Below are 57,671 nucleotides of genomic sequence, written 5' to 3'. Positions count from 1 at the left end.
AGTCCCTACACAAAGTTACTTATGGAGCAGTTTTTATTGTCATATATTGATTTAACGGATACGACTATTTTGTCAGGGTTACAGAAAAATGTATATCCACTTTATGACGAATTAAAAGAATTACGTGGTTTAAAGGGCGTGAAAGAACACTTAGCCTATATCAGAGATAAACAAGATGACTATTCGAAAAGAATATTGCTAAGTATCTTAAAAAATCGATTGAACAGTATCTACCAATCGTTAAAAGGCAGGATATAGATCATGAGTGAAAATTTAAAAACAATTCGAGAACTCGCTGAGGAGTTAGGTGTTTCAAACAGGCAATACAATATCATATAAAGTCGTGACAAACAAAACAAGGCAAACAAACAAAAGGTATATGTTGTTATCTTAGAAGAACAGCATTATAAGGTCGAAGTCGACAAACAGATCAAAGTCAACAACAGACAAATGACAACGAAAAAGAGGATAGTGCACAACAAAAAGTGAACTTGATGAATTAAGATAGAGTTAAAATTCAGTTAAGGATAAGCATAGAAATAAAGATTCGCAAATAGAAAGCAAAACTTACTAGACCAGCAACAACGGTTAGCCTTGCAAGACAAAAAGCTGCTAGAGGAATACAAAGCAGAAATCAAGGACTTGAAAGCTTTAACGATGGCCGCATGATGATGGTGAAAAAGATGACGTCAGCACCAAACAAGTGAAACAGAACAGTAGAGCCAAGCCTAAACCTAAAAAGTGGTGGCAATTTAAAAAACGAGGGCAAAAAATGATTGATTCAAAAATTATGGAGACAACAAGTCCATTTTGAAAGATTTGGCAACACATATTTTTCAGATAAAGGCACTTTAAAAGCGCATAAAGTAATAGAAGACCTGATGCGTACACACCTATGTTGATGAAGGCATTACTAGCTAATCAACTAATTCATGACACCTATACGGAGTCAATTGTTATAGATGATAAAGTGTAGAACTGTTTAAGCTAAACCAGTTTATTGAATGTTTACGTATAAAGAATACTGGCAAGATAGCTATACAAAATTTGAGAATAAAATGGCCTTACTGCTGGCGGTAAGTTTATTGATGAGACTGCTGATGTTGTGCTAGATTTTCCCTTCAAAGATACCGTTTTAAAGCTGGTATGACAAAGAAGATCAACAAGATGCTGATGAACTTTTTTTTCATGAAACGATAGCTAAGGCTGAAATTGATCAATATTGGAACTAAAATATTTGTTAATGCTACTAAGTATAATCAAGAAAATTTAGACGGTACATCAACTGATAATTTGATGACGAAAATTGATTGTCAAAGGAAATAACTTGATTGCTTTGCATAGTATAAAAGACGTTTATGCTGGCAGGGTTAAACTAATTTATTTAGATCCGCCATATAATACTGGATCAGACTCTTTTCGTAATAATGATCAATTTAATCATTCGACCTGGTTGACATTTATTAAAAGCAGGCTAGAAATAGCTAGAGAATTACTAACTGATGAGGGCGTCATAGCAGTTCATATCGATGATTCAGAAGGTCCTTATCTTAAAGTATTAATGGATTCAATTTTTGGTAGAAATTTCTGAAATGTTTACCACAATATATATGGTGAGATATGCAGACAAAACATAAAATCGGATATGGATTATCACAAACAAATTGAGCAAATTCACTATTACAAAAAGAATAATGCATCAGTAGTGCATCCTTTCAAAAGTCAAGAAGATTATAACTATACCAATTTATTTATTCATTTGATGAGCTGGAATCACCTTTTAAAACCATAGAACTTGCGGTAAGAGAGTTGATATCTTTAAAAAATCAAATAAGTTTAAAAAAGAGACAGCGAACATACACGGTTAAAAGAAGTTGGGCCACAGGAACAATTTAGATGGAAATTCTTCAGGACGTTTTTTAGAGATTACCTAACCGGAAGATACAACGAAGATGGTTATGGTGTTGTTTATAGAGTATGGGGTATTGGTGATGATGGAAATAAATATAGGTATTTTACTGGTCCTCAAAAGGTCGGTGCAACGAAAGGTAAGTATTTCCAAGGAGTTCCAAGTGCAGTACAAAGCGGTTTAGTTACAACAAAATTAAAACCACTTGAGGATTATTGATATGGCAGGAGCATTTGGAAATATTCGCCACGAAGGTGGTGTAGAAATGAGAAGTGGGAAAAAGCCTGAAAAAATGCTAAAGAGATTATTCAAAGATATTCTTCTGAAACGATATTGTGTTAGATTTCTTTGGTGGATCCGGTTCTACAGCAGCAACAGCACTAAAATGAACAGACGATTTATAACAGTTGAACAGATTGATGAACAAGTGTATAAACTGAAAAAAAGGTTAGTTAATGTTATTAATGGTGATACAACGGGCATCTCTAAAGACGTTATTGGCAAGGCGGCGATCATTTGTCTATGCTGAATAATGAAAAGAACCAAGGTTATCTCAAAGATGTCCAACAGGCCGAAACGACGAAGCAATTAGAAGATGTTGTTCATCGCATGATTGAAGGTGGCGCTGATTTTGATTTCCGAGTCGATGTTGAAAAGTCCTGCAAGATCCTGAATACCATCAATGTCATTGGCTGATAAAAAGCAGCTGATAGTCAAGGTCATTGATAAGAATCAGTTGTATTATGCGTACAGTGATATGGACGATCGTGATGTACAAGAGCTGATGTCTGAGAGTGATATTGCCTTAATAAAAGCTTTTATGGGGAGCGTGATCTGTAATGGCCAAAAAGAAATCACGAGAACTTGTCTTACCTATTGTTCATGAGATTAACGACTATACGAGTGACTTTTAAAAAACGACGAACCCGACATGCGTTTGTTTATCCGGACTACATTAAGCACAATCTCAAGCATCAGTTACGTGATTATCAAAAGCAATCACTATACAACTTGAATTACACGCAAAGGATACCAATGTTGCCAGTCGCTTTAATCAATTGTTATTCCATATGGCCACTGGTTCTGGAAAAACTGATGTGATGGCAGCCGATATGCTGTATTTTTACCATGAATTGGCTATCAAAATTTTCTTTTTGTTGTTATACAAACGCGGTGATTGCTAAAACTCGTGAAAACATGCTGAATGTTCAGTCACCAAAGTACCTCTTTTCACAACCACTCAATATTGATGGGATGCCGATTGAATTGCGAGAAGTCACCGATTTCCAACAAATAGTGAACCAGGCGTGATCTACTTGCGGCTCACAACGATCCAAACTTTAGCAAATGAATTAAATACACCACGCGAAAATGGTTTAACTTATGGTGATTTAGAGAAACAGAAGTTGATTATTCTAGCTGATGAAGCGCATCATTTTCTGCCGGCACAAAGAGTAAGCAGATCAAAAAATAAAGCGTGGGAATATGTCTTAGACCGTATTCGACAAGCAATAAAGCGAATCGACAGTTAGAATTCACGGCCACAATTGATTTAAATAACGAGTTTATTTATGAAAAATATCGTGATAAAGTCATCTTCCAATATGATTTAAAAGAGTTTCAAAATGCTGGTTACTCAAAGAAAATTGCTCGTTTACAAGCCAATGCTGATGATAACGAAAAGATGCTGAATGCGGTATTGCTATCACAATATCGTAAGCACATGGCGATCCAGGCGGGTGTACGAGATTTTAAGCCAGTTATTTTATTTAAGTCAAATAAAATTGACGTTTCAAAAGCGGCCCGTGATCAATTTTTGACACTGCTTGATAAATTAACTACTGAAGATCTAGCGCAATTTATTGCAAAGCAACGCCAAACCACGCAATCATCTACTTTGCGCCAAGCGTATACGTATTATCAAACAATTGATATGGGGGGCTTGGTCCGGGAATTGCAACGTGATTTCAACCATTAAATACAATTAATGTTAATGATACGAGTAGCAATGGTATTTTAGGTGACTTAAATGATTACGTAATTTAAATACCCTAGAAGAACCAAGCAATCCATTTAGAGCTATTTCGCAGTCGCCAAGCTTTCTGAAGGTTGGATGTCTTAAATTTGTATGATATTGTCCGCATTGGAGAGCAACCCATTACGTCAACACAAACCAATAGTGAGGCGCAATTAATGGTCGTGGTGCGCGCTACAATCCCTTCGTCTATGAGGAGCAACATCGTTTACGCGACGGTTGACCATAGCACGCCAGAATTACAGATATTAGAGTCCTTACACTATCACACGATTAATGATAAAAAATATATTGATAATCTGACAAATCTTTTGAAGCAATGCAGCTCCAAGTTGAAGATGATAAAGACTTTGATATTTTAACCACGACAGTTAAAGCGTCATTTAAGCGTTCCGATGTCTATCAATATGGCAAGCTGTATTACAATGACGTCGAAGATGTCCCTGAGAGTGAATACAATGGGTTGGCAAAATACGGTGTTCCGTTGCGGAACTACCTACCGTCAATATTGAGACGCAACCCTAGAAGCAACTGCCTTTGATACACAAAATGTTGCTGGTATGAATGAGACACGACTGGTAAAGATTGATGATGCCCTCGTCAAAAAAGCAATGGCACGGAATCCTTCTTCAGATTCAATACCATGAAAAAATATATGCCGACGCTAAATTCTATCTCGGAGTTTATGTATGAGGCACAGTGGTTGGGGCAATAAAAGAAATCCAAGCGACGGTATCGATGGTTCAGATGCAGTGCTTAGTCGAGAAACACAGCTATTAGTCGTTGAAAATATCTAGCCTATATTCAGCGCATGTTAATCATGAACTATAAGCGCCAACGCGGAACCAATAAGTTATTGGGTTGCCAATTAAAGATGCCGTTCAGGATTATCAGAAGCGTGTACCAGTTAACTATTCTGATGCTGGGGTTCATGAGTTAATTCAAACTTATGACTATAAAAGGCACCTTGGTTTGTCTATAACGAGGCTATTGTCGATAAATTGGAACGTAGTCTAATCGAACTGATCCAAGGCTATATGAAGAGCTGCAAAACAAGTACAAAGATGTTTACCTGATTCGTAGTGATGAGCGTAATACTAAGCTAAATTGCATGAATTTGCTGGAGATGTGTCTCACTATGCTGGTTTCTTACCGGACTTTGTTCTGTATTTGGCTAATGAGTCTTATATTTATCAGATTTTATTGAACCAAAGGGTACCCAATTGCTGGAGCAAGACCAATGGAAAGAGGACTTGTTAACCAGTATTTCGCCTGAAAGTGTTGATGTGATTGGTGAAAATGATCAAGTTAAATTGTACGGTGTTAAATTCTATGTTGCGGTGATGCTCGTCAGGTTCGAAAAAATATTCAAACTCTAGCCCTTTAAAAGGGTTTATTTTATTTTCTAATAAACATAGACAATCTTTTAAACTTAACATGTTATAAAATATAAAATAATAGTGTACCCAATGAATGATGTGACGAGGTTGATAGCACTTTTTGCGTTAAATAAAATTCACAAATTAAATAAAGGCGCGCAATCAAGTTTTAAAAACTTGATTGCGCGCCTTTATCATGACATATAACAAAAGAGTACCTTATGATAAAATTATAGACTTATTTCATGTAGTATCGTTGTTCCCGTTTGTAAAAGGCTTCTTTCCCACCTTCTAGTAAATCTGTTATTTGATCTCGAATATGAAGTTTCAAGTGATCCAGAAGAGTAGTTAATACTAAAAGCTGAACTATCACGTTCAGCAATGATTATTCTTCTGCATCTGTTAGAACTACTAGATTTGCGTTATGAGTTACCAGTATGACTTGTCGAGTATTTGAAATTTCTTTTAGTAATGGAACAAGCATCTTCACTATTGTATTATTATCTAAATCGTCTTCCGGTTGGTCTAATATAATAGTTGACTGGTTATTGGAGGCCATTAAAAGAACCTGTAATAGTACAACACCTTTCATACCGGGTGACATTTCTTGTAGAGAATCATTTCCCAACAGGAGATCAAAAGTGAAATGGGTTAATTTTTTCATGATTACCTTGACAAGGTCAATGTTATCATGGTTATTATTAAATTTAATGTCATTATTGTTGAGCACTGTACCAATCTGAGGACAGTGCTTTTTGATCGGTAGACCATTTAAACGAACCATTACTTTGATTTATCATGGTGAGATCTAGATCTTCTGGCAAACTATATCGTCTATTTATATGATTAGAAATCTCATCTTGCCAATCGACAGTATCTTTTAAAATCAACCTAGTTGATTGATCCTCTACCTGACCAAAGTTCAATATATTCAGTTTGTTTATTGAATCTTGAAAAGTAGTTCTAGCAGAATCAATTTTAGATATTAAGTTGATGATTTTTTCGATAGATTTTTATACGCATCTTCATATTTTTGTAAATTGTCTTTGGCCGACGCGAGCTTGGTTATGTCATCATTTACGATAAGTAAGTTTTTATCGATTTCTTCAATATTTTTGCGAACGGCAGTATCCTTGGTGTTTATTTCGTTATTTCAGATTGAATAGTTTCAATTTGAACGGTATTTTTTGCTATTTCAGTGTCAAGGAAGTTTATTTCAACATCTTTAATATCTGCGTGGGTTAAGCTGGTGTCAGCTTAACCACATAAAAAAGTTAAGATAGTGTCGGTATCTCAACTTTTTGAATGCTAACATAATTGCTCCCAAACCAAACGATCACCAACTTCAGTGTTCAAAATGAACCGTAAAAATGCGGCGATGCGTCGGTAGCCATAGATCCCACGATTGGTGTTGTAGACGGCTTTGATTGCCATTTTTAGAGCGTTGCGACGCGTCTCTTGTTGGCTGGGATGCCAATTTTTCCATTGATAATAAGTGCTTCGAGCTATATTCAAAGCTGATAAAACGCTTGTTATGCGGTGTCCCATTGCGAGCGAACGGTCAATGATTTCCAGTCCTAACTCGCGATTTTGCGTTAGTTGTACTTCGAAAGTAACACCGCGGCTCGTTTTAAAATCTCAAGTTCTTCGCGAAGTTTGTCGTTTTCCTTTTGTAATGCGTTTACATCAGCTTGCGTCCATTTTTCGCCGTCCACTTCGTGGAACGCGTACAACTTGACCCAGTTACGGATTGAGTCGACCGAAGGTCCATATTCAGCGGATAGATCAGCATATGAACGGCCTTGATTGTGCATCTCAACAAGAGACTGGTTAAATTCTTTTTTGTATCGAATCATATTAAAAAATGCTCCTATGCTATTAGTTTACAGGGCAGAAGAAAATCTGTCCGTAAATCTAGCATAAGAGCAGTCTTTTTCCAAAACTAACAGTCCATTACTACAAAAATATGACGCATAATGGGTTTGGTACTTATAATTGGCAATAATTTTGTCGCTTTAAAATTTTTTACGGCTATTGTGTTTTATAGTAATTTACTCTCGGTAAGTAGCTCTTCGATAAACGTTCCCTTTATCTTCTTTTTTAGAACTACTTTAGCTAATTTAGGGATTCCTAAATTAGCCTCATCAATGGTTTTTTTATCTCCCATATAGTAGATGGCTTTAAGTAGTTCTCGAATATCATAAATGGATCCATAAACTTCAGGAACAGCTCGTTCAACTTCAAGCAAAGTATATACAGATTCCATGGCTGTCCTAATTGAATATTCGGTAGTGAACACGGTGTCATTACTAGGTGACTCTGCGAAATTACCAATAAAGGCTAAATTAACAGATCCCTTAGGAACAATATCTGGCCTATCACCCGCAACGCGGGGCATAAAGTATGACGTAATAAATGGCATAAATACTGGAACGGTATTTATATTGTTTTGGTTAGACAATTGTTTGATCTTGGACTCAGGGACACCAAGGTGATAAAGGAGTTCTTGAGTGATTTCTTCACCAGAACTTTCTACAATAGTCTTATCAACAAAATTTCCTTTGGTATCTGAATATAATCCATATATCCATACAATTGTTTCATTTTCTTTTTGTTCTTTGAAATGTGGCTGCCTGTGAACCGCGAAACTCATCAACCAGTTCGAATCGGTTATGGTAATGATCCCACCACTATTAATTTTGTGATCATGCAAATCACGATTGGTGAGACGTTCAATGTAAGGTTCAATTTCTGGTGATTTTATAGTGGCTGTCGCTGATACGAACCAACTTTTGTCAGGTAGGTTATCGTAGAATACTTCTGGATGACCGAAATCATTAGATTGTTCTGCCAGATTCTTCCATAGTGACCAACTACCACCCAACTCTTTTGATATAGGAGCGGGTTTATCATGGCTTCCGTATGTTGAACTTTCTGTAATAGAACCATTTGTAACGAATACAAGATCATCACGTGATAGGCTAACATCATCACCATCCTGGATCACGAGTTTTTTTGCAATTTTTTCGTCATTTTCGAAATCTACCACAACATTATTAACTTGTGTATCATAGATGAATTCGACATTGTATGACTCTAAATACCTTATAATTGGTAGAACCATAGACTCATACTGATTGTACCTATTGAACTTTAGGGCACTAAAATCAGGTAATCCATCAATATGATGAATAAATCGCATCGTGTATCGACGCATCTCAACTGCAGAGTGCCACTTTTCAAAAGCAAACATAGTTGCCCAGTACATCCAAAAGTTACTTTCAAAGAACTCATTTGAGAAGAATTCCTCAATAGTCGTCTTACCCAATTTTGACTCAGGAGTTAAAACTAAATCTATTAATTCTTTAGATTTTTCATCCAAAGTGTAGAGGCCATCAGTTGGTACGCGCTGTCCGCGATTATAAATTAGGCGAGTATTAGATGAATTTGGATCATCTTTATCTAGCCAATAAAATTCATCTAAGTAAGAGGCGTCTTCAATTTCTAAAGAAGGAATTGATCGATACATGTCCCACATAGTTTCAAAATGATTTTCCATTTCTCGACCACCACGTGTCACAAAGCCGATATTGGCACGCTTTTCTCCATCTAACGATCCACCCGGAGTAGGCAATTCCTCATATATATGAATTTTTTCCCCGGACATTTGTCCATCGCGCACCAAGAAAACAGCGGTAGCCAATCCGGCCAGCCCTCCTCCAATAATATACGCTGATTTTTGATCCACATTTTTGGGCTTCCTTGGACGTGCAAAAGCTTCATAATTTCCGTTAGAATATCGCATAATGGCCTCCTTTTACTACGCTTTATGTTGATATAATCTATTAAAAAAACGTTAATGTCATCCTTATTTTAAGAATGACTCTTGTTGGTATTCAGGGTTAGGATATTCATAGAATCCCTTTCCTGCTGCTAATCCCGTATGTCCCTTATCGATCATTTCTTTTATCAAACGAGCAATATTGGCTTGTTCTTCATCTGTTTCTGACCTTGATAAAGCTAAATTATAGGGTGTCTGTAGACCAACAACATCTAATATTGCAAACGGTCCCATTGGAGCCTTCGTTGCTAACATCCAAGCTTTATCAATTGTATGAGGATCGGAAATTTCATTTGCCCACAGTTTTTGTCCCGCATCTAAAAATGGAACTAAGAGTGAATTTAGAATATAACCATGTTGTTCCTTGTTTAATTTAAAAGGGACCATTCGGATATCTCTCGCAAATTTCACAAGTTCGTCAATATACTTCTCATCAGTTCCCGCATGTCCCATAATTTCAGCAATATTGTTGACCCATATTTGGTTAGCAAAATGTAGGGCTAAAAATTTTTCTGGACGATCAACACTGTCAACAAATTGAGATGGGACGAACGTAGAAGAATTTGAAGCAAATATTGCTTTTTTGGGGGCAACTCTCGAAAGTTGCTTATAGAAATCCTTCTTAATGTTGACATTTTCTGGAATGGCCTCAATTACTAGGTCTGCATCCTGAACAGCATCAGCTAGATTAGAACTAAAGCGAATTTTTTCAATAACTTCATCCGCTTTTTCACCATCTTCATAGAAATTTTTATAAATATCAGGATATGATGTCATTAATTGCTCAGAGTGTTTTAGAGCAGAATCATTGACATCATAAACCGTAACATTGAATCCCATGAACTGACTTTGAAAGGCAATTTGCCCACCTAAAATACCACCACCTGCAACAGTTACATTTTTTATAGACATGTTTTCTCCTCCTATTAATGATTTAATAGGTTAATCATAGCACTAATAGAAAGCGCTTTCAAAAAATAGCGACTAAAATGATTGTTTCACTTTAGTTGCTGCAATCTCCATAAATAAGCTGCGTGGTTTTTAAAGGTGGTGGAGTCTTTAATTAGTAGGGAAAGTTGTTGCATCGCATCGTAATTCATATATAACGGTCTAATTATAAAATTATGGAAAAATGTAGCGACGTTAAGGGGTCATTATTATAAATAAATAAAAAAAAGCCCCCATTATCTAGTGATTAGATAATGGGGCTGTTTTGATAGTCTTTTCGAGGGGTTATTATGTAATTATAGACCCTTAATTCCCTATTATTGGGATAATGCACATTGTGAGAGAGACATACTAGTCCATATCAGAGAATGTTCTAAAACAATTACCTTTTGCCAGTAACACCTCGGAATATATTTTAATCCAGTACCAAATATCATCTTAAGGGCCTAACATGAGAAGGGTTGTAGCTATTGCAATGCGTAAATTTTAGTCAGCCAAATTAATAAATAATGATAAAATATAAAAGTATTTAAAATAAAATGAGGCGGTTTTTTCATGATTAACTCAGGGTCATTATGGCATAAGTGGGATATCCATATGCATACACCAGGGACAGAAAGAAATAATGAGTTTGGTGGAACGTTACAGGATTCAGATATTCTCGAAAACTTTAAAACAAAAATTATTGAAAATAAAATAGATGCAATTGGAGTTACTGATTATTACAGTATAGATAACTATGAATATTTAGTCGAGCTACAAAAAAACGGTAAATTCCCAAAAAATGTCTATTTACTTCCCAATATTGAGATTCGTTTAGAAACTTCAGTACGCGGTAAAAGCAACGAATTAGTTAACCTACATATACTCTTCGATCCTGACAAACTCTCTCCTGAAGATATCAGGACTAATTTTATTAGTCAATTAAGTTACGAGTATAACCAACATATCTTTAAATTCAACGAATCTGGGTTAGAAAGTTTAAGGTCAGCAACGGAATCCGATAGCATAAAAGATGTGAAGGAACGATTCTCAATATCAAAGAAAACACTTCGTGATTTATTAAAATCGAATATAAATTTCGAAGGAGCTTATTTAATTGCCGTACCAAATGAAGACATCTCTGGAACACTACAAAACAATAGTGGAAAAGGGGATTTTGTCTATGATGATATAGCTAATATAACCGACATAGTATTCTCACATAACCTAAAGGATTACAATTTTTGGAGTAACAATACTGAAATAAAACCCGTTCTAAGTGGTTCAGATGCTCATGGTTTTCTTCCAAAAGAAGACACGGATCGTTACACCATAGGTGAGACATATAGTTGGATAAAATCAGACCTGTCCTTTAACGGACTAAAACAAATAAAATATGATCCAATAAACAGGACTAAATTATCAAACTCTTCAAAAAATAATCCAAACGATTCTCGGTCTCCGTATATAAAGGCTATTGAATTCGAACCAACAACTAATAATTTTCAGGTGTCTCCAAGCAAATTAGAGATTAACCCCAATCTTAACGTTATTATCGGCCCACGTTCTTCTGGGAAATCAACATTAGCAACTTTATTCGCAAAAAAAGCATCACTTAAATTTACTGATGAAAATATTAATGACAGTCTGAAAAAATACGAATTCATAACGAAGAATATACAAACCAATTTAATTACATCACTAGCAAATCAGCTGGATGTCCAAGTAGAATATTATCCGCAAAATTATATTAGCAATCTATCAGAAGATAATACAAACCTTCAAGATACAATTTCTCGAATAATTTCTCGCAGCGAGAAGGCAAAAATTATTCTTGATAATTATCAAGATATTATTAATGAACACAATAATGAAATAGACAATATTACAAAGAGTTTATCAGATAATAAACTCTACATTATAGCAGCTAAAAAAGAAATTTCCGCACTTAGAACTCAAGAAGCTTTAAATGAAATACTGAATAATTTATCTGAAAAAAAACAAGAAATTATTTCGAACTCATCTTTAACTGAAACGGAAATTTCTAATAAAAATGAGAATGAAATAAAGCTAGCTGAAAATAAAACTACATTATCAGAGTTAAATGACAAAAAATATAAATTAAGTAAGACTTTTTCAGAAATAGATAATTTCCATAAACAAATGGATCCTCTAATTGAAACTTTAAAAGTTCATTTTTCATCGTTGAGAACAGCAGAAAATAAAAGTGCCATTTCAAAAAACTGGAGTGAATTTAAATCCAGTTTATCAGATATTAAAGATGTTGAAATAAACTTCCTTGACACTGAAATAGCAAAAAATACCGTTCAAATTGAAACTATTCAATCTGAAATAAACGAAATAAACACCAAGGATACTGCCGTTCGCAAAAATATTGAAGAAATCGATAAAAACTTACTTATCGTAAATGATGACATAACCAAGCTCGCGTCGGCCAAAGACAATTTACAAAAATATGAAGATGCGTATAAAAAATCTATCGAAAAAATCATCAACTTAATATCTAAAATTGATTCTGCTAGAACTACTTTTCAAGATTCAATAAACAAACTGAATATATTGAACTTTGGTCAGGTAGAGGATCAATCAACTAGGTTGATTTTAAAAGATACTGTCGATTGGCAAGATGAGATTTCTAATCATATAAATAGACGATATAGTTTGCCAGAAGATCTAGATCTCACCATGATAAATCAAAGTAATGGTTCGTTTAAATGGTCTACCGATCAAAAAGCACTGTCCACTCAGATTGGTACAGTGCTCAACAATAATGACATTAAATTTAATAATAACCATGATAACATTGACCTTGTCAAGGTAATCATGAAAAAATTAACCCATTTCACTTTTGATCTCCTGTTGGGAAATGATTCTCTACAAGAAATGTCACCCGGTATGAAAGGTGTTGTACTATTACAGGTTCTTTTAATGGCCTCCAATAACCAGTCAACTATTATATTAGACCAACCGGAAGACGATTTAGATAATAATACAATAGTGAAGATGCTTGTTCCATTACTAAAAGAAATTTCAAATACTCGACAAGTCATACTGGTAACTCATAACGCAAATCTAGTAGTTCTAACAGATGCAGAAGAAATAATCATTGCTGAACGTGATAGTTCAGCTTTTAGTATTAACTACTCTTCTGGATCACTTGAAACTTCAGATATTCGAGATCAAATAACAGATTTACTAGAAGGTGGGAAAGAAGCCTTTTACAAACGGGAACAACGATACTACATGAAATAAGTCTATAATTTTATCATAAGGTACTCTTTTGTTATATGTCATGATAAAGGCGCGCAATCAAGTTTTTAAAACTTGATTGCGCGCCTTTATTTAATTTGTGAATTTTATTTAACGCAAAAAGTGCTATCAACCTCGTCACATCATTCATTGGGTACAACTATTATTTTATATTTTATAACATGTTAAGTTTAAAAGATTGTCTATGTTTATTAGAAAATAAAATAAACCCTTTTAAAGGGCTAGAGTTTGAATATTTTTTCGAACCTGACGAGCATCACCCGCAACATAGAATTTAACACCGTACAATTTAACTTGATCATTTTCACCAATCACATCAACACTTTCAGGCGAAATACTGGTTAACAAGTCCTCTTTCCATTGGTCTTGCTCCAGCAATTGGGTACCCTTTGGTTCAATATAAATCTGATAAATATAAGACTCATTAGCCAAATACAGAACAAAGTCCGGTAAGAAACCAGCATAGTGAGACACATCTCCAGCAAATTCATGCAATTTTAGCTTAGTATTACGCTCATCACTACGAATCAGGTAAACATCTTTGTACTTGTTTTGCAGCTCTTCAATATAGCCTTGGATCAGTTCGATTAGACTACGTTCCAATTTATCGACAATAGCCTCGTTATAGACAAACCAAGGTGCCTTTTTATAGTCATAAGTTTGAATTAACTCATGAACCCCAGCATCAGAATAGTTAACTGGTACACGCTTCTGATAATCCTGAACGGCATCTTTAATTGGCAACCCAATAAACTTATTGGTTCCGCGTTGGCGCTTATAGTTCATGATTAACATGCGCTGAATATAGGCTAGATATTTTTCAACGACTAATAGCTGTGTTTCTCGACTAAGCACTGCATCTGAACCCATCGATACCGTCGCTTGGATTTCTTTTATTTGCCCCAACCACTGTGCCTCATACATAAACTCCGAGATAGAATTTAGCGTCGGCATATATTTTTTCATGGTATTGAATCTGAAGAAAGGATTCCGTGCCATTGCTTTTTTGACGAGGGCATCATCAATCTTTACCAGTCGTGTCTCATTCATACCAGCAACATTTTGTGTATCAAAGGCAGTTGCTTCTAGGGTTGCCGTCTCAATATTGACGGTAGGTAGTTCCGCAACGGGAACACCGTATTTTGCCAACCCATTGTATTCACTCTCAGGGACATCTTCGACGTCATTGTAATACAGCTTGCCATATTGATAGACATCGGAACGCTTAAATGACGCTTTAACTGTCGTGGTTAAAATATCAAAGTCTTTATCATCTTCAACTTGGAGCTGCATTGCTTCAAAAGATTTTGTCAGATTATCAATATATTTTTTATCATTAATCGTGTGATAGTGTAAGGACTCTAATATCTGTAATTCTGGCGTGCTATGGTCAAACCGTCGCGTAAACGATGTTGCCTCCTCATAGACGAAGGGATTGTAGCGCGCACCACGACCAATTAATTGCGCCTCACTATTGGTTTGTGTTGACGTAATGGGTTGCTCTCCAATGCGGACAATATCATACAAATTTAAGACATCCCAACCTTCAGAAAGCTTGGCGACTGCGAAAATAGCTCTAAATGGATTGCTTGGTTCTTCTAGGGTATTTAAATTACGTAAATCATTTAAGTCACCTAAAATACCATTGCTACTCGTATCATTAACATTAATTGTATTTAATGGTTGAAAATCACGTTGCAATTCCCGGACCAAGCCCCCCATATCAATTGTTTGATAATACGTATACGCTTGGCGCAAAGTAGATGATTGCGTGGTTTGGCGTTGCTTTGCAATAAATTGCGCTAGATCTTCAGTAGTTAATTTATCAAGCAGTGTCAAAAATTGATCACGGGCCGCTTTTGAAACGTCAATTTTATTTGACTTAAATAAAATAACTGGCTTAAAATCTCGTACACCCGCCTGGATCGCCATGTGCTTACGATATTGTGATAGCAATACCGCATTCAGCATCTTTTCGTTATCATCAGCATTGGCTTGTAAACGAGCAATTTTCTTTGAGTAACCAGCATTTTGAAACTCTTTTAAATCATATTGGAAGATGACTTTATCACGATATTTTTCATAAATAAACTCGTTATTTAAATCAATTGTGGCCGTGAATTCTAACTGTCGATTCGCTTTATTAGCTTGTCGAATACGGTCTAAGACATATTCCCACGCTTTATTTTTTTGATCTGCTTTACTCTTTGTGCCGGCAGAAAAATGATGCGCTTCATCAGCTAGAATAATCAACTTCTGTTTCTCTAAATCACCATAAGTTAAACCATTTTCGCGTGGTGTATTTAATTCATTTGCTAAAGTTTGGATCGTTGTGAGCCGCAAGTAGATCACGCCTGGTTCACTATTTGTTGGAAATCGGGTGACTTCTCGCAATTCAATCGGCATCCCATCAATATTGAGTGGTTGTGAAAAGAGGTACTTTGGTGACTGAACATTCAGCATGTTTTCACGAGTTTTAGCAATCACCGCGTTTGTATTAACAACAAAAAGAAAATTTTGATAGCCAAATTCATGGTAAAAATACAGCATATCGGCTGCCATCACATCAGTTTTTCCAGAACCAGTGGCCATATGGAATAACAATTGATTAAAGCGACTGGCAACATTGGTATCCTTTTGCGTGTAATTCAAGTTGTATAGTGATTGCTTTTGATAATCACGTAACTGATGCTTGAGATTGTGCTTAATGTAGTCCGGATAAACAAACGCATGTCGGGGTTCGTCGTTTTTTAAAAAGTCACTCGTATAGTCGTTAATCTCATGAACAATAGGTAAGACAAGTTCTCGTGATTTCTTTTTGGCCATTACAGATCACGCTCCCCATAAAAGCTTTTATTAAAGGCAATATCACTCTCAGACATCAGCTCTTGTACATCACGATCGTCCATATCACTGTACGCATAATACAACTGATTCTTATCAATGACCTTGACTATCAGCTGCTTTTTATCAGCCAATGACATTGATTGGTATTCAGGATCTTGCAGGACTTTTTCAACATCGACTCGGAAATCAAAATCAGCGCCACCTTCAATCATGCGATGAACAACATCTTCTAATTGCTTCGTCGTTTCGGCCTGTTGGACATCTTTGAGATAACCTTGGTTCTTTTCCATTAATTCAGCATAGACAAATGATCCGCCGCCTTGCCAATTAACGTCTTTAGAGATGCCCGTTGTATCACCATTAATAACATTAACTAACCTTTTTTTCAGTTTATACACTTGTTCATCAATCTGTTCAACTGTTATAAATCGTCTGTTCATTTTAAGTGCTGTTGCTGCTGTAGAACCGGATCCACCAAAGAAATCTAACACAATATCGTTTTCAGAAGAATATCTTTGAATAATCTCTTTTAGCATTTTTTCAGGCTTTTTCCCACTTCTCATTTCTACACCACCTTCGTGGCGAATATTTCCAAATGCTCCTGCCATATCAATAAATCCCTCAAGTGGTTTTAATTTTGTTGTAACTAAACCGCTTTGTACTGCACTTGGAACTCCTTGGAAATACTTACCTTTCGTTGCACCGACCTTTTGAGGACCAGTAAAATACCTATATTTATTTCCATCATCACCAATACCCCATACTCTATAAACAACACCATAACCATCTTCGTTGTATCTTCCGGTTAGGTAATCTCTAAAAAAACGTCCTGAAGAATTTCCATCTAAAATTGTTCCTGTGGCCCAAACTTCTTTTAACCCGTGTATGTTCGCTGTCTCTTTTTTTAAACTTATTTGATTTTTCTTAAAGATATCAACTCTCTTACCGCCAAGTTCTATGGTTTTAAAAGGTGATTCCAGCTCATCAAATGAATAAATAAATTTGGTATAGTTATAATCTTCTTGACTTTTGAAAGGATGCACTACTGATGCATTATTCTTTTTGTAATAGTGAATTTGCTCAATTTGTTTGTGATAATCCATATCCGATTTTAATGTTTTGTCTGCATATCTCACCAATATATATTGGGTAAACATTTCAGAATTTCTACCAAAAATTGAATCCATTAATACTTTAAGATAAGGACCTTCTGAATCATCGATATGAACTGCTATGACGCCCTCATCAGTTAGTAATTCTCTAGCTATTTCTAGCCTGCTTTTAATAAATGTCAACCAGGTCGAATGATTAAATTGATCATTATACGAAAAAGAGTCTGATCCAGTATTATATGGCGGATCTAAATAAATTAGTTTAACCCTGCCAGCATAAACGTCTTTTATACTATGCAAAGCAATCAAGTTATTTCCTTTGACAATCAAATTTTCGTCATCAAAATTATCAGTTGATGTACCGTCTAAATTTTCTTGATTATACTTAGTAGCATTAACAAATATTTTAGGTTCCAATAATTGATCAATTTCAGCCTTAGCTATCGTTTCATGAAAAAAAAGTTCATCAGCATCTTGTTGATCTTCTTTTGTCATACCAGCTTTTAAAACGGTATCTTTGAAGGGAAAATCTAGCACAACATCAGCAGTCTCATCAATAAACTTACCGCCAGCAGTAAGGCCAATTTTATTCTCAAATTTTGTATAGCTATCTTGCCAGTATTCTTTATACGTAAACATTTCAATAAACTGGTTTAGCTTAAACAGTTCTACACTTTTATCATCTATAACAATTGACTCCGTATAGGTGTCATGAATTAGTTGATTAGCTAGTAATGCCTTCATCAACATAGGTGTGTACGCATCAAGGTCTTCTATTACTTTATTGCGCTTTAAAGTGCCTTTATCTGAAAAATATGTGTTGCCAAAATCTTTCAAAATGGACTTTGTTGTCTCCATAATTTTTGAATCAATCATTTTTTTGCCCTCGTTTTTTAAATTGCCACCACTTTTTAGGTTTAGTTTGCGCTTCTACTGGTTCTGTTTCACTTTGGGGTGACACATCTTTTTCATCCTCACGACTCGGCATCGCTAAAGCTTTCAAATCTTTGATTTCTGCTTTGTACTCTGCTAGGAGTTTTTTATCTTGCAAGGCCAATCGTTGTTGCTGATCTAGTAACTTATGTAGCTCTCTCTTTTCAGATTGAATTTCTGATACTAAATTTCGAAGGAATTTCACTTCATCTTGTTCATCAACATCATCTTTTTTGTTGTCGTCAATATCCTCTTTTCGTTGACGGTCTCTTGTTGACGAATCGGTTGAGAACATTGATTTAATAGCTTTTTGTCCATCAACATCAACGTAAACAGTGTTGCCTTTTGTTGATGTAAATTGACGTAAATCGATTGACGTATCTCTTTTTATCTTTTGCCATATAGCCTGCTTTGAAACACCCAATTCATCAGCAAGTTCTCGAATTGTTTTTAAATTTTCACTCATGATCTATATCCTGCCTTTTAACGATTGGTAGATACTGTTCAATCGATTTTTTAAGATACTTAGCAATATTCTTTTTCGAATAGTCATCTTGTTTATCTCTGATATATGCTAAGTGTTCTTTCACGCCCTTTAAACCACGTAACTCTTTTAATTCGTCATAGAGTGGATAAACATTTTTCTGTAGCCCTGACAAAATAGCCGTATCCGTCAAATCAATATACGACAATAAGAAATGTTCCATCAGCAATTTTGTATATGGACTTTTCATAGCTTCATATACGAGGTCTTTTTCACTTTCTTCTTGCCTTATCTTACCGTCAATATAAGTTGGATCATCTAACTTGTAACTAATATCATCTGCAACTTGTTTTTTAGTGATACGAAAGACAATACTATCAATACTCCGCCCTTTTTTGAGCTTTTCGTAAGTTACATTGAAAGTTGTGTGTTTAGTAATTTCTGACAATGGTTCATTCAGTACTCTTTTTTCAAAATGATCAAATCGTTTATATTCATCAATTGTATCTGTCATTTGACGTAAATCTCGCATGCTTATTTCGGGATTACGGTAACTTTCAACCTGTTCCTCTCTCCGTCCACCTTTAACGCTGTAATGCTCGTATTGATTGTAATTCATCGATAACCAACGATACAAAATTATTGCATATTTGCTGTTCAATTCTGCAATATCTGACAAAGCATGTTGCGTAAAATTATTTTTGAGATTAATTAGATAAGGCATAATTTCACGATGAAATTCAATTTTTACTTCGTCATTATAATCTGTCCATTCCACATACGGGATCGGTACAATACTAATAAATTTAAAGCCTTTATCTTGTTCTTTTTTAATCTGAAAAAAAGCTTGTTTCTGCATTTTTTCAACGGCTTCTTTAAAACGACTATGCTTGTTGCTATCATCAACTTGAAAAAAAGCAAACAACTCTCGCTTTGATAAATAAACCGTCTGATCTTCGGGGGGATTTTCCGTATCTATTAGAGAAACGGCCAACTCAAACATTTTGAGTGGTGTCTTATCCATTTTGGCAATTGAAGTGATTAAACTGTTATGTTCGACGACTTTTCGTTTTGATAACTCATTCAAGGTGTGTACCTGCCTTGTCTTTGATTCTGGTATAATTGACATATAAATACGCTCCTTTGGGCGTGTTGTTGGATAAGCATAAAGAAAAACTTTTAGTCGGGAATTTCTTTATGCTTTTTATTATAACCTATACACCCACTTATCTAAATGAGAAGTGGGTGTATACATAGTATTTTGTGGGTGTATACATAGTATTTTGTGGGTGTATACATAGTATTTTGTGGGTACATAATCTTGTAAACCCTTGATAATATTGCCTTTCTAACCGCGCAAAAGAACAAAAGATTAAAATATAAAAGATAAACTTATAATAGGCTCCGCCTTTTTATTGATTCAATAAAATAAAAAACAAAAAGAACACCGTTGTACATAAATTTTGTACGTGGTGTTCTTTTTGTGTTGAATCATTTCAAATGACGGCTACCTAGTTATCTAACATAGATTGCCACTTATTAAGCCAATAGCGATGTTTTAATCCGTTCAATGATTATTTCTACGTCACATGGTTAAAAACGCTTAGACGGGCAAATAAGCCGTTATAACGTTAAAGACTGGGTCCTTTAAAAAGATCACGCGTTAATTCAATGATTCGATTAATTAGTGCTTTAACTTGTTCGATACCGCGATCTAATCTAGTTGGCGCTATTTTCGTATCTGGATCTGCTCTAGCTGTCGTCAGTGTTTTTAACCATGACTGGGCTACTTTTTTATTTTTTGTAAGTTCTTCATGATCTAGCTTATAAAGGACATACCGAGCCTCCACATCCGTATGGGCTATCTTGTCGACACCATAATCATTTTTAAGCATGTCTCGCATGGCATAATCCAGCTGTTGCTGTTTTCGCTGTCGCTTCTGAAGCGCTTGATGCGTTTCTTTCAGGTTTTGATAGTCTGCTTGGACGTCTCCTAATTGCGCTTTGACTTGGCCTAATGTTTGCTTGAGTTCTTCTGTCTCATGCTGGCTTTGTAAGGTGGCTTTCTTCATCGTGGCTAACACGTTTTTAAAGCGATCTAAGTCATCTGGCTTCAGCACCGTCTTACCAAAGAGGTTTTTAGATAAGGCTTGTTTAAACGCATCAATTTGTTTTTCGGCTAAGTCAACTTCCGTTAAGGCTTGATCCGTGATTTTAAGTACGGCCTGTTTAGCCCTAATATTGTCTTCAACGTCAGCTAGTTCGTTTTTTAAGGCGTTAAACTGATCATTGTATTTTTTGATTTCAGCGACATTCTCAAATGGTAAGGTTTTGTTATTTAAAATCCCTTGTTCATAAAAGGGCAGCACCTTTTTTAAATGTTGATCTAAATCATCATGAAAGGTTTGTAAATCATGGCGTGTGAGTACTTCTTTAGCGGATACTTTATAACGTGACTTTTTATCATCAAAAACGACGGGGACAAAGGCATAGTGCAAGTGAGGGGTTGTCTCGTCATAATGCACCACAGCGGCCACGGCATTTTCTTGACCATAACGTGCATTAAGAAAATTGGTGGTTGCTTCAAAAAAGGCGCTCTGTTGCTCGTAGGGGGCTTCTGTGAGTTCTTCAGGTAAAGTGACTATCCACGTCGCTAACGCCTTCACATCGTCTCTTTTCATGCAATAAACGTTATTTAAACGCGCATTGAAGCGTGAAAGCATATCAGAACCATCCGCCATGAGATCTTGATTCAGATAGGATTTCGACCCATCAATTTCTTTGTTCGTGTGATGGTCGGTTTTACGTTCAAAGTGAACCGCTAAACCAGGGACTGCGCCACGGGTATTTTTCTTTAAATGCGCCATCAAAAATGCCTCCTCAAAAAGGGTTTTCCAAGACCAGTATAACACCGTTAAAAATCTGGTATAGCCTGTTATACCAAAATAATATTTTGGACAGGCTCTGCGAGGCACGTCATCGACAAGCGATGACAGTAGCGTTTCCCCTTCCTACTGGGGAAACTGCTATTTTTTAGCGCCTATTATCCGGCTAGAAAAACCTCCGGCGGGTCACGCCGTGACGGGGCAATTTATCATTGCAGGATCACCTTCAGCGGGAGCATGTCATGCAGAACGCTACCCGCGCGGGGCAAGCTGATGTCAGCTTAACCACATTAACGTTTTCCTTAACACCAGAACAAAGTGAACAGATTGACCAGGCTGTTTATGCGGTTGTCCTGGCCAAAAATTACAAAACGACCTCTTTCTCAATTGATGAGAAGTTAACGTTGTCTGACAAAGAAGTCGCCCAACACAAATTAGTGGTCCGTTTACGCCTCCGCAAAAAGCACAAACAGCCGTCTCATAAACCGCTCACGGACTAAAATTTCACAAATAACAAAAGGCTAGTTGTAGGGATTATGAGAGCTAGACCAATTATTTTAAGCTCAATTCACAAGAACAGATCACAGAAAAAGCGCCAAACCCTATGAAATTAAGGTTTGGCGCTTTTAAATTGGCATAAGCTACATTATGGTAATTCGTTAAATTAGTAATACCCATATGGACTATATTGGTGTCCAGGTTTAGGTTGCGTCTTGCCATTCAATTGATCTAGAACCTTTTGAGGGTCGGCTGGATGGTATACATGTCCAATTACCCCTAAAACGTCGCCAATCCAATGTCATCCGCTAATTTTGTTGCACTCTGAATTAGATAACTTTTTATAGTTACTTAAATAGCTTTTCATAATATCGACTATGAGCGTAACATGATTAAATAGTTAAGATAATTACACTCTTCAGAATGCTAATATTATTCATAATTACTAAAAAGTGCTAGAATCTGAGATGAAGAGTGATCATTCATATCCTGTAATTTCAATTTTCAGTAAGTACACTGCTAAAAATATAGAGGAAAATTAAAATGGAACAGTCCAATAAAAAATATTTCTTTGATGAGCCAGCTTTTGATCTACATGATGGCGGATATGTACCTCTCATAGTAAATAATGCCCCGGAAATGCCTTTAAATATACCACCTATTTTAAAAGCAGATAGAGAGTCTAAAAATGATATCTACTATACCGTCACTGCAAAATCAGGGAAATCGCAAATATTGCCAGGGGAAAAGACACAGACATGGGGTTATAATGCTAATTTTTTAGGTAAGACTATTATATTTCACCGCGGTCAAAAAAATCATATCACTTTGAAAAATGACCTGCCAGAATTAACTACTTTTCATTGGCATGGAGCTGATGTTAGTGGCCCTTATGTTGATGGGGGTTGTCACGCGCCTGTTTACCCAGGGGAAATCAAACATATTAATTTTACGTTGAATCAGCCCGCTGCGACATTATGGTTGCATGCTCACCCATGTCCATCCACAGCAGAACAGGTGTGGCAAGGATTAGCTACAATGGTTATTGTTCAAGATGAGCATGAATCTCAATTATCAATACCAAGAAATTATGGAGTAGATGATATTCCAATTATTTTACAAGATAGACATTTTCACAAAGATAATCAGTTTGATTATCGTGCCGATTATGATCCTGATGGTGTTGCAGGTCCCACGGCTGTTATCAATGGAACAGTCAACCCATACTTCGATGTCACAACACAAAAAATAAGGTTACGTTTTCTAAATGGTGCTAACCGTCGGGAATGGCGTTTGCATTTTTCCGATGATTTGCCATTTGATCAGATTGCGGGAGATTGTTCTCTATTACCCAAGCCAATCAAGCTGACAGGTTTAATGTTGAGCTGTGCTGAACGTGCAGAAGTCATTATTGATTTTAGCCAATATCATGAAGGTGATGAGGTAACCTTATATACTGATCAAGTGCCACTATTAAAGTTCCGCATTCACAATTTCGCAAAAGATACTACAAAGATTCCCGATCATTTAATTAATTTAAAGAAACCGGCAGTTGAAACGTCATTACCCATTCGACATGTCGTCATGCAAGGAATGGATGAAAGTGTTGCCATAGATGACAAGAAATTTGCTATGGAACGCATTGATGCCGAGCAAATAGTTGGAGAGTATCAGTATTGGGATGTCACGAATAGTAACGAAAAACCGGGAATGGTTCACCCATTTCACATACACGGCACTCGCTTTTTAGTACTAACACGTAATGGAAAAGATCCATATCCAAATGAGAACGGTTTCAAAGACACCATTGGAGTTAACCCAGGGGAAACTGTTCGAATACTAGTTAAGTTTGATTTACCTGGTATTTATATGTATCATTGCCATATTTTAGAACATGAAGATGGCGGTATGATGGCACAAATAGAGATAGTAGATCCAAAAAAGCCGCATCAGAAGTATCAGTTAATGGATATGAATACTTTAATGAATGCGTTAGCTGAGGAGCGTGGTATTGAGTTATCTAATCTTTGGATGGCAGGTATGGAGTCGTACGAAAAAATGGGAATGAAAATGTAAGATTTTGCTAGAATACTTCCGATGACAAATGGTTGATCAATCATATTCGCTGTTAAACTATTGGTATGTTAAGATTAAGGGAACAGCATATTTAAAAACAAAACATCACTTTAACTACACTACAGTTTGCTCTTATACTAAAAAAATGGACTATTTTTATTCAGTCCGTAAAATGAAAGTATAGGAGTATTTTTATGTCAATTCGTTATTCACAATATTTCAAAGATTCATTGGTTAAACTTCACCAAGAAGGACGTTAACTTAAATCATTAGCAAAGGTATTTGGGCCTTCAAAAGATTCTATTGCTATTTGGCTTAAACAAGCTACCCCAATCATGATCAAGGGTCAGTCAAAGACTTTTAAAGACGTCAAGCACCTAGAGAAGCGTGAAGAAGTTTATTTGAAGGCATAGCAAACATCAACTGAAGTCCAAGCAGCCGTTGGTTGGTATATCAATTTTTATAATCGCAATCCTATATCAAATGTCGCCTAATTAACTGAATAAAAATAGTCCAATTTATTGATTTATGAGCACATGGAAATGCAACTAAAGCACAACTCATCGCTCATATGCTTCTTTTGTCCATTCTGGTTCTAGCTTTTTATATTAATGACCAATGGTTTGGGGTTGGTATCGGACTTGTAGCTTCACTATTTTTGCAAGGTCCTATTGTTGATTTAACACACAAAATATTCTTTATAAAAAATTAAATTGAATAGAAAAAGACATAACGCAAGTTATGTCTTTTTCTTACTTAGATATATTTTCTTCAATAATGTCATGGAGTTGTTGGAAGTCTTTTTTCACATTATAATCATGACGTTCCTGCTTCATCAGTTCCTTTAAAATACTTTCAATTCGATCGATATCGGTTTCATCTGTGTAATCAATCCAATTCACATGCTCTAACCAATCAAAGTACGCGTGCTTCCCTTTTCCATAACTATTTCCAAAAAGCAAGCATGGTGTCCCAGTGAGGACAGAGAAAACCATAGCATGCCAACGGTCTGTGATAATAATTTCTTGGTGTGAAAACAACTCCAGCTGTTGCTCAAACAAAGTGTCACGTGTGATTGGCGTAATCTCTTTTGGTTCATCTAATACGGTATCAACACGTTCCACTGGTCTGTCCCCACCGAGTATTTCTTTTATTTTATCAATGGTGGTTTGTTTGACAACCTTCTCTGAATCATGACGCAAAACAAACAAAGCCCCATTACGTTCAAATTTCCAGTCCACCGAGTTCATGTATAATACCATGTCCGGCGTGAAAATAACTTTATTGTCAAAAGTCGTAAGCATACGATGAAAGCTTTGTGCGTCGCGAGCTACAAGAACAAGATTTGGGTTCTTGCTATAAGCTGCCTGACTTATTCTTTTTTCAATCTCACCATCTTCATTATCCTCAAAATGAATTGATTGGGGAAATGAGATCGTAAGGTTGTTAACAAATGTCGAAAATACTTTACGCCTTGCCTCTTCGTGGTTGTGATACAAATTACCCATATTGCCACCACCAGTAAACGCAATAATATCATCTTTACGCAAATTTTCTTGGACAACAGGTATCGCCTCATCACCGTCTTCCTCAATAATTTCAATATACTGATAATTTGGAAATTCGTTCTCAATATATTTTCTTTCAGCCAATGATACTGCCTGATCACCCATATTTGTATAACGTGGTACACCAAACATATAAAATTTTGGACGATCATTTTGTGGAATTTCATGAACGACTTCTGCCGTATCAATGTAAAAATTAGCCATTAACTACACTCCTTTTTGGAGGCTATGATAGACTAGCTGTATCATAAGCCTTTGCCATTTTTTTACTATTGACAAACAGACTTGCTAACACAATACTTAATCCATTTGACATAGCAAAAACGAAAAATACCAATGCTGTTCCAAGAATAGCAACTAACTGGGGATAGATTAAACTAATGACGAAGTTGGTTATCCAAGTTGTTGCTGTGGCTACGGACATAAATTGCGCCTTAACCTTTCCAGGAAACATTTCGGCTAACAAGAGCCATGTAACAGGACTTACAATACCTTGATGATTAGCCAAAAACAACGTTAAACTGACAAGCACCAAAGCATTAGTTATTCCTTGAGAAAAAACACTAGATTTCATAATAGTTCCAAGTAGCGCCATAAAAACAACGTTACCAAGCAGACCAATAATCAACATGCGATGATGATTGGCATGTTCTATCATTCGAGTACCAAATATACTAGCAATAACAGAAACGACACCAATTAACACATTGGCGTACAAGGAGCCACTTTCACCCATACCAACTTTTTCAAGTAAAATTGTACCGTAATACATCACGGTGTTTACACCTGAGATTTGCTGAATCAGAGCAATCACAATTCCTGTCACTAACAAATAAAACAATTTTTTATTTTTTAATGCTATTGACCAATTAAATTCATTATCGTTTTGATCACTAGATTGATCACTTTGAGATTTGATAAGCTGGTTAGTATTTTCAAATCCCAATCGACGAAATATTTTTCGAGCTCGGTTAAAACGATGCTTTAAGAGTAACCATTGCGGACTACCGCTGATACGAAACGAGTTTACCCACAGAATAATTGATGGAACCGCACCAAAAATCACCATAACACGCCAAATTGGACCCCAATGGCCCCAGATGTTTCCTAATATTGCATTTACAATGAAAGCACATAACTGACCAAGTACAATAAAAATAGCGTTTTTGTTGACATTGGCGCTTCTTAAATTTTCCGGTGAAATTTCTGCTAAATACATTGGTGACAAACTTGATGCAGCACCGACTGCTAAACCTAATACAAATCGAAAAAGTGACATAAGCCAAAAGTTCATGGCAACAGCGCAAAGCACCGTAGCTATTGTAAATACGATTGCAATGATTCGTAGCGTTTTACGGCGACCAATTTTATCAGCAACTCGACCACATCCCAGTGCCCCAAAACAAGCACCAATAACCAATGAACTGGACACAACTCCTTGTAAGGTCGGTGTTAAATTCAGTTGGTCCGGACGGCTCATGAATGCCAGTGCACCGTTAATCACACCAGTATCGTAGCCAAATAGAAATCCGCCTAATGATATAACGTAAACACAGTAATGCAGAAAATCCAGCTTAACTTTTTTTGATTTATTTTTCATACTTTTAATATTCCTTTGTAAAAATTTTAAAAGTGAGAAAACCATAAATCACTTAAACAAATTCTTCGTATTCTTTTGGATCTTGGTCATCCACACGCCCATCTTTACGTTCCAAATCAGATATTTGGCTAACCTCAGTCTCTGTCAGTGTGAAATCAAAGATATCTAAGTTACGTCGCTGATGATGAGGAGTGGTAGCTTTAGCAACTGGTAAAATACCACGTTGTATATGCCATCTCAAAATAATTTGACCCGCATTTTTATCATATTTGTCGGCTAGTTTTAAAATTAACGGTTCTGTTAATTCGCTACTGCCTCGACCTAATGGGCTCCAAGCCTCAGTTACGATACCATACTCTTGATTAGTAGCCACCAATGATTCCTGCGGCCAATATGGATGAATTTCATTTTGGTTAACAGCCGGTGTGACCCCCGTTGCTGAAATAATCTTATCCAGATGTTCCTTTTCAAAGTTGGACACACCAATCGAACGAACTAGTCCACGCCTTTGTGCCTCAATTAATGCTTGCCAAGCCTCCACATAATTGTCCCGTTTAGGAAGTGGCCAATGAATCAAATAAAGATCCAAATAGTCTAATCCTAAACGAAGCAATGATTCTTCAATGATTTTCAGAGCATCTTCGAAATGATGATATTTACCAGGAAGTTTTGTTGTTACATAAAATTGCGAGCGTGGGATACCTGAACGACGAATAGCTTCTCCAACCGCACCTTCACTGTCATAATTTGTAGACGTATCAAGCAATCGGTAACCGATTTGTATAGCATTTAAAATCTGGTCAACGCCTTGATAACCTCGAATCTGAAAGGTTCCCAAGCCAATTTTTGGTAACTGATGCCCATCATTTAGTTCATATAACTCATTCAAACTCATTAAAAATGTCCCCTATTCTACTGCAAAAAGGTTTATAAAAAAGCCTAACTTGTTAACTAACAAATTTAAGCTTTAGTAGCAATACTGATATAATCCTTAATCAGCTTTTTTATAATCAGCGTTTTTTGGATCGTGTTCGTAAAGATTAGTATTTTCGGCAGTTGACTCAGGATCAATCTTTTCCTTTTGATCCTTAACCTGCTCTTCTTTATTTTGGTCCTTATTTTTGTTTTCTGTCATTATAAGTTTCTCCTACACCTACTTTCTGTCTAAAACAGTTAATTATAGTTTTACGCAGTGAGTTTTTATAAATTACTTATTTGTGCGACTAGTAATCCAAGATACGATTAAGACTAATACAATTGCACCAATAATTGAAGGAATAAGTGCCATTCCTGCTAAGCTTGGTCCCCATGATCCAAGAAGGCTTTCACCTAACCAAGAACCAATTAAACCAGCAATGATGTTACTAATCCATCCCATAGCTGCACCGCGGCTTGTAATTGCTCCTGCAATAGCACCGATAACTGCACCTACGATAAGTGTCCAAATTAATCCCATAATGATATCTCTCCTTCTGGTTCTCTATCAGAACCTAAGTGCGGATTACCACAGTCATATTTTTTCCGCAAATATTTAGCTTGCCCTTTTATCACGTTTGATTCTAAAAAGGGCTTAGTGACTACTAATCAAACTGGCTATAAAATTAATCATAGTGGCAATGAGGAGTGTACTAAAGGCAAAAGAAATGGGTGAGTGCCCTAATGCAACTTTTCGAAAACGGGTTGTAGAAAAATTTGTATCCGAAACTTGGTAAGTTATACCAATGGTATAGGCCAAATACAAAAAATCCCAGAAATTAGGCAGACCCTTTGCATTAAATGACACACCATCATTATTTTGGTAATAAATTTCTGTGTAATGAATAGCGTACAATGATTGAATCCAAGGCAAGCAAGAAAACATTCCCGTGTCTATGAAAAAATTTTTGAATTTTTATTCGCTTCGTAGCTTGCATCAACCTAGTTCTAATTATAAGAAGCACAACGTTTAGACCGTTGTGCTGAGACTTGCTACTGCAACTTCAAACCGCTTGTACGTTTACTTGACACGATTATCGTCATCGTTCACTGCTTGATAAGTTGTTTTTTTCACGGCATCAACGCCAGCTGAAGTTTTTTCTTTGATTGTGCTACCAGCGTCTGTTACGCGATCCTGTAAGCTTGTTTGTGATGCGTCAAATTCTTTTTGTGTTTGAATATCAACTACTTCAACATTTAACTCAACTAGCGTCAAACTTGTTGTTTCTCGCACCTGTTTTGTGATTACTTCTGTTAGTTGCTTATAAATATCATGTGCGTTGTGTCCATATTCCATGATAATATCTAAATCTACCGCAACTTGTTCTTTTCCGACCTCGACACCAATGCCATCAGTGGGGTTATCCGTATTCACAATTTTATTTTTAATGTTTGCGACAAAACCACCGTCAACACCTAGCAATCCTGTCACTTTTTCAATTGCATAGCCCACTACTTTTTGAATCACTTTGTCATTAAATGTTAATTCACCTTTAGGTTGACGATTCTCTGTTGCAGTATTTTGTGTAGTTGTAGTTTTTGTTTCTGTAGACATAATTAAATCCTTTCTATAGCTAAATAACTAATTTTTACGTGTAAATATTTTAGAGACAATTGACAAATCGAGATTATACGCTTCGAGCAAGTAGCCAATCCAACCTGCTAGTAAGGTGACAACTATAATCAAAATCGTCTTCCAAAATCCTACAGTTACCAATAGAGTTGACAGAATGAAACCCGCAAGACCACCAACCCAAATATTAATTGATTTTTTGTCTTTCATTATATCCGCACTCCTTTTTAAATCACACGTGTGACTTTACGCTTTGAGTTTGATTTCTGATTTACTTTAATATCAACTTTAATGGGAATTCGATTTATGCCAGCGAGTAAATCATTCAAGCTTTTCGTTAAATCGTATGAAATACGAGGTAATTCTTCGACTGTCGCCTGTTTATAAACTGAATCAGCAACAATATAAAATTTTCGTTGACGACGAGTATTTTTCAATCTCACTTTAATATTTGATAAACCTTCACCTGAGAGCTTTGTCTGAATAAACTGGTTGATACCATGATTACTCAACGCAAGCCGTCCTTCTTTGGTTTGCTTTAAAGGAATATCTGGTAATTCTACCGGCCATACCAATATGAGTAAAAACACAAGCACGGTCAGTGCCAGCAGTACGAGACCATAGTAATAAATGAAAAGATCACTCTTAAAGTTTAAATGTATATTAAACTCTGCTAAAAATTTGAAAACTTCATCAATTATTTTTGGCCATATCAACAAACAAAGCCCAACCAAATATCCGAGGCTGAAAATACTCAGAACAATTTTTTGACTTTTCTTCATATCATACCTCTCTATTACCTTATGCTACTGTTTTGCTCTCATACCAAACACCATTGACACGACTAGTACAAGAATCACAGCCCCAATTATCGAAGGAATGATTGCCATTCCCGCCAAGCTAGGTCCCCATTGACCCAACAAAGCCTGGCCAATAGCCGATCCGATTAGACCAGCAATAATATTGCTAATCCACCCCATTGACTCACCACGATTTGTGATAGCACCTGCAATGGCACCAATAATGGCACCTACAATTAATGACCAAATCATAATCTTTCCTCCATTATCTTTTCTATGAATTATGATATCCAATTCACTAGCCTAAATATAACACTATCGGAAAGCGTTTACAAAAATAACGCTTACCCCCTTTACAAAACAATGAAATTATGAGTTATTTTTAAAAGATTAAAAAACAACAGCTCCTCATCAATAAGTTGCTATCGTTATTATCTGTTCAATGATTTAATTATGGATTTTCTCTTCCAAACGGTCCCCAGCTTTGTCGATGCCTTTAGCTGCAAATATGGTCCCTCCAACCGCTATACCGCCTAGAATTAATGTAGATGCTAACAATACCTTAAGTACAGTTTTTAACATAGTTTTCCTCCTTTATGCCTAAAATGAAAATTTGTTAATCTTCTTTTGTTTTCTTCCAATTTCTGACAAAATAATAGAAACTGAACAATAATTGAGACAACGCCAAAAGCATCGATAGTTTATCCCAAAAGCCAAATTTTTTATTCTTTTTATCCATCTTTTCTCCACTTTCTTCGTTGATCCAACCAAATTTCTGATTAGTATCTTCGAAATTCAAAGGAGCTCATGATTCACTTTAAGCCACCAGTAACATTGATTGACTCACCTGTTACATAGCTAGATTCATTTGAAGCTAGGAAAACATAAGCGCCTGCTAATTCTGCCGGTTGACCAGCTCTACCGATGGGTGTCGATTGGCCAAATGTTGGAATGTTCTCCGGTAACTGTCCACCAACAATCTGCAAAGGTGTCCAAATGGGACCAGGTGCCACACTATTCACGCGAATCCCTCGATTAGCCAATTGTTTAGCCAAACTCATCGTCATATTCTTGATAGCAGCTTTTGTACCTGCATAATCCACGAGAAATGATGATGGTTGCTCTGCCTGAATAGAATTCGTTGTTATGATACTGCTGCCAGGTTGCATATGTGGTAAAGCCGCTTTAACAAGCCAAATGAGACTAAAAACATTTGTTGCATAAGTGTCGGTTATTTGTTGTGTCGACAAATTAGCTATATCAACTTCCGCTTGTTGTTTACCAGCTACTAACGTCAAAATACTTAAATCACCAAAAAATGAAACTGCTTCATCAATCAACTTTTGGCTGAATGCTTCATTCTTTAAATCACCTGGAACTAGCTTAATTTTACGACCCAATGATTCAATAATGCCCTTAACTTCTTGTGCATCTGGTTCTTCTTCAGGAAGATAATTTAACACAATATCAGCACCTTCATGCGCATACGCTATCGCCACAGATCTGCCGATTCCTGAGTCACCACCGGTTATCAGTGCTTTCTTATGTTTCAGGCGGTCATGCCCAACGTAACTTGCTGCACCATCATCTGGTGTTGGCGACATCTTGCTTTGTAATCCTGGTTCAGGTTGACTCTGTTTTGGAAAATTCTGCTTTGCATATTCTCCATTTATGTTTGTCATATAATTCCTCCCTTTTTCATACAATACTCAGCACAATCTTGACACGCACTAATAACGTGTATATTGTTTAACAAACACTTTGTTTGTTTCTACATGACTATGATGATTATGGTATGCCATACCGTTTTCTCCTAATTAATCGTTATCTATATAGTCATCGTCTTCTAAGGCATCCTTATTAATAAATGCTTGAAGTTGCCAAATATTTACGTCTAAATAAGCTTTATAACTAATTAGTGAATCTTCCAAAGCATCATTTTCTTCTTCCTGTGCTAAGCGAATTGCACGAATAGTAAATTCACGATTAGATCTAAAATCTTCTACTATCTGTAGGACCATCTCATCAGCAGTGTAATATTTTTCCGAAGAATCTTCAGAAATCGTTGTAAATTCTTGGAATTCAGTAGTTGTTGATGCTGGCTTAAATCCTGAAGCTAGTAAACGTTCTGCAATTTTATCAAACCATGCCTCATTTTCGTTATATAAATTTTCAAAACATTATGCAATGCATAGAAATTTTTACCTTTTACATACCAATGATATTGATGCAATTTTACATGTAATGTATGAATATTAGCAAGTATATGATCTGTAACAGCTGCAGAATTAATCTTAGTATGATGAATGTGTTCTTTATATGCTTGTTCGGCAGCTAATTTTTCTTGCCTTTCATTTACCGTTGTCATTTTATGCACCTTCCTTTACTTTTGAACTAATTACTGGGTATCCTAAGTCTTCAATTGCTTTTTCAATTGTATTCAAATTGACCTGATTTTCATCAAAATCCACTTTTACCTTACTCGCATTGAAAAGTACTTTTACAGAATCTTTTTTTACACCAGCAGTCTGTTTTAAACCACGTTCGATTTTTTGTAAACATGATGGACAAGTTAATGTTTCTAATTTTAATGTTGCTTTAGTCATATCTATCACTCCTTTAAATGAATTATATAGGCCATTCTTTTTAAGATACTTGATATAGATCAATTATCTTAATTGATAACCTCTTAATCTCATTGCATTTAAAATAACTACTAAAATACTGGCCTCATGAATCAACATCCCAATTGACATAGACATCCATTCACTAAATATTAAACTAACCAATAGTATTATCACGACGCCAACAGCAATTAGAATATTTTGTCGCATATTCGCATATGTTACTTTTGCTAGGCCTAAAGCATGAGGAAGGCGGTTAAAGTTAGAATTCATTAAAACAATATCTGAACTTTCAATTGCGACATCTGTTCCATTCCCCATAGCTATACCTACCTCTGCAGTAGCCAGAGAGGGACTGTCATTAACGCCGTCACCGATAAAAACAACTATTTCACCTGAGTCCTGTCGTCTTTTTAGAAATGCTTGTTTGTCCTCTGGTAGCATATCACCATGGGCTTCGGTTAAACCTAGTTCCTTTTTAACTGAATTAACTGTACCTTGGTTATCACCTGATAATACAATGAGATTTTTAATACCAAGTGATTTTAATTTTTGTAAGTCCTGCTTAACACCTGGTCGAACTTTGTCGCGGATACCCATTAACATGATTAACTTATGATCAACTGCCGTTAATACAATTGAATTACCGGTTCTTTCTAAATAATTCAATTTTTTAAGAACATCATCAGATAGCGGTATACTTTCTTGTTTCATTAAGGTTTTATTTCCTACTGAAACAACGTGCCCATCTACGTGAGCAATTACGCCCCCCACCTTTTACAACCTGTGTATTTTCTATAGGCCTTACTTTATATTGTGCTAATTTATTTACAATAGCGACAGCTAATGGATGATCAGACTCACTTTCAACTGAAAGCAATAGAGATAAATCCTCCTCCTGATTATTTCCATAATAAATAATATCGCTCACTTCAGGCTTTCCTTCAGTTAAGGTACCTGTTTTATCGAATAACACTGTATCTGCATTGGCAAAATGACTAATCACTTCAGAACCTTTAAATAAAACACCATTTTTTGCGCCATTTCCTATCCCCCGCAACATTTGACACAGGTACACCAATTACCAAGGCTCCTGGGCAACCAAGTACTAATACGGTAATCGCAAGTTCTGTATCTTTGGTTAATACCCAAACCAACAGCCCAATTGTAAGTACTGCAGGTGTATACCAGCGAGAAAACTGGTCAATGAATCGTTCTGCTTCTGATTTAGAATCCTGTGCTTCTTCTACCAACTCAATAATTTTTCCAAATGTAGAATCTTCCCCTACTCTATCAGCCACTATTTGAATAGTACCGTTGTCCATAATAGTACCGGCAAATACTTCATCGTCTTTTTCTTTCTTTAAAGGTAAAGATTCACCTGTGATATTAGCCTCATTTACATATCCTTTTCCAGTGGTTACCCTACCATCTACGGGAATCTTGGCACCAGTCTTTACTAGGAGAATGTCCCCTTCTTCTACTTCATCAATATCTACTTCTGCAAATTGTCCCCCTGTCAATTGCTTAAAAGCAGTTTCTGGAGCCATTTCCGTCAACTCTTTAATAGCTGATCGTGTTTGGTTAAGTGTTCGTTGTTCTAAATATGATCCAAATAAAAATAAAAAAGTAACAATTGCTGATTCTTCATAATTTTGAATAAAGAGAGCACCAATGACCGCTATCGTTACTAAAACATCAATACTTACTACTTTTACTTTCATAGCCTGATAAGCCTGTAAAGAAATGGGGGTAACGCCTAATATCGAAGCTATAATAAAAGCACTATTAGAAATTGTTGTATTGGCAAAAATAAAGTGTGCGATTAGTCCTAAAGCAATGAGTAAGCCACTGATACTAGTAATTTTATTTTTATGTTTAAGAATATTATGTTGCATATGATTTCTCCCTTAATTTTAGTTCAACTAAAGTGTATTAACTTTTGGGAGATATAAACTTGACGTCCATCAAGTTTATGAAATAGTTCTAAATAAGTAAAAATATTATAATATTGGCTTAGTCATGCACTTACTGAATCATTCTAGTGAAGCTATGACGTTAACTTACCTTGGCTTAGATCAAGCCAGCCGTGAGACTATGTTGAATCAAATTGATTTTGGTTAAACTCATTAGCTATAACTACAGTTGTAGTTATAGCTAATGTTTTATAGCTAAAAAGCATAGATCATTAGACTCAAGCAATACTTTAGTGACTTATCAACCTGAACTTTGCTATGCTCTGTATTAAAGACTATAAATGGTGGGAATTTGGCATATGCAAATAGGTGAAAAAATAAAAATCATTCGTGAAAACAAAAAACTGTCACAAGAAGATATGGCTAAAAGTTTACACGTATCGTATCAAGCAGTATCTAATTGGGAACGTGGGAAAAGTTATCCGGATATCTCTAACATTATTATGATTTCAGATTTATACAGTATTTCATTGGACGAGCTGATTAGAGAAGATAAAAATTATAAAGACATATTACTTGAAAAGAAAGTATCAGGTATCGCGGATGCTATCCTTAATATTATTTTCTTATTGTGCGCCGTCATGTTATTAATTTATATGATGGTTGAAAACAAGCTCACCTCAGATAATTCTTTTTATATCATTCTGACAATCTTGGTTATCATCCATACCAGCGTTGATTTATTAAAATTGCTACCAAAAAAAAGCGTGTAGTTGGCTTACAGGGAATATTGGTAATCCTTTGAGACTTAAATTAATACGATGGAGAATTATATTAGCATTCAAAATAAGTTGAGATAGACACCAATACTATCTCAACTTATTTTTATGTGGTTAAGCTGACATCAGCTTGCCCACGCGGGTAGCGTTCTGCATGAAATGCTCTCACTGAAGGTGATCCTGCAATGATAAATTGCCCCGTCACGGCGTGACCCGCCGGAGGTTTTTCTAGCCGGATAATAGGCGCTAAAAAATAGCAGTTTCCCCAGTAGGAAGGGGAAACGCTACTGTCATCGCTTGTCGATGACGTGCCTCGCAGAGCCTGTCCAAAATATTATTTTGGTATAACAGGCTATACCAGATTTTTAACGGTGTTATACTGGTCTTGGAAAACCCTTTTTGAGGAGGCATTTTTGATGGCGCATTTAAAGAAAAATACCCGTGGCGCAGTCCCTGGTTTAGCGGTTCACTTTGAACGTAAAACCGACCATCACACGAACAAAGAAATTGATGGGTCGAAATCCTATCTGAATCAAGATCTCATGGCGGATGGTTCTGATATGCTTTCACGCTTCAATGCGCGTTTAAATAACGTTTATTGCATGAAAAGAGACGATGTGAAGGCGTTAGCGACGTGGATAGTCACTTTACCTGAAGAACTCACAGAAGCCCCCTACGAGCAACAGAGCGCCTTTTTTGAAGCAACCACCAATTTTCTTAATGCACGTTATGGTCAAGAAAATGCCGTGGCCGCTGTGGTGCATTATGACGAGACAACCCCTCACTTGCACTATGCCTTTGTCCCCGTCGTTTTTGATGATAAAAAGTCACGTTATAAAGTATCCGCTAAAGAAGTACTCACACGCCATGATTTACAAACCTTTCATGATGATTTAGATCAACATTTAAAAAAGGTGCTGCCCTTTTATGAACAAGGGATTTTAAATAACAAAACCTTACCATTTGAGAATGTCGCTGAAATCAAAAAATACAATGATCAGTTTAACGCCTTAAAAAACGAACTAGCTGACGTTGAAGACAATATTAGGGCTAAACAGGCCGTACTTAAAATCACGGATCAAGCCTTAACGGAAGTTGACTTAGCCGAAAAACAAATTGATGCGTTTAAACAAGCCTTATCTAAAAACCTCTTTGGTAAGACGGTGCTGAAGCCAGATGACTTAGATCGCTTTAAAAACGTGTTAGCCACGATGAAGAAATCCACCTTACAAAGCCAGCATGAGACGGAAGAACTCAAGCAAACATTAGGCCAAGTCAAAGCGCAATTAGGAGACGTCCAAGCAGACTATCAAAACCTGAAAGAAACGCATCAAGCGCTTCAGAAGCGACAGCGAAAACAGCAACAGCTGGATTATGCCATGCGAGACATGCTTAAAAATGATTATGGTGTCGACAAGATAGCCCATACGGATGTGGAGGCTCGGTATGTCCTTTATAAGCTAGATCATGAAGAACTTACAAAAAATAAAAAAGTAGCCCAGTCATGGTTAAAAACACTGACGACAGCTAGAGCAGATCCAGACACCAAAATAGCGCCTAGTAGATTAGATCGCGGTATCGAACAAGTTAAAGCATTGATTAATCGAATCATTGAATTAACGCGTGATCTTTTTAAAGGACCAAGTCTCTAACGCTAAACCGGCTTATTTGCCGTTCTAAACGTTTTTAGCCATGTGACGTAGAAATAATCATTGAACGAATTAAAACGTCTCTATTGGCGTAATAAGTGGCAATTATGATAGATGACCAGTAATCCGTCATTTAAAATAATTCCAAACAAAAAGAACACTCTGGACAAACATTATGTACAACGGTGTTCTTTTTGTTTTGTTTTTATTAATTCAGTAAAAAGGCGAAGCCTATTATAAGTTTATCTTTTATATTTTAATCTTTTGTTCTTTTGCGCAGTTATAAAGTCAGTATTATCAAGGTTTAACAGGATAATACCCCACAAAAAAACTGTGTATACCCCACAAAAAAACTGTGTATACCCCACAAAAAAACTGTGTATACCCCACAAAGATAAAAATAAATTGTGGTACATGGTGATACAATAAAAGCATAAAGAAATTCCCGTCTAAAAGTTTTTCTTTATGCTTATCCAACAACACGCCCAAAGGAGCGTATTTATATGTCAATTATACCAGAATCAAAGACAAGGCAGGTACACACCTTGAATGAGTTATCAAAACGAAAAGTCGTCGAACATAATAGTTTAATCACATCCATTGCCAAGATGGATAAAACACCCCTCAAAATGTTTGAACTAGCGGTGTCTTTAATTGATACCGACAATCCACCTCAAGATCAAACAGTGTATTTATCAAAGCAAGAAATGTTTGCTTTTTTTAAAGTCAATGATAATGATAAGAACAGTCGCTTTAAACAAGCGATTGAAAAAATGCAGAAACAAGCTTTTTTTCAGATTAAAAAAGAACAAGATAAAGGGTTTAAGTTTGTTAGTATTGTGCCAATCCCTTATGTGGAATGGACGGATTATAGTGACGAAGTAAAAATTGAATTTCATCGTGAAATCATGCCTTACTTAATCAAGCTCAAAACCAATTTCACCCAACATGCCTTGTCAGATATTGCAGAATTGAATAGTAAGTATGCAATTATTTTGTATCGCTGGTTATCAATGAATTACAACCAATATGATCACTACAGCGTTAAAGGTGGACGACGAAAAGAACAAGTAGAAAGCTATCGTAATCCCAAAATCGGCATTCGAGAGTTGCGAGAAATGACTGATACTGTTAATGAGTACCAGAGGTTTGATAGGTTTGAGAGCTATATCTTGAAAAACTCTTTAAAAGAAATCAATGCTCATACAACTTTTAACGTGACGCACGAGAAAGTTAAAAAAGGACGCAGCATTGATAGCATTGTCTTTCACATTACTAAAAAACAAGTTGCGGCTGATAGTAGTTATAAACAGGATGATCCCGTTTATATCGAGGGCAAGATTCGTCAAGAAGAAACAGAAGATATGTTGACTGTTAAGGCAATAAAAAGTCCCTACACAAAGTTACTTATGGAGCAGTTTTTATTGTCATATATTGATTTAACGGATACGACTATTTTGTCAGGGTTACAGAAAAATGTATATCCACTTTATGACGAATTAAAAGAATTACGTGGTTTAAAGGGCGTGAAAGAACACTTAGCCTATATCAGAGATAAACAAGATGACTATTCGAAAAAGAATATTGCTAAGTATCTTAAAAAATCGATTGAACAGTATCTACCAATCGTTAAAAGGCAGGATATAGATCATGAGTGAAAATTTAAAAACAATTCGAGAACTCGCTGAGGAGTTAGGTGTTTCAAAACAGGCAATACAATATCATATAAAGTCGCTGACAAACAAAACAAGGCAAACAAACGACAAAGGTATAGTTGTTTTATCTTTAGAAGAACAGCATTTTATAAGGTCGAAGGTCGACAAACAGACAAACAAAATCAAGACAAATAAACAGACAAATGACAAACAAACAGACAAAGAGACAAAGTGGGATATCCACAACTATTTAATTAGTGAACTTGATGAAGTTAAGAAAAATAGAGATAAACAATTAGCAGTTAAGGATAAGCAACTAGAAAATAAAGATTCGCAAATAGCTCAAATGCAAAACTTACTAGACCAGCAACAACGGTTAGCTTTGCAAGACAAAAAGCTGCTAGAGGAATACAAAGCAGAAATCAAGGACTTGAAAGCCTTAACGATGGCACCGCATGATGATGGTGAAAAAGAAGTGACGTCAGACAAACAACCTGAACCAGAAACTAACACTGTGGAGTCACAGCCTAAACCTAAAAAGTGGTGGCATTTTGGTAAATAGTTACAACTAAAAAGAAAAGAAGACTAGTTAAATGGCGGAAGATAAATTTGAACAAGCTGTAATTGAGAAGTTAAAGAGTGAGGGTTGGGACTATCTCACAGATTATTCTGGTGTAACGGTCAATCGGTTATATGATCATTGGCGAGATATTCTGAATGCCAACAATCGTAAACGACTAGAAGATACCCCGTTATCTGATAATGAGTTTGAACAAGTGAAGTTGGAACTAACGAAGAATAAAACGCCGTATGATGCGCAACTCATGTTGGCGGGTGCGGGTGGTGTTGGGACCGTACGGCGCTGATGTTCATAAGGTGTAAAAAAGCTTTGACAAATTATTTTTATTTTTATTTCAAAAGACGTTAGGCTGAATGAATTCAATCTTCTTGATATGCTAGATTCATGAAAGGAGACATTATGGACATAGGTAAACGGATAAGAGAGTATCGAAAAATTTATAATCTTTCCCAAGAACAATTGGCGGACAAGATTTTTGTTTCACGTCAAACCGTATCTAATTGGGAAAATAACAAAACATATCCAGACATACAAATCATTGTTTCGTTGTCTATTCTATTTAATGTTTCTTTAGATGAATTAATTCGAGAAGATTTGGAGGAAATGAAGATGAAGATTAGTAATAACAAAGCTACTAAACGAGCTGATATTTATTCTTTAATAATGATTTGTTCAACAATATTAGCCAGTCTATCTATTGGTTTAGTAGTAGCATTACCAGAATCAAAGTTTATATGGATAGTTCCAGTTACTTTATTTTTACCTGCGTTATGGAGTTCTTTTGTTTTAGAAAAATTCAAAAGGAATAATGACTTGAAAACTTATAAGGAGATTTTAGCATTTTCACAAAATAAGGATGTAGAAGTTTTAAGAAAAAAAAGAGACGCTAGAAGAACACGGATTGAAAAAGGGATTATTGTTTTAGGCTATGCAGGTCTTACACTGTTGATTTGTTTAATGGCTATATTTATTGCAAATTTTTTTAAATAATAAAAATCCCTAAAAATAAGCAAAAGAGAACGACAAAATTAGTCGTTCTCTTTTTTCCATTTTTCAGGTTTTTGTTCATTGACAACATGGGCAAACATTTTAGAAAAACTTTCCGTGTCTTCAATGCTTAAATGTTCACACTCAAAATACTTTTCAAGCAAGGCGCCTTTTTGTATTAATCGACGAGAACGTTCTTTTCGTTTTTTAGAGTTTTCGTAATACTTTGATTGACGGAGTTTAAAATCTTCATTTTCAATAGCGAGGTGACCTATGATGTAGTCGATAGCTATGAAAAAATGATGGATAAATTATCTTAAAAAATGTAAACAGGGACCATAATTATATAATAACCCCTAAAGAATACTATTAAAACAGCCCCCATTATCTAGTGATTAGATAATGGGGGCTGTTTTTTTGTTAAGTGATATAATAAACCGTAAAAGAAGTTTAGAAATACGGTCCTGGTCATCAATAAATAAACAATTTAATTAATTATTTATTTAATTATTTAATTTCAGAAAGGTATATATAAATCATGGCGCAACAAATTGTCCTACCCATCAAAGACTCCAACGTTTTAAAGATGGTACAAGATACACTTCTCGATAGCTTCCGTGCTGGTCGCCGAAATTACACAGTTTTTCAAGTTGGTAAGGCCACGCTACTACGTGTGAGTGATGTCATGACATTGAAAAAAGCAGATGTCTATAATCCAGACGGCTCTGTCAAAAATACAGCCTTTATTCATGATAAAAAGACTGGCAAAGCAAACACGTTATATTTAAAGCCTGTTCAGCAAGACTTGTTGCAATATCATGATTGGCTGGTCCAAGAAAATATCAATTCTGAGTGGTTATTCCCCTCGACAGCCCATCATGATCGCCATATCACCGAGAAACAGTTTTATAAAGTGATGGCGCGTGTTGGTGATCTACTAGGTATCAACTATTTAGGCACGCACACTATGCGTAAAACAGGTGCTTATCGCGTCTATACACAATCAAACTACAACATTGGCTTAGTCATGCATTTATTGAATCACTCAAGTGAAGCCATGACACTGACTTATCTTGGGTTAGACCAAGCTAGTCGTGAAACGATGTTAGATCAAATTGATTTTGGTTAACCTATAAAAAATTTTGCTAATGAGATTAGCAGTTTAACGTCAGCCAAGGTAATCGTCGTTAAAAGAAATGAGTTACACCAATTTTCGGTTATCCCCCCAACGGTGGCTCATTGAACGTTCATTTAGTTGGTTGGGAAATTATCACCGTTTATGGCGTAACTGTGAGCGTAAGCTCAACACTAGTCTCATGATGGTTTCGTTAGCTTTTATCAGACTACTTCTTAAAAGATACTAAACAGCTTCTTAAAGACCTTTATAAAAAATAAGTAGGTTTCCGTCATATTCTTTATAAAAGTGTTTAGCAGTTGGGAGTCGTTGACAATTTAAAAATTTGTCTGCAGCTTCTTTTCTTTTAGTCTAGAATAGAGGTCAATAACTAACAGGGGAATTACTAAATGATCAAACCCGAAAAGACAATCAATGGAACCAAATGGATTGAAACGATTCAAATCAATGCCGAAGAACGGGCAACCCTCGAAGATCAGTATGGCATCGATGAAGATATTATTGAGTACGTCACTGATAATGATGAAAGTACTAATTATGTTTATGATATCAATGAGGACGACCAATTATTCATCTTTCTGGCGCCGTATGCCCTCGACAAAGATGCGCTGAGATACATTACCCAGCCATTTGGCATGTTGCTCCATAAGGGCGTTTTATTCACGTTTAATCAAAGCGACATACCTGAAGTCAACAGGGCACTTTACTCGGCATTGGATAATCCCGAGGTTAAGAGCGTCGATGCATTTATTCTGGAAACACTGTTTACAGTTGTTGACAGCTTTATCCCAATTTCTCGCGCCATTACCAAGAAACGCAACTATTTGGATAAAATGTTGAACCGGAAGACGAAGAACAGTGACTTGGTTTCACTTTCATATCTTCAACAGACGTTGACCTTTTTGTCCAGCGCGGTCCAAATCAATCTCAGTGAACTCGATCGTTTGCCAAAGACCCATTTTGGTGTCGGTGCTGACCAAGATAAAATTGATTTATTCGAAGACGTGCACATTGAAGGAGAACAGGTCCAACGGATGTTTGAGATTGAAACCCAAGTCGTTGACCGAATCGATCATACCTTCAACAGCCTTGCTAATAACAACCTGAACGATACAATGAAATTTTTGACAATTTGGTCACTGACCATGGCTGTGCCAACGATCATTACCGGATTCTATGGGATGAACGTGAAACTCCCGTTAGCCGGGATGCAATATGCTTGGATGCTGACTTTGGGGATTTCTGTCGCCTTGATTGTGGCGATGCTGATTATGCTGAAGGTCTGGCGGAAGATGTGATGGGTGAGTGACTTGCTGCTGGGTGGGGGACTTTTTTGGAATGTGTATAGTTGAGCAGTTATGCTATTTTGAGCACCCTTCGGCTTCTGAAATACGCTCCGACGACCCTGACCCCGGCCACATAAGACAAAAAATCCAGTAACGAACAAAAACCGTTCGCTACTGGATTTTCTGCCCTATGCTCTGGGGTCAACCCGGGTCTTGTCACGTGTTGGTGATCTATTAGGTATCAACTATGCTAGGCACACACCATGCGTAAAACAGGCGCTTACTTATCTTGGTCTGGATCAAGCTAGTCGTGAGACTATGTTAGATCAAATTGATTTTGGATAATTCCATCAAAAGCATACTGAATAATTGGACTATTTTTATTCAGTTACTTAGTGATAATTGAGATACGATTGCGATTATAAAAATTGATATATCAACCAATGGCTGCTTGGACTGCAATTAATGTTTGGTATGCATTCAAATCAATATCCTTATTTTTAAGTATAAATCGACTTAACTTGATACAAATAATAATTCATCTAAATCAAATATCTCAACACATTTTTGGGTATGCCGTTTAATTAGACCTCTCTCTTCCAATGATGAGAACTTACGGCTTATTGTTTCTGGAGTTGTCCCCAGGTAAGTAGCCAAATCTTTTTTTGACATGGGTAAAGTCACATAAGTATGGTTTTTTTCATCTTCAACATTTTCTGATAGAAAATCAATAATTCGAGCTTCAACAGGTTCAATACTGACTTGCACAGTTTGTTTTTCTGATAACTGTAGCCGTTTTGTAATATCCGATAATATTCGTCGCATGATTTCTGGATAGCGATCTAAATATTGATCTAAATCCTTTTTATGAATCCTACAAATACTTGTTTCCGATATTGCTTCAGCATAATTCGAATGATAACCTTCAGTCTGTAAAACAGCAACTTCCCCCATAAAATCACCCGGATGTAGGATACGTATGGTTTGCTCACGACCAGACTCACTTAGGCTATAAATACGTACACGTCCATTGTTTATGATATATAATGTGTCATCTTTATCACCAAACCCAAATAATAGCTCATTCTTTACGTATTGTACTTCATTCGCTGATTGAGCAATTAGATGCATTTGTTCATCATTGAGATGATTGAAAATCGGCACTAAACGTATACAATCTACATGACTATGATGATTATGGTATGCCATACCGTTTTTCTCCTAATTAATCGTTATCTATATAGTCATCGTCTTCTAAGGCATCCTTATTAATAAATGCTTGAAGTTGCCAAATATTTACGTCTAAATAAGCTTTATAACTAATTAGTGAATCTTCCAAAGCATCATTTTCTTCTTCCTGTGCTAAGCGAATTGCACGAATAGTAAATTCACGATTAGATCTAAAATCTTCTACTATCTGTAGGACCATCTCATCAGCAGTGTAATATTTTTCCGAAGAATCTTCAGAAATCGTTGTAAATTCTTGGAATTCAGTAGTTGTTGATGCTGGCTTAAATCCTGAAGCTAGTAAACGTTCTGCAATTTTATCAAACCATGCCTCATTTTCGTTATATAAATTTTCAAAAACATTATGCAATGCATAGAAATTTTTACCTTTTACATACCAATGATATTGATGCAATTTTACATGTAATGTATGAATATTAGCAAGTATATGATCTGTAACAGCTGCAGAATTAATCTTAGTATGATGAATGTGTTCTTTATATGCTTGTTCGGCAGCTAATTTTTCTTGCCTTTCATTTACCGTTGTCATTTTATGCACCTTCCTTTACTTTTGAACTAATTACTGGGTATCCTAAGTCTTCAATTGCTTTTTCAATTGTATTCAAATTGACCTGATTTTCATCAAAATCCACTTTTACCTTACTCGCATTGAAAAGTACTTTTACAGAATCTTTTTTTACACCAGCAGTCTGTTTTAAACCACGTTCGATTTTTTGTAAACATGATGGACAAGTTAATGTTTCTAATTTTAATGTTGCTTTAGTCATATCTATCACTCCTTTAAATGAATTATATAGGCCATTCTTTTTAAGATACTTGATATAGATCAATTATCTTAATTGATAACCTCTTAATCTCATTGCATTTAAAATAACTACTAAAATACTGGCCTCATGAATCAACATCCCAATTGACATAGACATCCATTCACTAAATATTAAACTAACCAATAGTATTATCACGACGCCAACAGCAATTAGAATATTTTGTCGCATATTCGCATATGTTACTTTTGCTAGGCCTAAAGCATGAGGAAGGCGGTTAAAGTTAGAATTCATTAAAACAATATCTGAACTTTCAATTGCGACATCTGTTCCATTCCCCATAGCTATACCTACCTCTGCAGTAGCCAGAGAGGGACTGTCATTAACGCCGTCACCGATAAAAACAACTATTTCACCTGAGTCCTGTCGTCTTTTTAGAAATGCTTGTTTGTCCTCTGGTAGCATATCACCATGGGCTTCGGTTAAACCTAGTTCCTTTTTAACTGAATTAACTGTACCTTGGTTATCACCTGATAATACAATGAGATTTTTAATACCAAGTGATTTTAATTTTTGTAAGTCCTGCTTAACACCTGGTCGAACTTTGTCGCGGATACCCATTAACATGATTAACTTATGATCAACTGCCGTTAATACAATTGAATTACCGGTTCTTTCTAAATAATTCAATTTTTTTAAGAACATCATCAGATAGCGGTATACTTTCTTGTTTCATTAAGGTTTTATTTCCTACTGAAACAACGTGCCCATCTACGTGAGCAATTACGCCCCCCACCTTTTACAACCTGTGTATTTTCTATAGGCCTTACTTTATATTGTGCTAATTTATTTACAATAGCGACAGCTAATGGATGATCAGACTCACTTTCAACTGAAAGCAATAGAGATAAATCCTCCTCCTGATTATTTCCATAATAAATAATATCGCTCACTTCAGGCTTTCCTTCAGTTAAGGTACCTGTTTTATCGAATAACACTGTATCTGCATTGGCAAAATGACTAATCACTTCAGAACCTTTAAATAAAACACCATTTTTTGCGCCATTTCCTATCCCCGCAACATTTGACACAGGTACACCAATTACCAAGGCTCCTGGGCAACCAAGTACTAATACGGTAATCGCAAGTTCTGTATCTTTGGTTAATACCCAAACCAACAGCCCAATTGTAAGTACTGCAGGTGTATACCAGCGAGAAAACTGGTCAATGAATCGTTCTGCTTCTGATTTAGAATCCTGTGCTTCTTCTACCAACTCAATAATTTTTCCAAATGTAGAATCTTCCCCTACTCTATCAGCCACTATTTGAATAGTACCGTTGTCCATAATAGTACCGGCAAATACTTCATCGTCTTTTTCTTTCTTTAAAGGTAAAGATTCACCTGTGATATTAGCCTCATTTACATATCCTTTTCCAGTGGTTACCCTACCATCTACGGGAATCTTGGCACCAGTCTTTACTAGGAGAATGTCCCCCTTCTTCTACTTCATCAATATCTACTTCTGCAAATTGTCCCCCCTGTCAATTGCTTAAAAGCAGTTTCTGGAGCCATTTCCGTCAACTCTTTAATAGCTGATCGTGTTTGGTTAAGTGTTCGTTGTTCTAAATATGATCCAAATAAAAATAAAAAAGTAACAATTGCTGATTCTTCATAATTTTGAATAAAGAGAGCACCAATGACCGCTATCGTTACTAAAACATCAATACTTACTACTTTTACTTTCATAGCCTGATAAGCCTGTAAAGAAATGGGGGTAACGCCTAATATCGAAGCTATAATAAAAGCACTATTAGAAATTGTTGTATTGGCAAAAATAAAGTGTGCGATTAGTCCTAAAGCAATGAGTAAGCCACTGATACTAGTAATTTTATTTTTATGTTTAAGAATATTATGTTGCATATGATTTCTCCCTTAATTTTAGTTCAACTAAAGTGTATTAACTTTTGGGAGATATAAACTTGACGTCCATCAAGTTTATGAAATAGTTCTAAATAAGTAAAAATATTATAATATTGGCTTAGTCATGCACTTACTGAATCATTCTAGTGAAGCTATGACGTTAACTTACCTTGGCTTAGATCAAGCCAGCCGTGAGACTATGTTGAATCAAATTGATTTTGGTTAAACTCATTAGCTATAACTACAGTTGTAGTTATAGCTAATGTTTTATAGCTAAAAAGCATAGATCATTAGACTCAAGCAATACTTTAGTGACTTATCAACCTGAACTTTGCTATGCTCTGTATTAAAGACTATAAATGGTGGGAATTTGGCATATGCAAATAGGTGAAAAAATAAAAATCATTCGTGAAAACAAAAAACTGTCACAAGAAGATATGGCTAAAAGTTTACACGTATCGTATCAAGCAGTATCTAATTGGGAACGTGGGAAAAGTTATCCGGATATCTCTAACATTATTATGATTTCAGATTTATACAGTATTTCATTGGACGAGCTGATTAGAGAAGATAAAAATTATAAAGACATATTACTTGAAAAGAAAGTATCAGGTATCGCGGATGCTATCCTTAATATTATTTTCTTATTGTGCGCCGTCATGTTATTAATTTATATGATGGTTGAAAACAAGCTCACCTCAGATAATTCTTTTTATATCATTCTGACAATCTTGGTTATCATCCATACCAGCGTTGATTTATTAAAATTGCTACCAAAAAAAAGCGTGTAGTTGGCTTACAGGGAATATTGGTAATCCTTTGAGACTTAAATTAATACGATGGAGAATTATATTAGCATTCAAAATAAGTTGAGATAGACACCAATACTATCTCAACTTATTTTTATGTGGTTAAGCTGACATCAGCTTGCCCCACGCGGGTAGCGTTCTGCATGAAATGCTCTCACTGAAGGTGATCCTGCAATGATAAATTGCCCCGTCACGGCGTGACCCGCCGGAGGTTTTTCTAGCCGGATAATAGGCGCTAAAAAATAGCAGTTTCCCCAGTAGGAAGGGGAAACGCTACTGTCATCGCTTGTCGATGACGTGCCTCGCAGAGCCTGTCCAAAATATTATTTTGGTATAACAGGCTATACCAGATTTTTAACGGTGTTATACTGGTCTTGGAAAACCCTTTTTGAGGAGGCATTTTTGATGGCGCATTTAAAGAAAAATACCCGTGGCGCAGTCCCTGGTTTAGCGGTTCACTTTGAACGTAAAACCGACCATCACACGAACAAAGAAATTGATGGGTCGAAATCCTATCTGAATCAAGATCTCATGGCGGATGGTTCTGATATGCTTTCACGCTTCAATGCGCGTTTAAATAACGTTTATTGCATGAAAAGAGACGATGTGAAGGCGTTAGCGACGTGGATAGTCACTTTACCTGAAGAACTCACAGAAGCCCCCTACGAGCAACAGAGCGCCTTTTTTGAAGCAACCACCAATTTTCTTAATGCACGTTATGGTCAAGAAAATGCCGTGGCCGCTGTGGTGCATTATGACGAGACAACCCCTCACTTGCACTATGCCTTTGTCCCCGTCGTTTTTGATGATAAAAAGTCACGTTATAAAGTATCCGCTAAAGAAGTACTCACACGCCATGATTTACAAACCTTTCATGATGATTTAGATCAACATTTAAAAAAGGTGCTGCCCTTTTATGAACAAGGGATTTTAAATAACAAAACCTTACCATTTGAGAATGTCGCTGAAATCAAAAAATACAATGATCAGTTTAACGCCTTAAAAAACGAACTAGCTGACGTTGAAGACAATATTAGGGCTAAACAGGCCGTACTTAAAATCACGGATCAAGCCTTAACGGAAGTTGACTTAGCCGAAAAACAAATTGATGCGTTTAAACAAGCCTTATCTAAAAACCTCTTTGGTAAGACGGTGCTGAAGCCAGATGACTTAGATCGCTTTAAAAACGTGTTAGCCACGATGAAGAAATCCACCTTACAAAGCCAGCATGAGACGGAAGAACTCAAGCAAACATTAGGCCAAGTCAAAGCGCAATTAGGAGACGTCCAAGCAGACTATCAAAACCTGAAAGAAACGCATCAAGCGCTTCAGAAGCGACAGCGAAAACAGCAACAGCTGGATTATGCCATGCGAGACATGCTTAAAAATGATTATGGTGTCGACAAGATAGCCCATACGGATGTGGAGGCTCGGTATGTCCTTTATAAGCTAGATCATGAAGAACTTACAAAAAATAAAAAAGTAGCCCAGTCATGGTTAAAAACACTGACGACAGCTAGAGCAGATCCAGACACCAAAATAGCGCCTAGTAGATTAGATCGCGGTATCGAACAAGTTAAAGCATTGATTAATCGAATCATTGAATTAACGCGTGATCTTTTTAAAGGACCAAGTCTCTAACGCTAAACCGGCTTATTTGCCGTTCTAAACGTTTTTAGCCATGTGACGTAGAAATAATCATTGAACGAATTAAAACGTCTCTATTGGCGTAATAAGTGGCAATTATGATAGATGACCAGTAATCCGTCATTTAAAATAATTCCAAACAAAAAGAACACTCTGGACAAACATTATGTACAACGGTGTTCTTTTTGTTTTGTTTTTATTAATTCAGTAAAAAGGCGAAGCCTATTATAAGTTTATCTTTTATATTTTAATCTTTTGTTCTTTTGCGCAGTTATAAAGTCAGTATTATCAAGGTTTAACAGGATAATACCCCACAAAAAAACTGTGTATACCCCACAAAAAAACTGTGTATACCCCACAAAAAAACTGTGTATACCCCACAAAGATAAAAATAAATTGTGGTACATGGTGATACAATAAAAGCATAAAGAAATTCCCGTCTAAAAGTTTTTCTTTATGCTTATCCAACAACACGCCCAAAGGAGCGTATTTATATGTCAATTATACCAGAATCAAAGACAAGGCAGGTACACACCTTGAATGAGTTATCAAAACGAAAAGTCGTCGAACATAATAGTTTAATCACATCCATTGCCAAGATGGATAAAACACCCCTCAAAATGTTTGAACTAGCGGTGTCTTTAATTGATACCGACAATCCACCTCAAGATCAAACAGTGTATTTATCAAAGCAAGAAATGTTTGCTTTTTTTAAAGTCAATGATAATGATAAGAACAGTCGCTTTAAACAAGCGATTGAAAAAATGCAGAAACAAGCTTTTTTTCAGATTAAAAAAGAACAAGATAAAGGGTTTAAGTTTGTTAGTATTGTGCCAATCCCTTATGTGGAATGGACGGATTATAGTGACGAAGTAAAAATTGAATTTCATCGTGAAATCATGCCTTACTTAATCAAGCTCAAAACCAATTTCACCCAACATGCCTTGTCAGATATTGCAGAATTGAATAGTAAGTATGCAATTATTTTGTATCGCTGGTTATCAATGAATTACAACCAATATGATCACTACAGCGTTAAAGGTGGACGACGAAAAGAACAAGTAGAAAGCTATCGTAATCCCAAAATCGGCATTCGAGAGTTGCGAGAAATGACTGATACTGTTAATGAGTACCAGAGGTTTGATAGGTTTGAGAGCTATATCTTGAAAACTCTTTAAAAGAAATCAATGCTCATACAACTTTTAACGTGACGCACGAGAAAGTTAAAAAAGGACGCAGCATTGATAGCATTGTCTTTCACATTACTAAAAAACAAGTTGCGGCTGATAGTAGTTATAAACAGGATGATCCCGTTTATATCGAGGCAAGATTCGTCAAGAAGAAACAGAAGATATGTTGACTGTTAAGGCAATAAAAAGTCCCTACACAAAGTTACTTATGGAGCAGTTTTTATTGTCATATATTGATTTAACGGATACGACTATTTTGTCAGGGTTACAGAAAAATGTATATCCACTTTATGACGAATTAAAAGAATTACGTGGTTTAAAGGGCGTGAAAGAACACTTAGCCTATATCAGAGATAAACAAGATGACTATTCGAAAAGAATATTGCTAAGTATCTTAAAAAATCGATTGAACAGTATCTACCAATCGTTAAAAGGCAGGATATAGATCATGAGTGAAAATTTAAAAACAATTCGAGAACTCGCTGAGGAGTTAGGTGTTTCAAACAGGCAATACAATATCATATAAAGTCGTGACAAACAAAACAAGGCAAACAAACAAAAGGTATATGTTGTTATCTTAGAAGAACAGCATTATAAGGTCGAAGTCGACAAACAGATCAAAGTCAACAACAGACAAATGACAACGAAAAAGAGGATAGTGCACAACAAAAAGTGAACTTGATGAATTAAGATAGAGTTAAAATTCAGTTAAGGATAAGCATAGAAATAAAGATTCGCAAATAGAAAGCAAAACTTACTAGACCAGCAACAACGGTTAGCCTTGCAAGACAAAAAGCTGCTAGAGGAATACAAAGCAGAAATCAAGGACTTGAAAGCTTTAACGATGGCCGCATGATGATGGTGAAAAAGATGACGTCAGCACCAAACAAGTGAAACAGAACAGTAGAGCCAAGCCTAAACCTAAAAAGTGGTGGCAATTTAAAAAACGAGGGCAAAAAATGATTGATTCAAAAATTATGGAGACAACAAGTCCATTTTGAAAGATTTGGCAACACATATTTTTCAGATAAAGGCACTTTAAAAGCGCATAAAGTAATAGAAGACCTGATGCGTACACACCTATGTTGATGAAGGCATTACTAGCTAATCAACTAATTCATGACACCTATACGGAGTCAATTGTTATAGATGATAAAGTGTAGAACTGTTTAAGCTAAACCAGTTTATTGAATGTTTACGTATAAAGAATACTGGCAAGATAGCTATACAAAATTTGAGAATAAAATGGCCTTACTGCTGGCGGTAAGTTTATTGATGAGACTGCTGATGTTGTGCTAGATTTTCCCTTCAAAGATACCGTTTTAAAGCTGGTATGACAAAGAAGATCAACAAGATGCTGATGAACTTTTTTTTCATGAAACGATAGCTAAGGCTGAAATTGATCAATATTGGAACTAAAATATTTGTTAATGCTACTAAGTATAATCAAGAAAATTTAGACGGTACATCAACTGATAATTTGATGACGAAAATTGATTGTCAAAGGAAATAACTTGATTGCTTTGCATAGTATAAAAGACGTTTATGCTGGCAGGGTTAAACTAATTTATTTAGATCCGCCATATAATACTGGATCAGACTCTTTTCGTAATAATGATCAATTTAATCATTCGACCTGGTTGACATTTATTAAAAGCAGGCTAGAAATAGCTAGAGAATTACTAACTGATGAGGGCGTCATAGCAGTTCATATCGATGATTCAGAAGGTCCTTATCTTAAAGTATTAATGGATTCAATTTTTGGTAGAAATTTCTGAAATGTTTACCACAATATATATGGTGAGATATGCAGACAAAACATAAAATCGGATATGGATTATCACAAACAAATTGAGCAAATTCACTATTACAAAAAGAATAATGCATCAGTAGTGCATCCTTTCAAAAGTCAAGAAGATTATAACTATACCAATTTATTTATTCATTTGATGAGCTGGAATCACCTTTTAAAACCATAGAACTTGCGGTAAGAGAGTTGATATCTTTAAAAAATCAAATAAGTTTAAAAAAGAGACAGCGAACATACACGGTTAAAAGAAGTTGGGCCACAGGAACAATTTAGATGGAAATTCTTCAGGACGTTTTTTAGAGATTACCTAACCGGAAGATACAACGAAGATGGTTATGGTGTTGTTTATAGAGTATGGGGTATTGGTGATGATGGAAATAAATATAGGTATTTTACTGGTCCTCAAAAGGTCGGTGCAACGAAAGGTAAGTATTTCCAAGGAGTTCCAAGTGCAGTACAAAGCGGTTTAGTTACAACAAAATTAAAACCACTTGAGGATTATTGATATGGCAGGAGCATTTGGAAATATTCGCCACGAAGGTGGTGTAGAAATGAGAAGTGGGAAAAAGCCTGAAAAAATGCTAAAGAGATTATTCAAAGATATTCTTCTGAAACGATATTGTGTTAGATTTCTTTGGTGGATCCGGTTCTACAGCAGCAACAGCACTAAAATGAACAGACGATTTATAACAGTTGAACAGATTGATGAACAAGTGTATAAACTGAAAAAAAGGTTAGTTAATGTTATTAATGGTGATACAACGGGCATCTCTAAAGACGTTATTGGCAAGGCGGCGATCATTTGTCTATGCTGAATAATGAAAAGAACCAAGGTTATCTCAAAGATGTCCAACAGGCCGAAACGACGAAGCAATTAGAAGATGTTGTTCATCGCATGATTGAAGGTGGCGCTGATTTTGATTTCCGAGTCGATGTTGAAAAGTCCTGCAAGATCCTGAATACCATCAATGTCATTGGCTGATAAAAAGCAGCTGATAGTCAAGGTCATTGATAAGAATCAGTTGTATTATGCGTACAGTGATATGGACGATCGTGATGTACAAGAGCTGATGTCTGAGAGTGATATTGCCTTAATAAAAGCTTTTATGGGGAGCGTGATCTGTAATGGCCAAAAAGAAATCACGAGAACTTGTCTTACCTATTGTTCATGAGATTAACGACTATACGAGTGACTTTTAAAAAACGACGAACCCGACATGCGTTTGTTTATCCGGACTACATTAAGCACAATCTCAAGCATCAGTTACGTGATTATCAAAAGCAATCACTATACAACTTGAATTACACGCAAAGGATACCAATGTTGCCAGTCGCTTTAATCAATTGTTATTCCATATGGCCACTGGTTCTGGAAAAACTGATGTGATGGCAGCCGATATGCTGTATTTTTACCATGAATTGGCTATCAAAATTTTCTTTTTGTTGTTATACAAACGCGGTGATTGCTAAAACTCGTGAAAACATGCTGAATGTTCAGTCACCAAAGTACCTCTTTTCACAACCACTCAATATTGATGGGATGCCGATTGAATTGCGAGAAGTCACCGATTTCCAACAAATAGTGAACCAGGCGTGATCTACTTGCGGCTCACAACGATCCAAACTTTAGCAAATGAATTAAATACACCACGCGAAAATGGTTTAACTTATGGTGATTTAGAGAAACAGAAGTTGATTATTCTAGCTGATGAAGCGCATCATTTTCTGCCGGCACAAAGAGTAAGCAGATCAAAAAATAAAGCGTGGGAATATGTCTTAGACCGTATTCGACAAGCAATAAAGCGAATCGACAGTTAGAATTCACGGCCACAATTGATTTAAATAACGAGTTTATTTATGAAAAATATCGTGATAAAGTCATCTTCCAATATGATTTAAAAGAGTTTCAAAATGCTGGTTACTCAAAGAAAATTGCTCGTTTACAAGCCAATGCTGATGATAACGAAAAGATGCTGAATGCGGTATTGCTATCACAATATCGTAAGCACATGGCGATCCAGGCGGGTGTACGAGATTTTAAGCCAGTTATTTTATTTAAGTCAAATAAAATTGACGTTTCAAAAGCGGCCCGTGATCAATTTTTGACACTGCTTGATAAATTAACTACTGAAGATCTAGCGCAATTTATTGCAAAGCAACGCCAAACCACGCAATCATCTACTTTGCGCCAAGCGTATACGTATTATCAAACAATTGATATGGGGGGCTTGGTCCGGGAATTGCAACGTGATTTCAACCATTAAATACAATTAATGTTAATGATACGAGTAGCAATGGTATTTTAGGTGACTTAAATGATTACGTAATTTAAATACCCTAGAAGAACCAAGCAATCCATTTAGAGCTATTTCGCAGTCGCCAAGCTTTCTGAAGGTTGGATGTCTTAAATTTGTATGATATTGTCCGCATTGGAGAGCAACCCATTACGTCAACACAAACCAATAGTGAGGCGCAATTAATGGTCGTGGTGCGCGCTACAATCCCTTCGTCTATGAGGAGCAACATCGTTTACGCGACGGTTGACCATAGCACGCCAGAATTACAGATATTAGAGTCCTTACACTATCACACGATTAATGATAAAAAATATATTGATAATCTGACAAATCTTTTGAAGCAATGCAGCTCCAAGTTGAAGATGATAAAGACTTTGATATTTTAACCACGACAGTTAAAGCGTCATTTAAGCGTTCCGATGTCTATCAATATGGCAAGCTGTATTACAATGACGTCGAAGATGTCCCTGAGAGTGAATACAATGGGTTGGCAAAATACGGTGTTCCGTTGCGGAACTACCTACCGTCAATATTGAGACGCAACCCTAGAAGCAACTGCCTTTGATACACAAAATGTTGCTGGTATGAATGAGACACGACTGGTAAAGATTGATGATGCCCTCGTCAAAAAAGCAATGGCACGGAATCCTTCTTCAGATTCAATACCATGAAAAAATATATGCCGACGCTAAATTCTATCTCGGAGTTTATGTATGAGGCACAGTGGTTGGGGCAATAAAAGAAATCCAAGCGACGGTATCGATGGTTCAGATGCAGTGCTTAGTCGAGAAACACAGCTATTAGTCGTTGAAAATATCTAGCCTATATTCAGCGCATGTTAATCATGAACTATAAGCGCCAACGCGGAACCAATAAGTTATTGGGTTGCCAATTAAAGATGCCGTTCAGGATTATCAGAAGCGTGTACCAGTTAACTATTCTGATGCTGGGGTTCATGAGTTAATTCAAACTTATGACTATAAAAGGCACCTTGGTTTGTCTATAACGAGGCTATTGTCGATAAATTGGAACGTAGTCTAATCGAACTGATCCAAGGCTATATGAAGAGCTGCAAAACAAGTACAAAGATGTTTACCTGATTCGTAGTGATGAGCGTAATACTAAGCTAAATTGCATGAATTTGCTGGAGATGTGTCTCACTATGCTGGTTTCTTACCGGACTTTGTTCTGTATTTGGCTAATGAGTCTTATATTTATCAGATTTTATTGAACCAAAGGGTACCCAATTGCTGGAGCAAGACCAATGGAAAGAGGACTTGTTAACCAGTATTTCGCCTGAAAGTGTTGATGTGATTGGTGAAAATGATCAAGTTAAATTGTACGGTGTTAAATTCTATGTTGCGGTGATGCTCGTCAGGTTCGAAAAAATATTCAAACTCTAGCCCTTTAAAAGGGTTTATTTTATTTTCTAATAAACATAGACAATCTTTTAAACTTAACATGTTATAAAATATAAAATAATAGTGTACCCAATGAATGATGTGACGAGGTTGATAGCACTTTTTGCGTTAAATAAAATTCACAAATTAAATAAAGGCGCGCAATCAAGTTTTAAAAACTTGATTGCGCGCCTTTATCATGACATATAACAAAAGAGTACCTTATGATAAAATTATAGACTTATTTCATGTAGTATCGTTGTTCCCGTTTGTAAAAGGCTTCTTTCCCACCTTCTAGTAAATCTGTTATTTGATCTCGAATATGAAGTTTCAAGTGATCCAGAAGAGTAGTTAATACTAAAAGCTGAACTATCACGTTCAGCAATGATTATTCTTCTGCATCTGTTAGAACTACTAGATTTGCGTTATGAGTTACCAGTATGACTTGTCGAGTATTTGAAATTTCTTTTAGTAATGGAACAAGCATCTTCACTATTGTATTATTATCTAAATCGTCTTCCGGTTGGTCTAATATAATAGTTGACTGGTTATTGGAGGCCATTAAAAGAACCTGTAATAGTACAACACCTTTCATACCGGGTGACATTTCTTGTAGAGAATCATTTCCCAACAGGAGATCAAAAGTGAAATGGGTTAATTTTTTCATGATTACCTTGACAAGGTCAATGTTATCATGGTTATTATTAAATTTAATGTCATTATTGTTGAGCACTGTACCAATCTGAGGACAGTGCTTTTTGATCGGTAGACCATTTAAACGAACCATTACTTTGATTTATCATGGTGAGATCTAGATCTTCTGGCAAACTATATCGTCTATTTATATGATTAGAAATCTCATCTTGCCAATCGACAGTATCTTTTAAAATCAACCTAGTTGATTGATCCTCTACCTGACCAAAGTTCAATATATTCAGTTTGTTTATTGAATCTTGAAAAGTAGTTCTAGCAGAATCAATTTTAGATATTAAGTTGATGATTTTTTCGATAGATTTTTATACGCATCTTCATATTTTTGTAAATTGTCTTTGGCCGACGCGAGCTTGGTTATGTCATCATTTACGATAAGTAAGTTTTTATCGATTTCTTCAATATTTTTGCGAACGGCAGTATCCTTGGTGTTTATTTCGTTATTTCAGATTGAATAGTTTCAATTTGAACGGTATTTTTTGCTATTTCAGTGTCAAGGAAGTTTATTTCAACATCTTTAATATCTG

Annotated in this window: 49 protein-coding genes and 9 pseudogenes (1 of these 58 running past the window's edge); 26 read left to right on the top strand and 32 right to left on the bottom strand. The window is 36.0% G+C overall.

Annotated features, from left to right (window positions below):
• The 4 genes and pseudogenes from FGL80_RS09355 to FGL80_RS09185 form a co-directional block, all read left to right on the top strand.
• On the top strand, window positions 1-258 hold the 3' portion of the coding sequence (locus FGL80_RS09355; RefSeq protein WP_425280895.1) for a hypothetical protein. It extends 24 nt beyond the left edge of the window; the window shows 258 of its 282 coding nt (coding positions 25-282); its start codon lies off the left edge, out of view; the stop codon is at window positions 256-258.
• Window positions 259-772: 514 nt separating this feature from the next.
• Window positions 773-2,749 (top strand): annotated as a pseudogene (locus FGL80_RS09375) (DNA methyltransferase).
• A gap of 230 nt (window positions 2,750-2,979) precedes the next feature.
• The gene (locus FGL80_RS09280; protein WP_341874227.1) at window positions 2,980-3,093 is read left to right on the top strand and encodes a hypothetical protein; all 114 of its coding nucleotides are present in this window, start codon (window positions 2,980-2,982) and stop codon (window positions 3,091-3,093) included.
• 293 nt (window positions 3,094-3,386) lie between these two features.
• Entirely contained in the window at window positions 3,387-3,887 is a 501-nt protein-coding gene (locus tag FGL80_RS09185) for a hypothetical protein (protein WP_244297975.1), read from the top strand.
• 1,821 nt (window positions 3,888-5,708) lie between these two features.
• Here FGL80_RS09185 and FGL80_RS08890 read toward each other — a convergent pair.
• The 5 genes from FGL80_RS08890 to FGL80_RS08875 form a co-directional block, all read right to left on the bottom strand.
• Entirely contained in the window at window positions 5,709-6,107 is a 399-nt protein-coding gene (locus FGL80_RS08890; RefSeq protein ID WP_147002028.1) for an AAA family ATPase, read from the bottom strand.
• 524 nt (window positions 6,108-6,631) lie between these two features.
• Entirely contained in the window at window positions 6,632-6,871 is a 240-nt protein-coding gene (locus FGL80_RS09340; protein WP_408582328.1) for an IS3 family transposase, read from the bottom strand.
• Between the two features lie 47 nt (window positions 6,872-6,918).
• On the bottom strand, window positions 6,919-7,179 hold the full coding sequence (locus FGL80_RS08885; RefSeq protein ID WP_227784244.1) for a transposase: 261 nt from the start codon (window positions 7,177-7,179) through the stop codon (window positions 6,919-6,921).
• Between the two features lie 185 nt (window positions 7,180-7,364).
• Window positions 7,365-9,128, bottom strand: a complete 1,764-nt coding sequence (locus FGL80_RS08880; RefSeq protein WP_147002027.1) for an oleate hydratase — start codon at window positions 9,126-9,128, stop codon at window positions 7,365-7,367.
• Between the two features lie 63 nt (window positions 9,129-9,191).
• Window positions 9,192-10,076, bottom strand: coding sequence for a 3-hydroxyacyl-CoA dehydrogenase (locus FGL80_RS08875; protein WP_147002026.1), 885 nt, complete (start codon window positions 10,074-10,076; stop codon window positions 9,192-9,194).
• 591 nt (window positions 10,077-10,667) lie between these two features.
• Here FGL80_RS08875 and FGL80_RS08870 point away from each other — a divergent pair.
• On the top strand, window positions 10,668-13,367 hold the full coding sequence (locus tag FGL80_RS08870; protein ID WP_147002025.1) for a TrlF family AAA-like ATPase: 2,700 nt from the start codon (window positions 10,668-10,670) through the stop codon (window positions 13,365-13,367).
• 231 nt (window positions 13,368-13,598) lie between these two features.
• Here the strand turns inward: FGL80_RS08870 and FGL80_RS08865 are convergent, their stop codons facing one another.
• From FGL80_RS08865 to mobV (FGL80_RS08845), 5 genes are all read right to left on the bottom strand, one after another.
• Complete coding sequence (locus FGL80_RS08865) at window positions 13,599-16,211, bottom strand: DEAD/DEAH box helicase family protein (protein WP_147002024.1); 2,613 nt, start codon at window positions 16,209-16,211, stop codon at window positions 13,599-13,601.
• Window positions 16,211-18,220, bottom strand: a complete 2,010-nt coding sequence (locus tag FGL80_RS08860) for a DNA methyltransferase (protein ID WP_147002023.1) — start codon at window positions 18,218-18,220, stop codon at window positions 16,211-16,213. Before FGL80_RS08860 ends, FGL80_RS08865 begins: the two co-directional genes overlap by 1 nt.
• Window positions 18,213-18,743 (bottom strand): helix-turn-helix domain-containing protein, encoded by a 531-nt coding sequence (locus FGL80_RS08855; RefSeq protein WP_147002022.1) that lies wholly within the window; start codon window positions 18,741-18,743, stop codon window positions 18,213-18,215. Before FGL80_RS08855 ends, FGL80_RS08860 begins: the two co-directional genes overlap by 8 nt.
• On the bottom strand, window positions 18,736-19,890 hold the full coding sequence (locus FGL80_RS08850; protein WP_147002021.1) for a RepB family plasmid replication initiator protein: 1,155 nt from the start codon (window positions 19,888-19,890) through the stop codon (window positions 18,736-18,738). Before FGL80_RS08850 ends, FGL80_RS08855 begins: the two co-directional genes overlap by 8 nt.
• A gap of 502 nt (window positions 19,891-20,392) precedes the next feature.
• Window positions 20,393-21,628: a MobV family relaxase gene (mobV, locus tag FGL80_RS08845; protein ID WP_147002020.1), complete on the bottom strand. Its 1,236-nt coding sequence runs from the start codon at window positions 21,626-21,628 to the stop codon at window positions 20,393-20,395.
• 260 nt (window positions 21,629-21,888) lie between these two features.
• Between mobV (FGL80_RS08845) and FGL80_RS08840 the strand changes: the two genes are divergently transcribed.
• A complete protein-coding gene (locus FGL80_RS08840) occupies window positions 21,889-22,146 on the top strand; it encodes a hypothetical protein (protein WP_244297974.1) in 258 nt (85 codons plus the stop codon).
• Window positions 22,147-22,687: 541 nt separating this feature from the next.
• On the top strand, window positions 22,688-24,220 hold the full coding sequence (locus FGL80_RS08830; RefSeq protein WP_147002019.1) for a multicopper oxidase family protein: 1,533 nt from the start codon (window positions 22,688-22,690) through the stop codon (window positions 24,218-24,220).
• Between the two features lie 752 nt (window positions 24,221-24,972).
• Here the strand turns inward: FGL80_RS08830 and FGL80_RS08820 are convergent.
• From FGL80_RS08820 to FGL80_RS09255, 16 genes and pseudogenes are all read right to left on the bottom strand, one after another.
• A complete protein-coding gene (locus tag FGL80_RS08820) occupies window positions 24,973-25,992 on the bottom strand; it encodes a polysaccharide pyruvyl transferase family protein (RefSeq protein ID WP_147002018.1) in 1,020 nt (339 codons plus the stop codon).
• Between the two features lie 22 nt (window positions 25,993-26,014).
• Window positions 26,015-27,388: a sugar porter family MFS transporter gene (locus tag FGL80_RS08815; protein WP_147002017.1), complete on the bottom strand. Its 1,374-nt coding sequence runs from the start codon at window positions 27,386-27,388 to the stop codon at window positions 26,015-26,017.
• Window positions 27,389-27,440: 52 nt separating this feature from the next.
• The gene (locus tag FGL80_RS08810; protein ID WP_147002016.1) at window positions 27,441-28,283 is read right to left on the bottom strand and encodes an aldo/keto reductase; all 843 of its coding nucleotides are present in this window, start codon (window positions 28,281-28,283) and stop codon (window positions 27,441-27,443) included.
• 96 nt (window positions 28,284-28,379) lie between these two features.
• On the bottom strand, window positions 28,380-28,523 hold the full coding sequence (locus tag FGL80_RS09090; RefSeq protein WP_004909504.1) for a hypothetical protein: 144 nt from the start codon (window positions 28,521-28,523) through the stop codon (window positions 28,380-28,382).
• A 72-nt stretch (window positions 28,524-28,595) separates the two neighbouring features.
• A complete protein-coding gene (locus FGL80_RS08805) occupies window positions 28,596-28,844 on the bottom strand; it encodes a GlsB/YeaQ/YmgE family stress response membrane protein (protein ID WP_004909507.1) in 249 nt (82 codons plus the stop codon).
• 114 nt (window positions 28,845-28,958) lie between these two features.
• Window positions 28,959-29,249: a DUF1345 domain-containing protein gene (locus FGL80_RS08800; RefSeq protein WP_227784245.1), complete on the bottom strand. Its 291-nt coding sequence runs from the start codon at window positions 29,247-29,249 to the stop codon at window positions 28,959-28,961.
• 135 nt (window positions 29,250-29,384) lie between these two features.
• A complete protein-coding gene (locus tag FGL80_RS08795; RefSeq protein ID WP_147002015.1) occupies window positions 29,385-29,918 on the bottom strand; it encodes an Asp23/Gls24 family envelope stress response protein in 534 nt (177 codons plus the stop codon).
• Between the two features lie 27 nt (window positions 29,919-29,945).
• Window positions 29,946-30,146: a DUF2273 domain-containing protein gene (locus FGL80_RS08790; RefSeq protein WP_084460067.1), complete on the bottom strand. Its 201-nt coding sequence runs from the start codon at window positions 30,144-30,146 to the stop codon at window positions 29,946-29,948.
• A 17-nt stretch (window positions 30,147-30,163) separates the two neighbouring features.
• Window positions 30,164-30,718, bottom strand: coding sequence for an alkaline shock response membrane anchor protein AmaP (amaP, locus tag FGL80_RS08785; RefSeq protein WP_147002014.1), 555 nt, complete (start codon window positions 30,716-30,718; stop codon window positions 30,164-30,166).
• A gap of 24 nt (window positions 30,719-30,742) precedes the next feature.
• Complete coding sequence (locus FGL80_RS08780) at window positions 30,743-30,988, bottom strand: GlsB/YeaQ/YmgE family stress response membrane protein (protein WP_147002013.1); 246 nt, start codon at window positions 30,986-30,988, stop codon at window positions 30,743-30,745.
• Between the two features lie 195 nt (window positions 30,989-31,183).
• Window positions 31,184-31,318 (bottom strand): hypothetical protein, encoded by a 135-nt coding sequence (locus FGL80_RS09265; protein ID WP_114667741.1) that lies wholly within the window; start codon window positions 31,316-31,318, stop codon window positions 31,184-31,186.
• 34 nt (window positions 31,319-31,352) lie between these two features.
• Window positions 31,353-31,475 (bottom strand): hypothetical protein, encoded by a 123-nt coding sequence (locus FGL80_RS09260; RefSeq protein ID WP_004909530.1) that lies wholly within the window; start codon window positions 31,473-31,475, stop codon window positions 31,353-31,355.
• A gap of 73 nt (window positions 31,476-31,548) precedes the next feature.
• Complete coding sequence (locus FGL80_RS08765; protein ID WP_002827666.1) at window positions 31,549-32,418, bottom strand: SDR family oxidoreductase; 870 nt, start codon at window positions 32,416-32,418, stop codon at window positions 31,549-31,551.
• A gap of 135 nt (window positions 32,419-32,553) precedes the next feature.
• Window positions 32,554-33,104, bottom strand: a pseudogene (locus tag FGL80_RS08760) (Dps family protein).
• Between the two features lies 1 nt (window position 33,105).
• Window positions 33,106-33,342 (bottom strand): heavy-metal-associated domain-containing protein, encoded by a 237-nt coding sequence (locus tag FGL80_RS08755; RefSeq protein ID WP_004909683.1) that lies wholly within the window; start codon window positions 33,340-33,342, stop codon window positions 33,106-33,108.
• Window positions 33,343-33,405: 63 nt separating this feature from the next.
• Window positions 33,406-35,258: pseudogene (locus tag FGL80_RS09255) on the bottom strand (heavy metal translocating P-type ATPase).
• 377 nt (window positions 35,259-35,635) lie between these two features.
• Between FGL80_RS09255 and FGL80_RS08745 the strand changes: the two are divergent.
• The 6 genes and pseudogenes from FGL80_RS08745 to FGL80_RS08720 all read left to right on the top strand — a co-directional run bounded on the left by FGL80_RS08745 (window position 35,636) and on the right by FGL80_RS08720 (window position 40,929).
• Window positions 35,636-36,049: a helix-turn-helix domain-containing protein gene (locus FGL80_RS08745; protein WP_147002035.1), complete on the top strand. Its 414-nt coding sequence runs from the start codon at window positions 35,636-35,638 to the stop codon at window positions 36,047-36,049.
• A gap of 422 nt (window positions 36,050-36,471) precedes the next feature.
• Window positions 36,472-37,707, top strand: a complete 1,236-nt coding sequence (gene mobV / locus FGL80_RS08740; RefSeq protein ID WP_147002030.1) for a MobV family relaxase — start codon at window positions 36,472-36,474, stop codon at window positions 37,705-37,707.
• A 500-nt stretch (window positions 37,708-38,207) separates the two neighbouring features.
• On the top strand, window positions 38,208-39,362 hold the full coding sequence (locus tag FGL80_RS08735; protein WP_147002034.1) for a RepB family plasmid replication initiator protein: 1,155 nt from the start codon (window positions 38,208-38,210) through the stop codon (window positions 39,360-39,362).
• Window positions 39,355-39,921 (top strand): helix-turn-helix domain-containing protein, encoded by a 567-nt coding sequence (locus FGL80_RS08730; protein ID WP_147002033.1) that lies wholly within the window; start codon window positions 39,355-39,357, stop codon window positions 39,919-39,921. Before FGL80_RS08735 ends, FGL80_RS08730 begins: the two co-directional genes overlap by 8 nt.
• Before the next feature lie 31 nt (window positions 39,922-39,952).
• A pseudogene (locus FGL80_RS08725) lies at window positions 39,953-40,216 on the top strand (type I restriction endonuclease subunit R); the annotation flags it as partial.
• 122 nt (window positions 40,217-40,338) lie between these two features.
• Window positions 40,339-40,929, top strand: a complete 591-nt coding sequence (locus tag FGL80_RS08720) for a helix-turn-helix domain-containing protein (protein WP_029510472.1) — start codon at window positions 40,339-40,341, stop codon at window positions 40,927-40,929.
• A 38-nt stretch (window positions 40,930-40,967) separates the two neighbouring features.
• Here the strand turns inward: FGL80_RS08720 and FGL80_RS08715 are convergent, their stop codons facing one another.
• A complete protein-coding gene (locus FGL80_RS08715; protein WP_147002036.1) occupies window positions 40,968-41,234 on the bottom strand; it encodes a hypothetical protein in 267 nt (88 codons plus the stop codon).
• 230 nt (window positions 41,235-41,464) lie between these two features.
• On the opposite strand from FGL80_RS08715, the gene FGL80_RS08710 reads away from it, so the two are divergent.
• From FGL80_RS08710 to FGL80_RS09170, 4 genes and pseudogenes are all read left to right on the top strand, one after another.
• On the top strand, window positions 41,465-42,055 hold the full coding sequence (locus FGL80_RS08710) for a site-specific integrase (protein ID WP_048801727.1): 591 nt from the start codon (window positions 41,465-41,467) through the stop codon (window positions 42,053-42,055).
• Between the two features lie 48 nt (window positions 42,056-42,103).
• Window positions 42,104-42,290 (top strand): annotated as a pseudogene (locus FGL80_RS08705) (transposase); the annotation flags it as partial.
• A gap of 160 nt (window positions 42,291-42,450) precedes the next feature.
• Entirely contained in the window at window positions 42,451-43,359 is a 909-nt protein-coding gene (locus FGL80_RS08700) for a magnesium transporter CorA family protein (protein WP_147002032.1), read from the top strand.
• A gap of 195 nt (window positions 43,360-43,554) precedes the next feature.
• A pseudogene (locus tag FGL80_RS09170) lies at window positions 43,555-43,692 on the top strand (site-specific integrase); the annotation flags it as partial.
• A gap of 171 nt (window positions 43,693-43,863) precedes the next feature.
• On the opposite strand, the gene FGL80_RS08690 reads toward FGL80_RS09170, so the two are convergent.
• The 4 genes and pseudogenes from FGL80_RS08690 to FGL80_RS08675 all read right to left on the bottom strand — a co-directional run bounded on the left by FGL80_RS08690 (window position 43,864) and on the right by FGL80_RS08675 (window position 47,280).
• Window positions 43,864-44,556, bottom strand: a complete 693-nt coding sequence (locus FGL80_RS08690; protein ID WP_147002031.1) for a Crp/Fnr family transcriptional regulator — start codon at window positions 44,554-44,556, stop codon at window positions 43,864-43,866.
• Window positions 44,557-44,572: 16 nt separating this feature from the next.
• Window positions 44,573-45,124: a Dps family protein gene (locus FGL80_RS08685; protein WP_042493564.1), complete on the bottom strand. Its 552-nt coding sequence runs from the start codon at window positions 45,122-45,124 to the stop codon at window positions 44,573-44,575.
• Window position 45,125: 1 nt separating this feature from the next.
• Complete coding sequence (locus tag FGL80_RS08680; protein ID WP_004909683.1) at window positions 45,126-45,362, bottom strand: heavy-metal-associated domain-containing protein; 237 nt, start codon at window positions 45,360-45,362, stop codon at window positions 45,126-45,128.
• 63 nt (window positions 45,363-45,425) lie between these two features.
• A pseudogene (locus tag FGL80_RS08675) lies at window positions 45,426-47,280 on the bottom strand (heavy metal translocating P-type ATPase).
• A 377-nt stretch (window positions 47,281-47,657) separates the two neighbouring features.
• Between FGL80_RS08675 and FGL80_RS08670 the strand changes: the two are divergent.
• From FGL80_RS08670 to FGL80_RS09140, 9 genes and pseudogenes are all read left to right on the top strand, one after another.
• Entirely contained in the window at window positions 47,658-48,071 is a 414-nt protein-coding gene (locus tag FGL80_RS08670; protein ID WP_147002035.1) for a helix-turn-helix domain-containing protein, read from the top strand.
• Between the two features lie 423 nt (window positions 48,072-48,494).
• Window positions 48,495-49,730 carry a MobV family relaxase gene (gene mobV / locus FGL80_RS08665; protein ID WP_147002030.1) on the top strand — a complete coding sequence of 412 codons (1,236 nt, stop codon included), beginning with the start codon at window positions 48,495-48,497 and terminating at the stop codon, window positions 49,728-49,730.
• A 500-nt stretch (window positions 49,731-50,230) separates the two neighbouring features.
• Window positions 50,231-50,914, top strand: a complete 684-nt coding sequence (locus FGL80_RS09335) for a replication initiation protein (protein ID WP_425280897.1) — start codon at window positions 50,231-50,233, stop codon at window positions 50,912-50,914.
• 29 nt (window positions 50,915-50,943) lie between these two features.
• A complete protein-coding gene (locus FGL80_RS09330; protein WP_425280896.1) occupies window positions 50,944-51,096 on the top strand; it encodes a hypothetical protein in 153 nt (50 codons plus the stop codon).
• Entirely contained in the window at window positions 51,090-51,371 is a 282-nt protein-coding gene (locus FGL80_RS09325; protein ID WP_425280895.1) for a hypothetical protein, read from the top strand. The genes FGL80_RS09330 and FGL80_RS09325 overlap by 7 nt, the downstream gene beginning before the upstream one ends.
• A 3-nt stretch (window positions 51,372-51,374) precedes the next feature.
• Window positions 51,375-51,873, top strand: a pseudogene (locus FGL80_RS09320) (DNA-binding protein); the annotation flags it as partial.
• Between the two features lie 12 nt (window positions 51,874-51,885).
• Window positions 51,886-53,862, top strand: a pseudogene (locus tag FGL80_RS09370) (DNA methyltransferase).
• 230 nt (window positions 53,863-54,092) lie between these two features.
• Window positions 54,093-54,206: a hypothetical protein gene (locus FGL80_RS09275; RefSeq protein ID WP_341874227.1), complete on the top strand. Its 114-nt coding sequence runs from the start codon at window positions 54,093-54,095 to the stop codon at window positions 54,204-54,206.
• A gap of 293 nt (window positions 54,207-54,499) precedes the next feature.
• Entirely contained in the window at window positions 54,500-55,000 is a 501-nt protein-coding gene (locus FGL80_RS09140) for a hypothetical protein (protein ID WP_244297975.1), read from the top strand.
• Window positions 55,001-56,821: 1,821 nt separating this feature from the next.
• Here FGL80_RS09140 and FGL80_RS08630 read toward each other — a convergent pair.
• Window positions 56,822-57,220: an AAA family ATPase gene (locus tag FGL80_RS08630; protein WP_147002028.1), complete on the bottom strand. Its 399-nt coding sequence runs from the start codon at window positions 57,218-57,220 to the stop codon at window positions 56,822-56,824.
• Window positions 57,221-57,671 lie beyond the last annotated feature (451 nt).

Origin of the sequence: Leuconostoc lactis (assembly GCF_007954625.1) — a bacterium.
GTDB classification, from domain to species: Bacteria; Bacillota; Bacilli; order Lactobacillales; family Lactobacillaceae; genus Leuconostoc; species Leuconostoc lactis_A.
This window is presented reverse-complemented; position numbering and strand designations above follow the sequence as displayed.

What these genes read in the sequence shown, in the direction of transcription:
- FGL80_RS08875 (WP_147002026.1), bottom strand. Translation starts at nt 10,076, where the DNA reads ATGTCTATAAAAAATGTAACTGTTGCAGGTGGTGGTATTTTAGGTGGG.
- FGL80_RS09265 (WP_114667741.1), bottom strand. Translation starts at nt 31,318, where the DNA reads ATGTTAAAAACTGTACTTAAGGTATTGTTAGCATCTACATTAATTCTA.
- FGL80_RS08755 (WP_004909683.1), bottom strand. Translation starts at nt 33,342, where the DNA reads ATGACTAAAGCAACATTAAAATTAGAAACATTAACTTGTCCATCATGT.
- FGL80_RS08885 (WP_227784244.1), bottom strand. Translation starts at nt 7,179, where the DNA reads ATGATTCGATACAAAAAAGAATTTAACCAGTCTCTTGTTGAGATGCAC.
- FGL80_RS08855 (WP_147002022.1), bottom strand. Translation starts at nt 18,743, where the DNA reads ATGAGTGAAAATTTAAAAACAATTCGAGAACTTGCTGATGAATTGGGT.
- FGL80_RS08720 (WP_029510472.1), top strand. Translation starts at nt 40,339, where the DNA reads ATGGACATAGGTAAACGGATAAGAGAGTATCGAAAAATTTATAATCTT.
- FGL80_RS08830 (WP_147002019.1), top strand. Translation starts at nt 22,688, where the DNA reads ATGGAACAGTCCAATAAAAAATATTTCTTTGATGAGCCAGCTTTTGAT.
- FGL80_RS08630 (WP_147002028.1), bottom strand. Translation starts at nt 57,220, where the DNA reads ATGGTTCGTTTAAATGGTCTACCGATCAAAAAGCACTGTCCTCAGATT.
- mobV (WP_147002020.1), bottom strand. Translation starts at nt 21,628, where the DNA reads ATGGCGCATTTAAAGAAAAATACCCGTGGCGCAGTCCCTGGTTTAGCG.
- FGL80_RS09275 (WP_341874227.1), top strand. Translation starts at nt 54,093, where the DNA reads ATGGCCACTGGTTCTGGAAAAACTGATGTGATGGCAGCCGATATGCTG.
- FGL80_RS09335 (WP_425280897.1), top strand. Translation starts at nt 50,231, where the DNA reads ATGTCAATTATACCAGAATCAAAGACAAGGCAGGTACACACCTTGAAT.
- FGL80_RS08670 (WP_147002035.1), top strand. Translation starts at nt 47,658, where the DNA reads ATGCAAATAGGTGAAAAAATAAAAATCATTCGTGAAAACAAAAAACTG.
- FGL80_RS08730 (WP_147002033.1), top strand. Translation starts at nt 39,355, where the DNA reads ATGAGTGAAAATTTAAAAACAATTCGAGAACTCGCTGAGGAGTTAGGT.
- FGL80_RS08685 (WP_042493564.1), bottom strand. Translation starts at nt 45,124, where the DNA reads ATGACAACGGTAAATGAAAGGCAAGAAAAATTAGCTGCCGAACAAGCA.
- FGL80_RS08890 (WP_147002028.1), bottom strand. Translation starts at nt 6,107, where the DNA reads ATGGTTCGTTTAAATGGTCTACCGATCAAAAAGCACTGTCCTCAGATT.
- FGL80_RS08765 (WP_002827666.1), bottom strand. Translation starts at nt 32,418, where the DNA reads ATGACAAACATAAATGGAGAATATGCAAAGCAGAATTTTCCAAAACAG.
- FGL80_RS08840 (WP_244297974.1), top strand. Translation starts at nt 21,889, where the DNA reads ATGCAGAACGCTACCCGCGCGGGGCAAGCTGATGTCAGCTTAACCACA.
- FGL80_RS08870 (WP_147002025.1), top strand. Translation starts at nt 10,668, where the DNA reads ATGATTAACTCAGGGTCATTATGGCATAAGTGGGATATCCATATGCAT.
- FGL80_RS08820 (WP_147002018.1), bottom strand. Translation starts at nt 25,992, where the DNA reads ATGGCTAATTTTTACATTGATACGGCAGAAGTCGTTCATGAAATTCCA.
- FGL80_RS09280 (WP_341874227.1), top strand. Translation starts at nt 2,980, where the DNA reads ATGGCCACTGGTTCTGGAAAAACTGATGTGATGGCAGCCGATATGCTG.
- FGL80_RS08860 (WP_147002023.1), bottom strand. Translation starts at nt 18,220, where the DNA reads ATGATTGATTCAAAAATTATGGAGACAACAAAGTCCATTTTGAAAGAT.
- FGL80_RS08805 (WP_004909507.1), bottom strand. Translation starts at nt 28,844, where the DNA reads ATGGGATTAATTTGGACACTTATCGTAGGTGCAGTTATCGGTGCTATT.
- FGL80_RS09090 (WP_004909504.1), bottom strand. Translation starts at nt 28,523, where the DNA reads ATGACAGAAAACAAAAATAAGGACCAAAATAAAGAAGAGCAGGTTAAG.
- FGL80_RS08850 (WP_147002021.1), bottom strand. Translation starts at nt 19,890, where the DNA reads ATGTCAATTATACCAGAATCAAAGACAAGGCAGGTACACACCTTGAAT.
- FGL80_RS08745 (WP_147002035.1), top strand. Translation starts at nt 35,636, where the DNA reads ATGCAAATAGGTGAAAAAATAAAAATCATTCGTGAAAACAAAAAACTG.
- FGL80_RS08700 (WP_147002032.1), top strand. Translation starts at nt 42,451, where the DNA reads ATGATCAAACCCGAAAAGACAATCAATGGAACCAAATGGATTGAAACG.
- FGL80_RS08690 (WP_147002031.1), bottom strand. Translation starts at nt 44,556, where the DNA reads ATGGCATACCATAATCATCATAGTCATGTAGATTGTATACGTTTAGTG.
- FGL80_RS08800 (WP_227784245.1), bottom strand. Translation starts at nt 29,249, where the DNA reads ATGTTTTCTTGCTTGCCTTGGATTCAATCATTGTACGCTATTCATTAC.
- FGL80_RS09340 (WP_408582328.1), bottom strand. Translation starts at nt 6,871, where the DNA reads ATGGGACACCGCATAACAAGCGTTTTATCAGCTTTGAATATAGCTCGA.
- mobV (WP_147002030.1), top strand. Translation starts at nt 36,472, where the DNA reads ATGGCGCATTTAAAGAAAAATACCCGTGGCGCAGTCCCTGGTTTAGCG.
- FGL80_RS09325 (WP_425280895.1), top strand. Translation starts at nt 51,090, where the DNA reads ATGTTGACTGTTAAGGCAATAAAAAGTCCCTACACAAAGTTACTTATG.
- FGL80_RS08880 (WP_147002027.1), bottom strand. Translation starts at nt 9,128, where the DNA reads ATGCGATATTCTAACGGAAATTATGAAGCTTTTGCACGTCCAAGGAAG.
- FGL80_RS08795 (WP_147002015.1), bottom strand. Translation starts at nt 29,918, where the DNA reads ATGTCTACAGAAACAAAAACTACAACTACACAAAATACTGCAACAGAG.
- FGL80_RS08865 (WP_147002024.1), bottom strand. Translation starts at nt 16,211, where the DNA reads ATGGCCAAAAAGAAATCACGAGAACTTGTCTTACCTATTGTTCATGAG.
- FGL80_RS08790 (WP_084460067.1), bottom strand. Translation starts at nt 30,146, where the DNA reads ATGAAAGACAAAAAATCAATTAATATTTGGGTTGGTGGTCTTGCGGGT.
- amaP (WP_147002014.1), bottom strand. Translation starts at nt 30,718, where the DNA reads ATGAAGAAAAGTCAAAAAATTGTTCTGAGTATTTTCAGCCTCGGATAT.
- FGL80_RS08735 (WP_147002034.1), top strand. Translation starts at nt 38,208, where the DNA reads ATGTCAATTATACCAGAATCAAAGACAAGGCAGGTACACACCTTGAAT.
- FGL80_RS08810 (WP_147002016.1), bottom strand. Translation starts at nt 28,283, where the DNA reads ATGAGTTTGAATGAGTTATATGAACTAAATGATGGGCATCAGTTACCA.
- FGL80_RS08680 (WP_004909683.1), bottom strand. Translation starts at nt 45,362, where the DNA reads ATGACTAAAGCAACATTAAAATTAGAAACATTAACTTGTCCATCATGT.
- FGL80_RS08710 (WP_048801727.1), top strand. Translation starts at nt 41,465, where the DNA reads ATGGCGCAACAAATTGTCCTACCCATCAAAGACTCCAACGTTTTAAAG.
- FGL80_RS08780 (WP_147002013.1), bottom strand. Translation starts at nt 30,988, where the DNA reads ATGATTTGGTCATTAATTGTAGGTGCCATTATTGGTGCCATTGCAGGT.
- FGL80_RS08815 (WP_147002017.1), bottom strand. Translation starts at nt 27,388, where the DNA reads ATGAAAAATAAATCAAAAAAAGTTAAGCTGGATTTTCTGCATTACTGT.
- mobV (WP_147002030.1), top strand. Translation starts at nt 48,495, where the DNA reads ATGGCGCATTTAAAGAAAAATACCCGTGGCGCAGTCCCTGGTTTAGCG.
- FGL80_RS09260 (WP_004909530.1), bottom strand. Translation starts at nt 31,475, where the DNA reads ATGGATAAAAAGAATAAAAAATTTGGCTTTTGGGATAAACTATCGATG.